Annotated in this window: 50 protein-coding genes and 4 pseudogenes; 32 read left to right on the forward strand and 22 right to left on the reverse strand. The window is 73.8% G+C overall.

Annotated features, from left to right (window positions below):
* From EAO77_RS15825 to EAO77_RS15835, 3 genes are all read right to left on the reverse strand, one after another.
* Positions 1-1,288, reverse strand: a 1,288-nt coding sequence (locus tag EAO77_RS15825; protein ID WP_261993920.1) for a DUF692 domain-containing protein, incomplete at its 3' end; no start/stop codon positions are given.
* A gap of 249 nt (positions 1,289-1,537) precedes the next feature.
* Entirely contained in the window at positions 1,538-2,311 is a 774-nt protein-coding gene (locus tag EAO77_RS15830; protein WP_187283223.1) for a DUF4142 domain-containing protein, read from the reverse strand.
* A 224-nt stretch (positions 2,312-2,535) separates the two neighbouring features.
* Positions 2,536-3,381, reverse strand: coding sequence for a peptidyl-tRNA hydrolase (locus EAO77_RS15835; RefSeq protein WP_261993921.1), 846 nt, complete (start codon positions 3,379-3,381; stop codon positions 2,536-2,538).
* A 71-nt stretch (positions 3,382-3,452) separates the two neighbouring features.
* On the opposite strand from EAO77_RS15835, the gene EAO77_RS15840 reads away from it, so the two are divergent.
* The 4 genes from EAO77_RS15840 (at position 3,453) to EAO77_RS15850 (ending at position 5,973) form a co-directional block, all read left to right on the forward strand.
* Positions 3,453-4,130: an AIM24 family protein gene (locus tag EAO77_RS15840; protein WP_147988599.1), complete on the forward strand. Its 678-nt coding sequence runs from the start codon at positions 3,453-3,455 to the stop codon at positions 4,128-4,130.
* 22 nt (positions 4,131-4,152) lie between these two features.
* A complete protein-coding gene (locus tag EAO77_RS40030) occupies positions 4,153-4,992 on the forward strand; it encodes an ATP-binding cassette domain-containing protein (protein WP_261993922.1) in 840 nt (279 codons plus the stop codon).
* The gene (locus tag EAO77_RS40035) at positions 4,989-5,681 is read left to right on the forward strand and encodes an ABC transporter (RefSeq protein ID WP_261993923.1); all 693 of its coding nucleotides are present in this window, start codon (positions 4,989-4,991) and stop codon (positions 5,679-5,681) included. Before EAO77_RS40030 ends, EAO77_RS40035 begins: the two co-directional genes overlap by 4 nt.
* Positions 5,682-5,772: 91 nt before the next feature.
* Positions 5,773-5,973: a hypothetical protein gene (locus EAO77_RS15850; RefSeq protein ID WP_147988601.1), complete on the forward strand. Its 201-nt coding sequence runs from the start codon at positions 5,773-5,775 to the stop codon at positions 5,971-5,973.
* A gap of 96 nt (positions 5,974-6,069) precedes the next feature.
* On the opposite strand, the gene EAO77_RS15855 is transcribed toward EAO77_RS15850, so the two are convergent.
* Positions 6,070-6,981 (reverse strand): polysaccharide deacetylase family protein, encoded by a 912-nt coding sequence (locus tag EAO77_RS15855; RefSeq protein ID WP_147989160.1) that lies wholly within the window; start codon positions 6,979-6,981, stop codon positions 6,070-6,072.
* A 132-nt stretch (positions 6,982-7,113) separates the two neighbouring features.
* Between EAO77_RS15855 and EAO77_RS15860 the strand changes: the two genes are divergently transcribed.
* From EAO77_RS15860 to EAO77_RS15870, 3 genes are all read left to right on the forward strand, one after another.
* Positions 7,114-7,680, forward strand: a complete 567-nt coding sequence (locus tag EAO77_RS15860; RefSeq protein WP_147988602.1) for a cupin domain-containing protein — start codon at positions 7,114-7,116, stop codon at positions 7,678-7,680.
* A gap of 168 nt (positions 7,681-7,848) precedes the next feature.
* Entirely contained in the window at positions 7,849-9,162 is a 1,314-nt protein-coding gene (locus tag EAO77_RS15865; RefSeq protein ID WP_147988603.1) for a S1 family peptidase, read from the forward strand.
* Between the two features lie 358 nt (positions 9,163-9,520).
* Positions 9,521-10,627, forward strand: coding sequence for a chemotaxis protein (locus tag EAO77_RS15870; protein WP_147988604.1), 1,107 nt, complete (start codon positions 9,521-9,523; stop codon positions 10,625-10,627).
* A 113-nt stretch (positions 10,628-10,740) separates the two neighbouring features.
* Here EAO77_RS15870 and EAO77_RS15875 read toward each other — a convergent pair.
* Positions 10,741-11,220, reverse strand: a pseudogene (locus tag EAO77_RS15875) (MarR family winged helix-turn-helix transcriptional regulator); the annotation flags it as partial.
* A 101-nt stretch (positions 11,221-11,321) separates the two neighbouring features.
* Here EAO77_RS15875 and EAO77_RS15880 point away from each other — a divergent pair.
* Positions 11,322-11,735 carry an organic hydroperoxide resistance protein gene (locus tag EAO77_RS15880; RefSeq protein ID WP_147988606.1) on the forward strand — a complete coding sequence of 138 codons (414 nt, stop codon included), beginning with the start codon at positions 11,322-11,324 and terminating at the stop codon, positions 11,733-11,735.
* A 94-nt stretch (positions 11,736-11,829) separates the two neighbouring features.
* Here EAO77_RS15880 and EAO77_RS15885 read toward each other — a convergent pair whose 3' ends face one another.
* From EAO77_RS15885 to zapE, 3 genes are all read right to left on the reverse strand, one after another.
* A complete protein-coding gene (locus EAO77_RS15885) occupies positions 11,830-13,188 on the reverse strand; it encodes an alkaline phosphatase PhoX (RefSeq protein WP_147988607.1) in 1,359 nt (452 codons plus the stop codon).
* A 194-nt stretch (positions 13,189-13,382) separates the two neighbouring features.
* Positions 13,383-13,808 carry an OsmC family protein gene (locus EAO77_RS15890; protein ID WP_147988608.1) on the reverse strand — a complete coding sequence of 142 codons (426 nt, stop codon included), beginning with the start codon at positions 13,806-13,808 and terminating at the stop codon, positions 13,383-13,385.
* A gap of 36 nt (positions 13,809-13,844) precedes the next feature.
* Positions 13,845-14,924: a cell division protein ZapE gene (gene zapE / locus EAO77_RS15895; protein WP_410088477.1), complete on the reverse strand. Its 1,080-nt coding sequence runs from the start codon at positions 14,922-14,924 to the stop codon at positions 13,845-13,847.
* 28 nt (positions 14,925-14,952) lie between these two features.
* Here zapE and EAO77_RS15900 point away from each other — a divergent pair, with 28 nt between their 5' ends.
* The 4 genes from EAO77_RS15900 (at position 14,953) to msrB (ending at position 18,418) form a co-directional block, all read left to right on the forward strand.
* Complete coding sequence (locus EAO77_RS15900) at positions 14,953-15,741, forward strand: pyrimidine reductase family protein (RefSeq protein WP_147988609.1); 789 nt, start codon at positions 14,953-14,955, stop codon at positions 15,739-15,741.
* Positions 15,742-15,931: 190 nt separating this feature from the next.
* Entirely contained in the window at positions 15,932-16,384 is a 453-nt protein-coding gene (locus EAO77_RS15905) for an indole-3-glycerol phosphate synthase (protein ID WP_187283225.1), read from the forward strand.
* Between the two features lie 182 nt (positions 16,385-16,566).
* On the forward strand, positions 16,567-17,961 hold the full coding sequence (gene murC / locus EAO77_RS15910; protein ID WP_147988611.1) for a UDP-N-acetylmuramate--L-alanine ligase: 1,395 nt from the start codon (positions 16,567-16,569) through the stop codon (positions 17,959-17,961).
* 49 nt (positions 17,962-18,010) lie between these two features.
* The gene (msrB, locus tag EAO77_RS15915; RefSeq protein WP_147988612.1) at positions 18,011-18,418 is read left to right on the forward strand and encodes a peptide-methionine (R)-S-oxide reductase MsrB; all 408 of its coding nucleotides are present in this window, start codon (positions 18,011-18,013) and stop codon (positions 18,416-18,418) included.
* A gap of 55 nt (positions 18,419-18,473) precedes the next feature.
* On the opposite strand, the gene EAO77_RS15920 is transcribed toward msrB, so the two are convergent.
* Entirely contained in the window at positions 18,474-20,219 is a 1,746-nt protein-coding gene (locus EAO77_RS15920) for an NlpC/P60 family protein (RefSeq protein ID WP_147988613.1), read from the reverse strand.
* Between the two features lie 239 nt (positions 20,220-20,458).
* On the opposite strand from EAO77_RS15920, the pseudogene EAO77_RS41350 reads away from it, so the two are divergent.
* Positions 20,459-20,503, forward strand: a pseudogene (locus tag EAO77_RS41350) (hypothetical protein); the annotation flags it as partial.
* 39 nt (positions 20,504-20,542) lie between these two features.
* On the opposite strand, the pseudogene EAO77_RS38635 reads toward EAO77_RS41350, so the two are convergent.
* Together EAO77_RS38635 and EAO77_RS15930 are read right to left on the reverse strand one after the other, a co-directional pair.
* A pseudogene (locus tag EAO77_RS38635) lies at positions 20,543-21,184 on the reverse strand (response regulator); the annotation flags it as partial.
* Positions 21,181-22,440 (reverse strand): sensor histidine kinase, encoded by a 1,260-nt coding sequence (locus EAO77_RS15930; protein WP_147988615.1) that lies wholly within the window; start codon positions 22,438-22,440, stop codon positions 21,181-21,183. The pseudogene EAO77_RS38635 and the gene EAO77_RS15930, both read right to left, overlap by 4 nt.
* A 132-nt stretch (positions 22,441-22,572) precedes the next feature.
* Between EAO77_RS15930 and EAO77_RS15935 the strand changes: the two genes are divergently transcribed.
* The gene (locus tag EAO77_RS15935) at positions 22,573-23,484 is read left to right on the forward strand and encodes an ATP-binding cassette domain-containing protein (protein WP_147988616.1); all 912 of its coding nucleotides are present in this window, start codon (positions 22,573-22,575) and stop codon (positions 23,482-23,484) included.
* Positions 23,481-24,341: an ABC transporter permease gene (locus EAO77_RS15940; protein ID WP_147988617.1), complete on the forward strand. Its 861-nt coding sequence runs from the start codon at positions 23,481-23,483 to the stop codon at positions 24,339-24,341. The genes EAO77_RS15935 and EAO77_RS15940 overlap by 4 nt, the downstream gene beginning before the upstream one ends.
* Positions 24,342-24,420: 79 nt before the next feature.
* On the opposite strand, the gene EAO77_RS15945 is transcribed toward EAO77_RS15940, so the two are convergent.
* Positions 24,421-25,620, reverse strand: a complete 1,200-nt coding sequence (locus EAO77_RS15945) for an SUKH-4 family immunity protein (RefSeq protein WP_147988618.1) — start codon at positions 25,618-25,620, stop codon at positions 24,421-24,423.
* A 250-nt stretch (positions 25,621-25,870) separates the two neighbouring features.
* The gene (locus EAO77_RS15950; RefSeq protein ID WP_147988619.1) at positions 25,871-26,260 is read right to left on the reverse strand and encodes a VOC family protein; all 390 of its coding nucleotides are present in this window, start codon (positions 26,258-26,260) and stop codon (positions 25,871-25,873) included.
* A 43-nt stretch (positions 26,261-26,303) separates the two neighbouring features.
* Here EAO77_RS15950 and EAO77_RS15955 point away from each other — a divergent pair, with 43 nt between their 5' ends.
* From EAO77_RS15955 to EAO77_RS15965, 3 genes are all read left to right on the forward strand, one after another.
* Complete coding sequence (locus EAO77_RS15955) at positions 26,304-26,951, forward strand: nucleoside/nucleotide kinase family protein (RefSeq protein ID WP_147988620.1); 648 nt, start codon at positions 26,304-26,306, stop codon at positions 26,949-26,951.
* 156 nt (positions 26,952-27,107) lie between these two features.
* On the forward strand, positions 27,108-28,082 hold the full coding sequence (locus EAO77_RS15960; RefSeq protein WP_147988621.1) for a hypothetical protein: 975 nt from the start codon (positions 27,108-27,110) through the stop codon (positions 28,080-28,082).
* A 218-nt stretch (positions 28,083-28,300) separates the two neighbouring features.
* Complete coding sequence (locus EAO77_RS15965) at positions 28,301-29,437, forward strand: aminopeptidase P family protein (RefSeq protein ID WP_147988622.1); 1,137 nt, start codon at positions 28,301-28,303, stop codon at positions 29,435-29,437.
* A 187-nt stretch (positions 29,438-29,624) separates the two neighbouring features.
* Here EAO77_RS15965 and treZ read toward each other — a convergent pair whose 3' ends face one another.
* Positions 29,625-31,370: a malto-oligosyltrehalose trehalohydrolase gene (gene treZ, locus EAO77_RS15970; RefSeq protein WP_147989162.1), complete on the reverse strand. Its 1,746-nt coding sequence runs from the start codon at positions 31,368-31,370 to the stop codon at positions 29,625-29,627.
* Between the two features lie 121 nt (positions 31,371-31,491).
* Here treZ and EAO77_RS15975 point away from each other — a divergent pair.
* A pseudogene (locus EAO77_RS15975) lies at positions 31,492-32,867 on the forward strand (GH1 family beta-glucosidase).
* Positions 32,868-32,928: 61 nt separating this feature from the next.
* On the opposite strand, the gene EAO77_RS15980 reads toward EAO77_RS15975, so the two are convergent.
* Positions 32,929-33,825, reverse strand: a complete 897-nt coding sequence (locus EAO77_RS15980) for a GNAT family N-acetyltransferase (protein ID WP_147988623.1) — start codon at positions 33,823-33,825, stop codon at positions 32,929-32,931.
* Between the two features lie 343 nt (positions 33,826-34,168).
* Here EAO77_RS15980 and EAO77_RS15985 point away from each other — a divergent pair, with 343 nt between their 5' ends.
* Positions 34,169-34,717, forward strand: coding sequence for a DUF1707 and FHA domain-containing protein (locus tag EAO77_RS15985; protein WP_147988624.1), 549 nt, complete (start codon positions 34,169-34,171; stop codon positions 34,715-34,717).
* A gap of 180 nt (positions 34,718-34,897) precedes the next feature.
* The gene (locus tag EAO77_RS15990; protein ID WP_147988625.1) at positions 34,898-35,848 is read left to right on the forward strand and encodes a cytochrome P450; all 951 of its coding nucleotides are present in this window, start codon (positions 34,898-34,900) and stop codon (positions 35,846-35,848) included.
* On the opposite strand, the gene treY is transcribed toward EAO77_RS15990, so the two are convergent.
* Together treY and glgX are read right to left on the reverse strand one after the other, a co-directional pair.
* Positions 35,805-38,225: a malto-oligosyltrehalose synthase gene (gene treY / locus EAO77_RS15995; RefSeq protein WP_147988626.1), complete on the reverse strand. Its 2,421-nt coding sequence runs from the start codon at positions 38,223-38,225 to the stop codon at positions 35,805-35,807. The two genes, EAO77_RS15990 and treY, sit on opposite strands and share 44 nt — an antisense overlap.
* A gap of 90 nt (positions 38,226-38,315) precedes the next feature.
* Positions 38,316-40,436, reverse strand: coding sequence for a glycogen debranching protein GlgX (gene glgX / locus EAO77_RS16000; RefSeq protein ID WP_147988627.1), 2,121 nt, complete (start codon positions 40,434-40,436; stop codon positions 38,316-38,318).
* Between the two features lie 487 nt (positions 40,437-40,923).
* Between glgX and EAO77_RS16005 the strand changes: the two genes are divergently transcribed.
* The 3 genes from EAO77_RS16005 (at position 40,924) to EAO77_RS16015 (ending at position 43,481) form a co-directional block, all read left to right on the forward strand.
* Positions 40,924-42,159: an SAV2148 family HEPN domain-containing protein gene (locus EAO77_RS16005; protein ID WP_147988628.1), complete on the forward strand. Its 1,236-nt coding sequence runs from the start codon at positions 40,924-40,926 to the stop codon at positions 42,157-42,159.
* 144 nt (positions 42,160-42,303) lie between these two features.
* Positions 42,304-42,678, forward strand: coding sequence for a hypothetical protein (locus EAO77_RS16010; RefSeq protein ID WP_147988629.1), 375 nt, complete (start codon positions 42,304-42,306; stop codon positions 42,676-42,678).
* Between the two features lie 77 nt (positions 42,679-42,755).
* Positions 42,756-43,481 carry a 3'-5' exonuclease gene (locus EAO77_RS16015; protein WP_147988630.1) on the forward strand — a complete coding sequence of 242 codons (726 nt, stop codon included), beginning with the start codon at positions 42,756-42,758 and terminating at the stop codon, positions 43,479-43,481.
* 43 nt (positions 43,482-43,524) lie between these two features.
* Here EAO77_RS16015 and EAO77_RS16020 read toward each other — a convergent pair whose 3' ends face one another.
* Complete coding sequence (locus tag EAO77_RS16020) at positions 43,525-44,385, reverse strand: phosphotransferase enzyme family protein (protein ID WP_147988631.1); 861 nt, start codon at positions 44,383-44,385, stop codon at positions 43,525-43,527.
* A 187-nt stretch (positions 44,386-44,572) separates the two neighbouring features.
* Between EAO77_RS16020 and EAO77_RS16025 the strand changes: the two genes are divergently transcribed.
* The 8 genes from EAO77_RS16025 (at position 44,573) to EAO77_RS16060 (ending at position 52,263) form a co-directional block, all read left to right on the forward strand.
* The gene (locus EAO77_RS16025) at positions 44,573-45,478 is read left to right on the forward strand and encodes a carbohydrate ABC transporter permease (protein ID WP_147988632.1); all 906 of its coding nucleotides are present in this window, start codon (positions 44,573-44,575) and stop codon (positions 45,476-45,478) included.
* A complete protein-coding gene (locus EAO77_RS16030) occupies positions 45,475-46,317 on the forward strand; it encodes a carbohydrate ABC transporter permease (protein ID WP_147988633.1) in 843 nt (280 codons plus the stop codon). The genes EAO77_RS16025 and EAO77_RS16030 overlap by 4 nt, the downstream gene beginning before the upstream one ends.
* A complete protein-coding gene (locus EAO77_RS16035) occupies positions 46,317-47,606 on the forward strand; it encodes an ABC transporter substrate-binding protein (RefSeq protein ID WP_147988634.1) in 1,290 nt (429 codons plus the stop codon). Before EAO77_RS16030 ends, EAO77_RS16035 begins: the two co-directional genes overlap by 1 nt.
* A 25-nt stretch (positions 47,607-47,631) precedes the next feature.
* Entirely contained in the window at positions 47,632-48,879 is a 1,248-nt protein-coding gene (gene mgt, locus EAO77_RS16040) for a macrolide-inactivating glycosyltransferase (protein ID WP_410088482.1), read from the forward strand.
* A 307-nt stretch (positions 48,880-49,186) separates the two neighbouring features.
* On the forward strand, positions 49,187-50,386 hold the full coding sequence (locus tag EAO77_RS16045) for a S8 family peptidase (RefSeq protein ID WP_147988636.1): 1,200 nt from the start codon (positions 49,187-49,189) through the stop codon (positions 50,384-50,386).
* A 119-nt stretch (positions 50,387-50,505) separates the two neighbouring features.
* Positions 50,506-51,063: a DUF1697 domain-containing protein gene (locus EAO77_RS16050; protein ID WP_147988637.1), complete on the forward strand. Its 558-nt coding sequence runs from the start codon at positions 50,506-50,508 to the stop codon at positions 51,061-51,063.
* Positions 51,053-51,433 carry a nuclear transport factor 2 family protein gene (locus tag EAO77_RS16055; RefSeq protein WP_261993924.1) on the forward strand — a complete coding sequence of 127 codons (381 nt, stop codon included), beginning with the start codon at positions 51,053-51,055 and terminating at the stop codon, positions 51,431-51,433. The genes EAO77_RS16050 and EAO77_RS16055 overlap by 11 nt, the downstream gene beginning before the upstream one ends.
* Positions 51,434-51,513: 80 nt before the next feature.
* Positions 51,514-52,263: a DsbA family protein gene (locus tag EAO77_RS16060; protein ID WP_261993925.1), complete on the forward strand. Its 750-nt coding sequence runs from the start codon at positions 51,514-51,516 to the stop codon at positions 52,261-52,263.
* Positions 52,264-52,290: 27 nt separating this feature from the next.
* Here EAO77_RS16060 and EAO77_RS16065 read toward each other — a convergent pair whose 3' ends face one another.
* From EAO77_RS16065 to EAO77_RS16080, 4 genes are read right to left on the reverse strand one after another with little or no spacing between them, the layout of a single operon-like run.
* On the reverse strand, positions 52,291-53,040 hold the full coding sequence (locus EAO77_RS16065) for a sirohydrochlorin chelatase (protein WP_147988638.1): 750 nt from the start codon (positions 53,038-53,040) through the stop codon (positions 52,291-52,293).
* Between the two features lie 5 nt (positions 53,041-53,045).
* The gene (locus EAO77_RS16070; RefSeq protein WP_147988639.1) at positions 53,046-53,942 is read right to left on the reverse strand and encodes an ABC transporter permease; all 897 of its coding nucleotides are present in this window, start codon (positions 53,940-53,942) and stop codon (positions 53,046-53,048) included.
* Positions 53,929-54,723 carry an ABC transporter ATP-binding protein gene (locus EAO77_RS16075; RefSeq protein ID WP_147988640.1) on the reverse strand — a complete coding sequence of 265 codons (795 nt, stop codon included), beginning with the start codon at positions 54,721-54,723 and terminating at the stop codon, positions 53,929-53,931. Before EAO77_RS16075 ends, EAO77_RS16070 begins: the two co-directional genes overlap by 14 nt.
* Before the next feature lie 36 nt (positions 54,724-54,759).
* Positions 54,760-55,869, reverse strand: coding sequence for an aliphatic sulfonate ABC transporter substrate-binding protein (locus EAO77_RS16080; RefSeq protein ID WP_147988641.1), 1,110 nt, complete (start codon positions 55,867-55,869; stop codon positions 54,760-54,762).
* Positions 55,870-56,052: the final 183 nt, after the last annotated feature.

A 56,052-nucleotide genomic window follows, 5' to 3' on the forward strand; every position in this document is an offset into this window, starting at 1 on the left:
GGAGCCGGTCGCGCCCGCGTCCCGGGCCCCGGCGCCCGGCGCGTCCGTGACGGCCCCGGCAGGGGCGTTCGCGGACGCTCCCGACGCCACGTGCCCCGCCGCGGCCGGCCGCGTTCCCGGAGCCTGCTTCCCGGGTCCCCGCGTCCGCGGCACCGGCTTCCCCGGCCCCGGCGTGCGCAGCTTGGCCGCGCGGGCCCGGCGTGACCGGATCTCCGGTCGCGCCTGCCTTTCCGGTCATGGAGCCGGTCGCGCCTGCCTCCCCGGTCATGGAGCCGGTCGCGCCTGCCTCCCCGGTCATGGAGCCGGTCGCGCCTGCCTCCCCGGTCATGGAGCCGGTCGCGCCTGCCTCCCCGGCCATGGAGCCGGTCGCGCCCGCGTCCCGGGCCCCGGCGCCCGGCGCGTCCGTGACGGCCCCGGCAGGGGCGTTCGCGGACGCTCCCGACGCCACGTGCCCCGCCGCGGTCCGCCCCGCCGTGGCCAGTGTCGTGCGGATCACGGACAGTTCGGCCGCCAGCTCCTCGGGCGGCGGGAAGTCGTCGTCCCGTTCCAGGAGCACCCCGGGCGGTGCCACCCGTGCCCGCAGACCGGCGAGGATGTCCAGGACCGGCCGGGTGACCGGGTGGGCGTGGGTGTCGTGCCAGACCCCGTCCCGCTCGATCCCGCCGGCCACGTGCACGTACGCGATGGCCTCCACCGGCAGCTCGTCCAGCGCCGCGTACGGGTCCTCGCCGCGGTTCACCCGGTTCGTGTGGAGGTTGGCCACGTCGACGAGCAGTTTGACGCCCGTGCGCTCGACGAGCTCCGCGAGGAACCGGCCCTCGGACATCTCCTCGCCGGGCCAGGAGACCAGCGCCGCGATGTTCTCCAGCGCCAGCGGCACGGGCAGCGAGTCCTGGGCGATACGGACGTTCTCGCACAGCACGGCCAGCGCGTCCCGGGTCCGGGGGACGGGCAGCAGGTGGCCCGCCTCCAGCGCCGGGGACGCGGTCAGCTCGCCCCCCGCCCGTACGAAGGCGATGTGCTCGGTGACCAGCGGGGAACCGAGGGCCTCGGCGCGTGCGGCGAGGTCGGCGAGGCGCTGCGCCGAGGGGCGGTCGGCGCCGCCGATGCCCAGGGAGACACCGTGCGGCACGATACGGACGCCGCGCTCGCGCAGCCGGACGAGCGAGTCGGGCAGATGGCCCGGGCAGACGTTCTCCGCGACGACCTCGACCCAGTCGAGGCCCGGCAGCCGTTCCACCGTGTCCGCGATCTCCGGACGCCAGCCGATTCCGATGCCGAGTTCCATGTGTCCCCCTCCTCCGCCCGCCGTGCCACGACGACGGTGCAGTGGTCATGGCCCCGGCGGGGCCCGGCGAATCCGCTGCGGAGGACGTTCAGAGCAACATTTGAGGTTCCACGGCCGGCTCCGGAACGAACGAGGGGCGAGGAGCCCGGCGAGCTGCTCCCGCCCCGCGTCCGGCCGGCCCCTGCCCTGCGTCGTCCGGCCCGTGTGCGGCGTGCGGCCCGCGCCTGTCGGGCCGCACGCCGTCGGGCGCTATCCGCCCGACGGCACCTCGGGACGGTCCGTGTTGACCGTGCCGGGGGCGGCCGGCGAGGGCCGGGAGGTCACCGAGATGTCGCCGGACGGCTGGGCGGGAGGGGGCGAGGGCGGCAGGTTCCCGTCCGGGGCCGGCGGGCCGCTCGGACTGGCCGACGCCCCGTTCGCCGCCTCGTTGGCGATGGCGTCGAAGTCGACCATGCCGGTCGCCTCCAGCATCGTGATGTGGTCGAGCACGGTCTGGTTGGAGTCGGACGCGAGCTGGCGGATGAGCGCGTTCCTGGTGGTGTGCCGGACCTGGGCGATCACCGCGAAGACCTTGCCGTGCGCGTTGCGCAGCAGATTGGCGAACTTGCGCTCGTACTCCTTGCCGCTCGCGGCGGACAGTTCGCGCAGCCACCCCTGCTGCTGCTCGGTGGGCTGGTTGGGCAGCTCGACCCCCAGCTTCGCCGCCACGTCGCGCGCCCGGCGGTCGAGGTCGGTGTGGCCGACGATGAGGTGGTCTCCGGCGTCCCTGATCGCCTGGCTCGGGGCGCGTTCGACGGCCTGCTGGCCGGCGGGCAGTTCCCAGAGTCCGGCCAGGCGGACCTTGACCAGCAGATCGCGGTCGGCCGCGGACAGCGGTCCCCACTGTGTCGCCACGGTCGACGCGTTCAGGTTCGCCTGCCCGGTTCCCGAGCGGTCGGCGTACGACCAGACGGGGAACGCGAGCGCGCCGACCGTGACGACGAGGGCCGCGATGATGAGAGCTGTCCCGTTGATGCGCCGCAACAATGTGCCTCCAGAGCCGAAACGTGACACGGCAGACCGATGCCGCCCGAGTCACCGAAGAGCCCGCCGGCCGTGCGGCCGGTCGAACTCAGGCGGTCAAACTACGCGGCGGTACTCAGGAGTACGAGTCCAGGTGCGGGAATGTTCAGTCCTGTGGCAGGACGTGCGCTCCGGCACCTCGCCGGAGGCGGTCCGCCCCCCGGCGGGCCCGCCCGGGAGGGCCGTTACGCCGTCCTTCGCCGGGAGGCGGGCAGGTCGGGGTGGTCGGCCACCACCGTGCAGGAACCGGGGGCGATCTCGGTGAAGCCGGCGTCGCGCACCACCGGCAGGCCGCCGCCCGTGAGGGCGCGCCAGCGGGCCGGGTCGGCGGTGCGCACGGCCAGGGGGTAGCCGGCCGCCCGCCATGCCGCGCGCTGCTCCCCGGAGAGTTCCCACCAGGCGAGTTGGGCGCCGTGCCCCGCCTGCGCCATGGCCTTGCCCGCGGACATCTCCACCTCGGGGCTCATCCAGAGGACGGGCTCCCCGGGGCCGGCGGGGGCCGGGGGAGCGGGGTCGTCCAGATCCGTGCCGGACACCTGGAGTCTGGCGAGTTCCCTGGGCCAGCCGTCGAGCGGTACGGGAGGGAACACCCGGACCTCGGCCGCCTTGCCCGTCACCGTGATGCCGGGCAGCGTGCACGCCTTGCGCCACTCGGCGCCGCGCGCCCGGCGGACGACCTTGCGGATCCGCGCGTCCTGCCAGTCCCGCACGGCCCGGGCCCATTCACCGTCGCCGGTGGAGCGTTCGTCGCCCAGGATCTCCAGCACGGCGCGCGCCGCGGTCTCCAACGCGTCGGTGCGCAGGGGCGGTTCGGCCCGCTCGATACGGACAACCAGCGGCAGGACGTACTGCGGTGCGCTGTCGCGGCTCTCGTTCTCGTGCCGGAACGGACTGTCGGGGGACTCCCCGGCCGGGGTGCCGGAACGATTTCCGGCCGGATTTCCAGCCGGATTTCCGAGCGGAGGTCCGGCCGGGGAAGCGGCCGGGGACACGATGTCGCGGGTGCCGTCTGCGGGATGTTCACTGCTCACGCGATCAGTGTGCCAGCCGCCCCGCCGGGGGCGGTTGTCGTACCGCGACGGTCCGGGCGAGGATGCCGGGCATGAAGAGTGATCTGTTCAGCAACGAGAACATGGCCCAGCAGGCGACGGTTCCCGGGATGACCCTGCAGAACGCCAAGTCGGTGAAGTACACGGTCAACGGCGAGATGCACGCCCGCCAGGGCTCGATGATCGCCTTCCGGGGCAACCTGGAGTTCGAGCGCAAGGGCCAGGGCATCGGCGGCATGCTCAAGCGCGCCGTCACGGGCGAGGGTCTCGCGCTGATGGCCGTGCGCGGCCAGGGCGAGGCGTGGTTCGCGCACGAGGCCAACAACTGCTTCATCATCGACGTCGAGCAGGGCGACTCCCTGACGGTCAACGGGCGCAACGTGCTGTGTTTCGACGCCTCCCTGTCCTACGAGATCCAGACCGTCAAGGGCGCCGGACTGACCGGCGGCGGCCTGTTCAACAGCGTCTTCACCGGATACGGCAAGCTGGCCGTGATGTGCGAGGGCACCCCGATCGTCATCCCCGTCACCCCCCAGCAGCCGGTGTACGCCGACACCGACGCCGTCGTCGGCTGGAGCAGCCGGCTCACCAGTTCGCTGAACCGCTCGCAGTCCGTCGGGTCGGCGATCCGCGGCGGTTCGGGCGAGGCCGTCCAGCTCAAGCTGGAGGGCGAGGGCTTCGTGATCGTCCGCCCGAGCGAGGCGGCCCCGCACAAGCCCGCACAGAGCTGAGACGACGCTGAGGCTGCGAGGGGTGGGCCGCCGTTACGGCCTCGCCGGGCCCTGGGTGCTGCGCGGCGTGGACCTGGACGTGCCGCGCGGGGCGCTGGTCCGGGTCGAGGGCGCCAACGGCTCCGGCAAGTCCACCCTGCTGCGGCTGCTGGCCGGGATCGACGCCCCGACCGAGGGGCGGATCACCGGCCGGCCGCGCACGGCCTACGTCCCCGAGCGCTTCCCGGCCGCGCTGCCCTTCACCGCGGCCGGCTACGTGGCGAGGCTCGGACGCGTCCAGGGCCTGGGGCGGCGGGCGGCCCGCACCGCCGCCCTCGGCTGGCTGGAGCGCCTCGGGGCCGCCGGGCATGCCCGGACACCGCTCGGCGAGCTGTCCAAGGGCACCTGCCAGAAGGTCGCGGTCGCGCAGGCGTTCGTCGCCCGGCCGGAACTGCTGGTCCTCGACGAGGCGTGGACCGGTCTGGACACGGCGGCCCGCGCCGAGCTCGACCGGGCCGTGGCCGAACTGGTCGCCGAGGGGTCGGCGGTCGTCTGCGTCGACCACGACCGACGCCGTCCGCCGGGCGCGGGCGACACCGTGCTCGCCGTGCGGAACGGCGCCCTGGTACGTCCGCCCCCCGTCGCGGCCCCGGCCGGGCCGCCCCCGGCCAGGATCGTGGCCGTCGGCCCGCCCGGCGCGGGCCTGCCCGACGGGCTTCCCGGGGCGCCCTCGGCGGTGGCGGGCGACGGCGGCGCGACCGTGTTCACGGTAGCGGCCGCACACTCGGACGCGCTGCTCCGTGCGCTGCTCACGGCCCGGCTGCCGTGGCACGTCCGCCAGGTGGAGACGGCCCCCGCCGTGCACCGAGGGGGGACGTCGTGACGGCGCTGCTCGCCTACCGGACGGCGCTGCTGCTCCGGTCGCAGCGCTGGCTGGCGCCGGTGCTGCTCTACGCCGCCGTCCTCGCCGTCGGCGTCCAGTCCGGCCGCCCCGTCCTGGACTCCCTCGGCTGGGCCGCCGCCGGCCTGCTGCCCGTGACGGCCTGGCTGGTGCGCATCTGCGCCACGCAGGAGCCCGCCGCCGCCCGGTACGTCACGGCCGCGGCGGCCGGCCCCGCACGGGCCCATCTGTCCGTGCTGCTCGCGGCAGCCGGGACGGCGGCGGCACTCGGCTGCGCGGCGACGGGCGTGGTCGTCGCGCTGAGCGACCTGTCCGGCGCGGACCACCGTGCCGCGATCCCCGCGGGGCACGCCGCGGCCGCCGGTCTGCTGGCATGCGCGGTGAGCGTGCTGACCGGTTCGGCGGCCGGGGCCCTGTGCACCCGCCCCCTGCTGCACGCGCGCGGCTGGTCGCTCGCGGCCGCCGCGGTGGCCGCCCTGCTCGCCCTGGTGACCACCGGCTCACCGGCGAAGGCCGCCGTGACCGGTCTGGTCACCGGCTCGCGCACCGGCGCGGTGCACCTGCCGTTGCTCCCTCTGACGGTGGCGGCGCTGATGGCCTGCGCGGCATCGGCGGTCGCCTGCCGCCTGGTGTCCCGGCGGGGAGCGGACGGCGGCCCGGCGGCGGATTAGGGCGTGTCGTGGCGTGGGGCCCTTCCGCCCGGAGCGGCGCGGGTCCCGGCGGGCCCGTTCCGATCCGTGCCGGTCGGCTTAGCCTGGAGGCATGGACGAGCACACGAAGGAGCGCGAGGCGTACTGCGGGGCCCCGGCCGGCACTCCTGCGGAGAGCCCCGCCGAGGAGGGCCCGTTCGCGGAGTGCGTGCTGTGCCGCGAGCCGACCGAGTACCCGGCGTCCGTGAAGGGCGCCCCGCTGTGTCCCGTCTGCGAGTGGCGGGAGGCCGAACGCACGGCCTGCTCCGGCTGATCGGGGGCCGCCGCGCGGGCGGCCCGGGTCCGGCCCGGGACACCCCCTTCGCACGGCGGGCGGGCCAGGGGACGCGCACGGCCCCCGGCGCCCGTGTCACCCGCGCATCAGCTCGGAGACCTTCACGAAGCGGTAACCGCGGCGGCGCAGCTCCGGGACGATGCGGCGGACCGCCTCCTCGGTGACGGGGGCGGCGCTGCGGGTGCAGTGCATGACCACCAGCGATCCCGGCTGCACGCCCGTGAGGACCTGCTCGGCCACGGCCTCCGCGTCCGTGGCGAAGGCGTCGCCGCTCACCACGTCCCACTGCACCGCCGTGACTCCGGCGGGGGCCACCGCGCGCAGGGCGGCGTCGTCGTGGCAGCCGCCGGGGAAGCGGAAGTACGGGACGGTGTTGCGCACCCCGGCGCGCTCGAACGCCCGCCGGGCGCGCTGCACGTCGGCGAGCATGCGCGGACGGGCGACGACCGGCAGGCCGTAGCAGTCGTCGGTGAAGGCGTAGTGGCTGTAGGAGTGGTTGGCGGTCTCGAACAGCGGGTCCGTGCCGATGGACTTCGCCTGCGCCGGGTACTCCTCCGCCCAGCGCCCGGTCATGAACACCGTCGACGGCACCTTCAGCGTGCGCAGGGCCTCGATCAGCCCCGGGTTGTCGAAGCGTTCCCCGCGGGCCGCCCGCGGTCCCTGGTCCGCCGTCATGTCGGCGTCGAAGGTGAGCGCGACGACCTTGGGCACAGGGGCGCCGGGGCGCGGGGTGGCCCGTGAGAAGACGGGAGCCCGCCCGCCGGCCGCGGGAGCCCGCCCCTCCTGCCGGGGTTTGCCCGGCCGCGGCGGTACGGGGGCACCGGTGTCCGGGGACGCGGTACCCGCCGGGGCCGCCGGGGGAGGAGTGGGGCGGTCGGCGGTGACGGGCGCCGCGCAGCCCGTGAGGCTCGCGCCCCATGCACCCAGCACGACGCAAAGGGCAAATCTTCGGACAAGTCTGGTCACTCGCCGAAAATATCCGATCATCATTCTGAGGGGTGGTCAGCCGGTCCCCCCGGCGCGGCCGGACGCGGTGGCACGGCGTCCCGGAGCCCCTCCCGCACCGTGGGATGATGCCTCCCGTGGGGCCCCCGGGGATCCGTGACAGGGAGGAACGGCATGGCGCAGCAGCCCGTCGCCGGTGTGCTCGCCGCCGTGACCGAGCTGCTCGCCGGCGCGCCGGACGAACGGGGCGGCGCCCTGTGGCGTCTCGCTCCGGTGGCACGGCAGCTGGACGCCAACGTGATCCGGGTCCCGCCCGGCGAGCGCGTCGTCCCCCATGTCGAGCCGGACCTGGATGTGCTGCTGTGCGTCCTGCGCGGCAGCGGGGAACTGACCGTGGCGGGGGCGAGCGAGCTCCTGGAGCCGGGCTGCGTGGCCTGGCTGCCCCGTGGCACCGAGCGCTCGCTGCTCGCGGGTCCCGGCGGGCTGGTCCACCTCACCGCCCACCGCCGCAGGCCCGGACTCACCATCGGCTCCACCCGCCCGTCGGCGACCGGCCGGCGCGCGGGCGAGTCCTCCCCGCCGGAAGGCGAGACCTCCGCCGGAGGCGGCCGGATCGACGGCCGGGAAGGCGGCGGCGACCCCGCGTGCCTGCTGAACCGGATCTGCCCCGCCTGCGACCGCCCCGCCGAGTCGTCGGACGCCCGCTACTGCGCCCGCTGCGGCAGCCGCCTGCCCGACTGACGCACACCGCAGGACCGCGCCCGCCGTACGCCCCTGACGGTCCGTCCGCGGTGTTCGTGCGTACCGGCGTTGAGCGCATCGCCCGCCTCATCCGTACCAAGGGTCGGACGCGTCCCCCGGAGCCGCCCATCGGCACCGGATCCCGTATCCCCCGCAGGAGGCAGCGAGTTGACTCACAGGCGAATACCCAAGCGGAAGGCCGTGCTGGCCGGAGCCGGGGCGGTGGGCATCGCCGCCGCGGCCGTGCTGCTGCCCCACGCCAACGCCTCGCAGTCCGGCGGGGGCGACCGAGCGGCCGCACCCCGCACGATGAGCGCGGCGAGCGCACAGGACCTGCTCTCCCGGCTGGGCCCGTCGCTCGGCGACGCGTATGCGGGCGCCTACTACGACGCCGGACGCAAGCAGCTCGTCGTCAACCTGGCAGGCGGCGACGACACGGCGGCCGAACGCGTCGCCGGCGAGGGAGCCGTCGCCCGCAACGTCGACAACAGCATGGGCGAACTCACCAGCGCGGCCCGCACACTCGCCGCCCGGGCCACCATCCCCGGCACGGCCTGGGCGGTCGACCCCCGGACCAACCGGCTCGTCGTCACCGCGGACCGTACGGTGCGCGGCGAACGCTGGGACCGGCTGGAGGCGGCGGTCGGCACCCTGGGCGCGGGCACCGCCGACCTCAGGCGCTCGGCCGGCGAGTTCACCCCCTTCCTGGAGGGCGGCGACGCCGTCTTCGGCGGGGGAGCGCGCTGTTCCCTCGGCTTCAACGTGACGACCGGGTCCGGCGCGCCCGGCTTCCTCACCGCCGGGCACTGCGGGGTCGCGGCCGCGCAGTGGTCCGAGGAGCCGAACGGCGCGCCGGTGGGTACGGTGCAGGCCGCGACGTTCCCCGGAGACGGCGACTTCGCCCTCGTCACCTACGACGACCCGGCCACGCAGCCACCGAGCACGGTCGACCTCGGCAACGGCCGGACCCTGGACATCCTCGGCGCAGGTGAGGCGGCGGTCGGCCTCGAGGTCTTCCGCATGGGCAGCACCACCGGCCTCAGGGACGGCCGGGTCACCGGCCTCGACGCCACCGTGAACTATCCGGAGGGAACGGTCACCGGACTCATCCAGACCGATGTGTGCGCCGAACCCGGGGACAGCGGCGGAGCCCTGTTCACCAGGGACGGCACGGCGATCGGACTCACGTCGGGCGGCAGCGGCGACTGCACCACGGGCGGCGAGACGTTCTTCCAGCCGGTGACCACGGCCCTGGCGGCGGTCGGCGCGGCCATCGGCGCGGGAGGCGGCGACGCGGACGCCGGCGCAGGTCAGGGTGCGGACGACGGCGCAGGGCAAGGCGCCGGCGACGGCACGGGCCCGGGCGACGGAGCGGGCCAGGACGCGGGTCAGGACGCCGGCGACGGCACCGGCTCGGCGGGCGGCGACGGGCAGGGAGGTGACGCAGCGGACGACGACGGATCGGCAGGGAACCGCGGCTGACCGCACGCCGCGCCCCCCACGCGGCCGCGATCACCGGGCGGGGCACCGGGCGCACCCCAGGGGTGCGCCCGGTGCCCCGCCGCCGCGTGCCGCCCGAAGCCCCCGCGCACGCGCACGCCCCGCCCCTCCGCCAGGACCACTAGCCGCCGGCCGCCGGCCGGCGGCTAGTGGTCCCGGCGGAGGGCACAGAAGCCGCGGGATGCGTCCACCGGACTCCCGGCGCCCGGCCGACGGGGACTGCGCCGCACCGCCGGTGTCGTCCACCGGGCCCGCCGCTCGACCGCGCCCGGATGCGGGAGCGGACCGCTCGTCGGAAGGTTGGACGGACGAACGCCGGGGGGACAGTCGAGAGGGAGACATGGACACCGACGCCCTGACCCCCGCGCTGCTGCGGCAGCTGCGGGCGCAGAAGCCCTACCCCGCCGTCTCCGTGACGATGCCCACCCACCGCCACGGCAAGGACAGCGAGCAGGACGCGGTACGGCTGCGCAACCTGATGGCCGAGGCGGAGCGCCGGCTCGGCGACGACGGCGTCGACCGCGAGACCAGGGCCGGGGTGCGTGCCCAGCTGGACCGGGCGGTGGCGGAGCTGGACCTGCGGCAGGCGCAGGACGGGCTCGCGATCCTCGCCGACACCCGCGAGTACCAGGTCTGGCGCCTGCCGCGTGCGGTGCCCGAGCGGGTCGTCCTCAGCGACAGCTACCTGACCCGCAACCTGGTCTCCGCCAAGGCGCAGGCGCGGCCCTACTGGGTGCTGGTCGTGGCGAGCGACCGGTCGACGCTGTGGAGCGGGGCGGACGAGTCGCTGCACGAGCACACCGGTGACGGCTTCCCGCACACCAGGCCGCAGGAGCAGGACGATCCGCAGCGGGAGCAGCGGCAGGGCGACGTGGCGAGTACCTTCACGGACGAGTGGACGCGGCAGTACCTGCGCGAGGTCGACACGGCCGTCGGCGCCGTCCTGGAGTCGGACCCCCGCCCGCTGTTCCTGGTCGGGCTCGCGCCCGCGCTGAGCGTCCTGCGGGACGCGGGGACGGCGACGGCGGCCGCGGCGGGCCGCGTCGTCAAGGGCGGACTGACCGACGGCCCGGCGGCCGAGCTGCTGAAGGAGGTGCGTCCGGCACTGGACGAGTACCGCACCCGGCACGCCGCCGCGGTGGCCGGCCGCCTCGACGCCGCCCGCGGGCGGCGCTCGTTCGCCGCAGGGCTGGACGAGGTCTGGGGCGCGGTGCGGGACGAGCGGGCCGCGCTCGTCGTCGTCGAGGAACACTTCCAGCGCACCGTCCGCGTCACCGCGGGCCACCTCCAGCCGGTCGACCCGGCGGCCCCGCAGGACCCGGAGGTACGCGAGGACATCGTCGACGAACTCGTCGAGACGGCCCTCGACGGCGGGGCCGAGGTGGTCTTCGTCCCGGACGGCACGCTGTCGGAACACGGCGGCGTGGCCGCCGAACTCCGCTACTGAGACCGCCCTCCCGGCCCGGAGCGCGGTGGGGCGTGGCCCCCTGTGCCACGCCCCACCGCGGGCGGACGGGGCCGCCGTGTCCGGCCGGCGCAGACCGGCGCCGTGCCCGGGGCCGGATCACGGCCGGTCAGGTGTGCCGTGAGGGCGTCCAGCTCCGTGCGCAGGGCGCGAATCCGTTCCAGCGGCAGGCCCGTGGCTGCGGCGATCCGGCGGGGGACGCCGAGGGCCCGCTCGCGCAGTTCCCCGCCGGCGGCCGTCGGGCGCACCGTGACGGACCGCTCGTCCGCGGCGCTGCGCCGCCGCTCCACGTACCCCGCCGTCTCCAGGCGCTTGAGCAGCGGCGAGAGGGTGCCGGAGTCGAGGCGGAGGTGGTCGCCGATCTCCTTGACGGGCAGTTCCCCGTGCTCCCACAGCACCATCATGGCCAGGTACTGCGGGTAGGTGAGCCCGAGGTCCTTCAGGGCCGTGCGGTAGACGCCGTTGAACGCCCGCGCCGCGGTGTGCAGCGAGAAGCAGATCTGGTGGTCGAGGCGGAGGAACTCCTCGTCCGGTACGTCCCCGGGCAGGGGTGGGGTCGGCGTCGCGTTCTCCATGCGTCCACAGTACCAAGGTGTGCGCGATTAAGTTGTGCACAACTTAATCGTGTGCTTTATTGGTGGACATCGGTTCCCGACCCACGAGGGATGGTTCTTCCATGGACGCGCTCTACACCGCTGTCGCCACCGCCAACGGACGCGAGGGCCGCGCCGTCAGCTCCGACGGCCACATCGACCTGCCGCTCGCCTTCCCCGCGGCCCTCGGCGGCGACGGCCGGGGCACCAACCCCGAGCAGCTCTTCGCGGCCGGCTACGCCGCCTGTTTCGCCAGTGCCATGGGGGCGATCGGCCGGCAGGAGAAGATCGACGTCAAGGACGCATCCGTCACCGCGGAGGTCTCCATCGGCAAGGACGACGACGGCGGCTTCGCGCTCTCCGTGATCATGCGCGTCGAACTGCCCGACCACCTCCAGGGCGAGCCCGGCCGCGCCCTGCTGGAGAAGACCCACGCGTACTGCCCGTACTCCAAGGCGACCCGCGGCAACCTGCCGGTCGAGCTCGTCATCGAGTGATCGCTCCCGGGGGGGCCGCGGCGCCCCTCCGGCCGCCGCCCGCCGACGCACGGCGCGGACGGCGTCCCCGCGGGTGCGGGGACGCCGGGCCGGGTCAGTGCCAGGGGCCGGTGACCGCGAAGGTCGTGCCGGGGTTGTAGACGTTCACGTACATCGTGGCGTCGTCCGGCGAGAACGAGACGCCCGCGAACTCGCCCCAGGTGGGCTTGGTGGGCGTCCCGGTGTTCTGCCTGTTGCGGGCCATCGCGTACACCTCCCCGCGCTTGGTCACGCCGTAGACGTGCTGGGCGCCGTCGCCGTCCTCCGCCACCATCAGGCCGCCGCATGGCGCCAGACAGATGTTGTCGGGGGACTCGCCGGGCAGCTGGACGTCCGTGCCCGGGCCGAACACGATCACCAGCGTCAGGCGCCGGCGGTGCGGCTCGTACCGCCACACCTGGCCGAAGTGGTCGCCGGCGGAGCCCTCGGCGCTGCGGGCGTAGCTGGAGACGAAGTAGACCGAGCGGCCGCCCCAGTAGCAGCCCTCCAGCTTCTGCGCGTGGGTGACGCCCCTGCGGCCGAAGTCCTGGTGCCGGATGGGCGTGGTGGTGGCCTGGCTGTCGGGCACCGGCACCCACTCGATCCGGTCGAACCGCGCACCCGTCTCCTGGATCCGCGACAGGTCGGGCACGCCCGGCACCCGCATGGCCTGGAGATGGCCGCCGGCGCGCAGCGAACCGGTGCCGCCGAGCGGCCGGTCGGGGAGGAACCGGTAGAAGAGCCCGAAGGGCTGCTCGAACGCGTCCTCGGTCTCGTAGACGATCCCCGTCGACGGGTCGACGGCGATGGCCTCGTGCTGGAAGCGGCCCATCGCGGTCAGCGGCACCGCGCCGGTGAGGTGGGGGTCGCCGCCGTCGACCTCGAAGATGAACCCGTGGTCCTTGGTGTACCCGTTCGTGCCGGCCCGGTCCTCGGTCTCCTCGCAGGTCAGCCAGGTGCCCCAGGGGGTGGGCCCGCCCGCGCAGTTGACCGCGGTGCCGGCGATGGCGACCCGCTCCGACAGGACGTTGTTGCGGCCGTCGAGTTCGAGCGCGGTGCAACCGCCCTTGGCCATCGGGTCGTAGGTGAGGCCCTCGACGGTCGGCACGCCGATTCTGCCGTTGTACCGGTTCTCGTGGTTGCGGACGAGGACGACGTGCCCGCGGCTGCCTTGGAAGGCGGCCATGCCGTCGAAGTTGCTGGGCACGGGACCCTCGCCGGAGCGCAGCGGCTGGCCCTGGCGGGAGAGGACCGTGTAGCGGAAACCTTCCGGCAGGTCGAGCAGACCCGCCGGGTCGGGCACGAGCGGGCCGTAGCCCCCGTGGCCGCGGGCGGCCGCGGTCCCGGTGAAGAGTTCGGTGAACGCGCCGCTGAAGGCGATCGATGCGCCCACCGCGCCGGCTCCGGCCAGTGCTTGACGTCGTGTTGCGGTCATGAGGCAACTCCCTGCTGGCGGACAGGAGATGTGACCCGCATGTGTGTATCACGCAACGTGCCGCTTCGTAACCAGGCGTGCCACAGTGGCCGCTGGGGCCTCCGGGGCCGGCCCCGGAGGGAGTACGTCCGGACCGGCCGGATCCGGCCGGTCCGGCATGGCTGCCGTGCCCCGGCCGGATCGGCCGCGCGGGATCAGGCGAGCGAGGCGCTCAGCGTGATCGTCGTGCCCGTCAGCGCCTGGCTCACCGGGCAGTTCGCCTTGGCGTCCTCGGCGGCCTTGGTGAAGGCGTCGGCGTCGATGCCGGGGACCTCGCCCTCGACGGTCAGGTGGATGCCGGTGATGCCCTCACCCGGCTGGAAGGTGACCTCCGCCTTGGTCTCCAGGCGCGAGGGCGGGGTGCCGGCGCCCGCGAGGGCGTGCGAGAGGGCCATCGAGTAGCAGCTGGAGTGGGCGGCCGCGATGAGTTCCTCGGGGCTGGTCTTCCCGTTCGCCGCCTCGGCGCGGGAGGGCCAGGAGACCGGGTACTCGCCGATGCCGGAGGAGTCGAGAGTGACCACACCCTTGCCCTCGAGCAGGTTGCCTTCCCAAACGGTGTGCGCCTGGCGCGTGGTAGCCATGATCTTCCCTTCGGTATGGGTGTGACGAAACCCAACCTACTGCGCGATCAAGGCCTTTGCGTCGCGTGCCAGGGCCGTGAGCCGGGAGATCGCCCGGAAATACTTCTTGCGGTAGCCGCCGTTCAGCATCTCGTCACTGAACAGGCTGTCGAACGGGAGGCCCGAGGCGAGCACGGGCACCTCCCGGTCGTAGAGCCGGTCGGCGAGGACGACGAGGCGCAGCGCGGTCGACTGGTCGGGCACCGGCCGGACGTCGGTCAGGCACACCGCGCGGATCCCGTCGGTGAGCGCGCCGTAGCGGCTCGGGTGCACCCGGGCCAGGTGCTCCAGCAGCATGGGGAAGTCGTCGAGGGAGGCGCCGTCGGTGGCGTACGCGGCCCGGGTGACCTCGTCGTCCGAGTACGGCTCGGGGGCGGCGGGCAGCCCGCGGTGGCGGTAGTCCTCGCCGTCGATCCGCAGTGGCCGGAAATGCGCGGACAGTCCCTGGATCTCGCGCAGGAAGTCGGCGGCGGCGAATCGTCCCTCGCCGAGCTTGCCCGGCAGGGTGTTGGAGGTGGCGGCCAGCGCCACTCCCGCCTCGACCAGGCGTCCGAGCAGCGAGGAGACGAGGACGGTGTCGCCCGGGTCGTCCAGCTCGAACTCGTCGATGCACAGCAGCCGGTGCCCGCTCAGCGTCTGCACGGTCTGCTGGAAGCCCAGCGCCCCGACCAGGTTCGTCAGCTCGACGAAGGTGCCGAAGGCCTTGAGCGAGGGGTCGGCGGGGGTGGCGTGCCAGAGCGAGGCGAGCAGGTGGGTCTTGCCGACGCCGTAGCCGCCGTCGAGGTAGACCCCGCGCGGGCCCGAGGGGGCGGCCGGCTTCCTCGCGAACCAGCGCCGCCTGCCGCCGCCGCTCGCGTGGGCCCCGCCGAGGCCGCCGGCGAAGTCGCCGAGGACCTTGACGGCCTCCATCTGGCTGGGCTGCCCCGGGTCGGGCACGTACGTGTCGAAGCGCACGGCGTCGAACCGCGGCGGCGGCACCATCTCCGCGACCAGCCGGTCGGCGGGGACGTGCGGCTCGCGCGCGCAGAGCGAGAGGGGAGCTGCTTCGGCTATCGGGCTGGTCGGCACAGTATTCAACTGTAAGGGGCGTGTAAGACTGCTCGGTATGCGACGCCTGTTCCCTGTGACCGACCAGACATCCGCCGCCGGTGACCACGGGGACCGGGAGTGGTCCCTGGACGAGCTGGCCGAGGCCTACGCGTACCCCGGCGGGGACGGGGTGTGGCTGCGCGCCAACATGGTCTCCTCGCTCGACGGCGCGGCCCAGCACGACGGCCGCTCGCAGGCCATCTCGTCCGACGCCGACATGCGGATCTTCGGCACCCTGCGGGGTCTCGCCGACGCCGTCGTGGTGGGTGCGCAGACCGTGCGCACCGAGGGGTACCGCCCCGCGCGCGCCCGGGAGGCCTTCGCGGCCCGCCGCGCCGCGGCCGGGCAGGGGCCCGCGCCGGCGATCGCGGTCGTCAGCGCGTCCCTGGACCTGGACTTCTCGCTGCCGCTGTTCACCGAGCCCCTGGTGCCGACGCTGGTGCTGACGGGAGCCGTGGCCGCGCCGGAGCGGGTCGCGGCGGCGAAGCGCGCGGGGGCCGAGGTGGTGGTGGCGGGCGACGGCCGCGGTGTGGACCCGGAGCGGGCGGTGCGGGAGCTCGCCGCGCGCGGGCTCGTACGGCTGCTCACCGAGGGCGGCCCGCGGCTGCTCGGCCAGTTCGCGGCGGCCGCGGTCCTCGACGAGCTCTGTCTGACCGTCTCGCCGGCGATGACGGCGGGGGACGCGCAGCGGATCGCCTGGGGCCCGGCGCTCGCCGACCCGTCGCGGTTCGCGCTGGCGTCGGTGCTGGAGGACGCGGGCTTCCTGTTCACCCGCTACCGCCGGGCGGCCGGGCCGCCGGCCTGAGCGGCCCGGCCGCGCGGGACGCCCGCCGGGCGCCGGTGCTGTCACACCTGTGCCACGACAGGCGAGAAACGCCGGAATTAACAGTTCCGCTTAGCCCCCGAGGGGCACACTTGTGTCGCAGAACCCCGTGCTGTCACGGGGAAGGATGGTTTCCGCAGAAGGGCTCCTGAACGTGTTCACAAGCGTACTGATGATCGAGAAGCCCCTTACCGGCGACGACGTGGAGTTCCTCACCACCCTGCACGGGGACGAGGACGTGTCGTTCGTGGTCCTGATGCAGCCCCGGGGAGACCAGGCGGACGTCCTGCTGCGCGCCATCGACGACGTCGCACTGGGCGAGCTGAAGGAGGCCGTGCGCGAGGGCGACGAACCGGAGGGCGACGAGGCGAAGGCCCCCGCCGAGCGCGGACTCGCCGTCTCCCTGGCCGCCCTGCGCGCCGCGGGCTGCGAGGCCAGAGGACAGGTCGTCGAGGACCATCCGCTCGCCAGACTCAAGGACATGGTCGACGAGGCCGGGGCCGACGAGGTGATCGTGCTCACCGAGCCCCACTACGTGGAGGAGTTCTTCCACCGCGACTGGGCGTCGCGCGCCCGCCACAAGGTCGGCGTCCCGGTGCTCAAGCTCTTCGCCCACAGCGAGTGACCCCGCGCGGGCGCGCCGGGTCACGGCCGCGGCGCGCCCGCCGGCGCACGTCACCGCGCCCACGTCGCACGTCACGGCCGCGGCGCGCCCACGTCGCACGTCACGGCCGGGCCCCGGGGCGGGGCCCGGGGAGCATTAGGCTGGGCCCCTGCACCCGCACACCCACCCCGGGAGACTGACACATGGCACCCGCCGTCCCCAGCGCCATGGAGCGCCCGCACTTCATCGGCATCGGCGGCGCCGGAATGTCGGGCATCGCGAAGATCCTCGCCCAGCGCGGGGCGAAGGTGGCGGGCAGCGACGCCAAGGAGTCGGCCACCGCGGAGTCCCTGCGGGCGCTCGGCGCCACCGTCCACATCGGGCACGCCGCCGCGCACCTCGCCGACGACGCCAGCTGCGTCGTCGTCTCCAGCGCCATCCGCGCCGACAACCCGGAGCTCGTGCGCGCCGCCGAGCTGTCCGTGCCGGTCGTCCACCGCTCCGACGCGCTCGCCTCCCTCATGACCGGGCTGCGCTCCATCGCCGTCGCCGGCACCCACGGCAAGACGACGACCACCTCCATGCTCGCCGTCGCCCTGACCCACCTCGGCCTCGACCCGTCGTACGCGATCGGCGGCGACCTGGAGGGCCCCGGCACCAACGCGCGCCACGGCGAGGGCGACATCTTCGTCGCCGAGGCGGACGAGAGCGACCGCAGCTTCCACACGTACGACCCCGACGTGGCGATCGTCCTCAACGCCGAACTCGACCACCACGCCAACTACGCCTCGATGGACGAGATCTTCGCCTCCTTCGAGACCTTCGTCGGCAAGATCGTCCCCGGCGGCACCCTGGTCGTCTGCGCCGACCAGCCGGGCGCCGTCGAGCTGGCGCGCCGCGTGCGCGGCCTGCCGTCGCTCCAGGTGGTCACCTACGGCGAGCACGAGGACGCCGACGTCCGCGTCCACAGGATCACCCCGCGGGGCCTGACCAGCGAGGTCACCGTCCTGCTCGACGGCCGGTTCCTGACGTTCACCGTCTCCGTCCCCGGGCGGCACTACGCCCTCAACGCGGTCGCCGCGCTCGCCGCCGGGGTCGCCCTCGGCATCCCGGCGCACAACCTGGCCTCGGCCATCGGCAGCTACACCGGGGTCAAGCGCCGACTCCAGCTCAAGGGCGAGGCGGCGGGCGTGCAGGTCATCGACTCCTACGCCCACCACCCCACCGAGATGACGGCCGACCTGGAGGCCATGCGCTCCGCCGCCGACGGCTCCCGGCTGCTCGTCGTCTTCCAGCCCCACCTCTTCTCGCGCACCCAGGAACTCGGCAAGGAGATGGGCCGGGCCCTCGCCCTCGCCGACGCCTCCGTCGTCCTCGACATCTACCCGGCCCGCGAGGACCCGATCCCCGGCGTCACCAGCGAGCTGATCATCGACGCGGCGACGGCCGCCGGCGCCCGGGTGACGGCCGTCCACGACAAGGAGAGCGTTCCCGACGTCGTCGCGGGAATGGCGAAGCCCGGCGATCTCGTTCTGACCATGGGCGCGGGCGACGTCACGGACCTCGGCCCGGCCGTCCTGGCCCGGCTGGCCGAGTGAGCGCGACGGCACACGACCGGGCCGCCGAACCGACCGGAGGGAGCCTGTGATGGCGTACGAGATCGAGAAGCCCGACGAGCAGTGGCGGGCCGAGCTGAACCCCGCGGAGTACGCCGTGCTCCGCCAGGCCGGCACGGAGCCCGCGTTCGTCGGCGAGTACACCGACACGAAGACGGCCGGCACCTACTCCTGCCGCGCCTGCGGGGCCGAGCTGTTCCGCTCCGACACGAAGTTCGAGTCGCACTGCGGCTGGCCGTCCTTCTACGACCCGAAGGACACCGACGCGGTCGAACTGGTCGAGGACCGCACCCACGGCATGGTGCGCACCGAGGTCCGGTGCGCCCGCTGCGGATCGCACCTCGGCCACGTCTTCGAGGGCGAGGGCTACCAGACCCCCACCGACCAGCGGTACTGCATCAACTCGATCTCGCTGACGCTGGATCCGGACCCGGCCTGACCCGGCCCGGCCCGGTCACCCGCCGGCAGGCCGGTGACCGGGACGGACGGCCGGTTCAGAGGCGGTGCACGGTGTGCAGCGTCCTGGCGTAGGTGCCCGTGCCGTCCAGCAGCGAGGCGCCGCCCAGATCGGCCATGGTGGGCCCGTTGCCGGTCTTGCGGCTGGAGAGGAAGCGGCGGCCGCCCGCCGTGTCCCTGCCCAGGTAGATGCCGACGTGGTCGACCGTGGCCGACGCGCCGTCGTCGCCCGAGTCCGCGTTGAAGAGCACCAGGTCGCCGGGCTGGATCCGGTCCGCCGCCGGGGGAGCCGAGCCGTCGGTGCGGTCGACGCGCACACCGGGCGCGTACACGGCCATGTCCCGTGACCTGCGCGGCAGCCGGGTGCCCGACGTGTCCTCCCCGGCGGCCAGCGGGACGCCCAGGTGGTGGCCGAAGACCATGCGCGTGTAGCCCGAGCAGTCCAGATTGCCCACCTGCCGCTGGGACGGCCCGGTGCGCGTGCCGTCCGGGTAGGTCCAGCCGATCCCCATGTACTCGTGGAAGTCGGCCCCCTCGAGACGGAAGCCCTGCGGGTCGAGGTAGCCGTACCCGGACTCGCCCAGGACCCTGCTGCCCGCGGCCGGCCCGGCGCCGCAGACGACGTCCGGGGCACCGGCCAGGAACATGGCGGCGAAGGCGAGCGCATCGGGGGCCGTCGAGCCCGCCCAGCCCCGCACCGTCTGCTCCAGCGACGGCGTCCAGGTCCCGTCGAAGGGCTCCGGCAGCACCCGCACCCAGTCGCCGTGGGTCACCACGGGCGGGGTGTCCCAGGAGGAGGCGTCCACCTGGAACCGGCTGACCGCCAGCGTCACGGGCAGATTGGAGCAGCCGTCGTTGGCCAGCGCGCGCAGCCCGACCCGGCCCCGGGGGAACGTGGCGTCGGCGGTGTCCACGGCCCACGCCGCCGGCTCCGCCCCGCCCGCAGGCCAGGCCCTCACCCGGATGCGCCCGCCCTCGCGGCACACCCGTATCGTCCAGGGCGTGCCCGCCGGCACGCCCGTCGCGAGCGTCTGCGCGGGCACCAGCTGGGTCACCGCGTCGGCGACCTCCTTCTCGACGCGCAGCTCGACGGCGCCCGAGGTGAGGAACGACAGCCGCGCCCGGTAGTGGTTGCGGGTGTCCTGGTAGCCGAAGGACAGGGCGTACGAACACGCCTGCCCGGTGGGCACCTTGTCGAACGACGCCGTGGACCGGACGTCGACGTCGGTGATCCGGTCGTCGCGCAGGGTGGCGTGCCGGCTGGCGTAGTCGGTGGTCAGGGCGATCAGACCGGTCCCGGGCGTCACCGCGTAGTCGGACGCCGCGGGACCGAGGACCGACCAGCTGCCGCCGCCGGGGGAGGAGCCCCAGTACTGCCGTTCGTCCTCCGGCAGCGACGGATCCGGCAGGGTGCGCCCGAAGTCGTCCGCGAAGGGCTTCTTGTCCTCGGTGAACGTCCGCTCGGGGCCGGGCAGCACGACCGTGCGTGCCCCGTGCGTCAGCAGGGCGATCCGCCGGCCGCCCGAGGTCACCTCGGTGCGGGCGGGTGTGCCGGGCAGCACCGTGGCGGTCAGCGCCGCGCCCAGCGTCTGGCCGGTGAACCAGGAGGCGTCCAGCGGGGCGGTCGTCACCGCGGAGCGGGGAGACGTCGGACCGCCGGCCGGGGCCGCGTGCGGGGCCGCTGCGGCGGCCCGTGCCGCGGGGGACGCCAGGGCGCCGAGCGGGAGTGCGGCGGCCGAGGCGGTGAAGGCGGCCAGCAGGCCGCGCCGTGAGGTGGTGGTCATGGTCGCCATGATCGGCTCCGTGCGCCGGGGAGTTGCGGCCGCCCCCGTGCACATCGTGCCGTGCGGACGGGGGTTGCGGGTTCGCGGGGGAGATCGGGGTGGCGCTGACGGCCGTGGTCGCCTGGCTGACGGGCGACTCGGCGCACCGCTCCCGGCTCCACGCCGAGCAGCTGCGGGAGCGGAGCACGGCACAGGCGGTCACCGACGAACGCCTGCGGATCGCGAGGGAGTTGCACGACATGGTGGCGCACAGCATCGGCATCGTCGCCCTTCAGGCGGGGGCGGCGCGGCGGGTCATCGACACCCAGCCCGAGCGGGCGCGCGAGGCGCTCGGCGATCTCCGTGTTGGACAGGCCGCTCCCCACCAGCGTCAGCACCTCGCGCTCGCGATCCGTGATGACCGACAGCTCACGCCGGGCCTCGGAGGCCGGTCCGGGGCGGCGCGCGAACTCCCGGATCAGACGGCGGGTGACCCCCGGCGCGATCAGCCCCTCGCCGGCGGCGACGAGCCGCACCGCGGCCAGGATGTCCTCCAGGGCCATGTCCTTCACCAGGAAGCCCGCGGCGCCCGCCCGCAGCGCCCCGTAGACGATCTCGTCGTCGTCGAACGTGGTCAGGACGATGACATGCGTCCCCCCGGCACGGTCGGTGATCCGGCGCGTCGCTTCGATCCCGTCCAGCACGGGCATCCTGATGTCCATCACCACCACGTCCGGCCGCAGGCTCTCGGCCAGGGCGACGGCCTCCGCCCCGTTGCTCGCCTCCCCGGCCACCTCGATGCCCGGCGCGTCCGTGATCACCATCTGCAAGGCGGCGCGGACCAGCGGCTGGTCGTCGGCGAGCACCACCCGGACCGTCGCCGCGTCCCCGCCGCCGGCCGCCGACACCTCCGGCCCCGGGACGCCGGGCCCCGTCGTGCCGTGCGCCGGGCCGTCCCCGCCGACGGGGCGGGCGGGCGCCGTCATCGGGCCGCCGCCGGGAGGGGCAGCCGGGCGCGGACGCGGAACCCGCCTTCGGGACGGGGACCCGCGGAGAACTCGCCGTGCAGCAGACCCACCCTCTCCCGCATGCCCAGCAGCCCGTAGCCGGTGTCCGACGGCGCGCCGCCCCGTCCGTCGTCGACGACCTCGATCGACAGGGCGTCGTCACGGTGGTGCAGGGTCACCCGGCACGCGGCGGTCCCGGCGTGGCGGACCACGTTGGTGACCGCCTCCTGCACGATGCGGTACGCCGACAGGTCGATCTCCTGCGGCAGCGGCCGCCGTTCGCCCACCCGGAGCACCTCGACCCGCACCCCCGCCGCCGTGGTCGCCGCGGCGAGCCGGTCCACCTCGCCGAGCCCCGGCATGCCGCTGACCGCCTCGCCGAGCCCCGGCGTGCCGCTGACCGTCTCCCGGCCCGCCGCCGCGGCACGGTCCGCCTCGCGGAGCGCGCCGAGCATACGGCGCAGCCCGGCCAGCGTCTCCCGGCTGGTGGCCTCCACCTCGCCGAGCGCCTCGCGCGCCCGCTCGGGCTGGGTGTCGATGACCCGCCGCGCCGCCCCCGCCTGAAGGGCGACGATGCCGATGCTGTGCGCCACCATGTCGTGCAACTCCCTCGCGATCCGCAGGCGTTCGTCGGTGACCGCCTGTGCCGTGCTCCGCTCCCGCAGCTGCTCGGCGTGGAGCCGGGAGCGGTGCGCCGAGTCGCCCGTCAGCCAGGCGACCACGGCCGTCAGCGCCACCGCGAGCTCCGCGGAGGTGCCCGTGCCCCAGCCGGCCAGCCACCGGAGGGTCAGGTAGCCGGCCAGCACCCCGAGCGCCAGGGCGACGGCCACGGCCCCCGTGCGGCGCGGACGGGAGGCCGCGACGGTGTACAGGGCGACGTCGACGGCCAGGAACTGGGCCAGGGGGATCTCGCCGACGCTCAGCGACGAGGTGGCGACGACGGAGGCGGCCAGCAGCAGGCCGAGCCCGCCCAGCGGGCTGCGGTCCAGCCGCCGGGCCCCGGCCACGGTCAGGGCGGTGGCGATCGCCAGCTGGGTGATGCCGTCCCACCGGTAGATCAGCACACCCGCCATGACCGGGGGTTCGTCCTCTCCCGGCAGGCGGACCCGCACGAGGAAGGTGAACACCAGCCCCGCGCACCAGGCGAGCACGGTCCATACCCAGGGCGGCGCGTTGCGCCACGACCGGCCGGCGGGCGCGCCCTGGGAAGCAGGGGGATGCTCTGTCGCGGACATGGCGTGATCGTAGACGGGCGCCTCCCGGCGGACATCCGACCCCGGGTGTACGACCACGGTCGACGGCCGCCGGGCGGGAGTGTCCGCCCGGGCCGGATGCCTGGGGGTCGCGCCCTCCGGCACGGTGGATCCATGATCGAGGTCAACGAACTGACGAAGCGTTACGGCGGGACGACGGCCGTGAAGGACCTGACGTTCACCGTCCGTCCCGGCAGGGTCACCGGATTCCTCGGGCCCAACGGCGCCGGGAAGAGCACCACCTTGCGGATGATGCTCGGCCTGCACGCCCCGACGAGCGGCACGGTGACCGTCGACGGCCGGCCGTTCCGGGACAGACCGCGCGGACTGCGCCACGCCGGCGCCCTGCTCGACGCGAGCGAGGTCCACCGCGGCCGCAGCGCCCTGGCCCATCTCGCGGCGCTGGCCCGCTCCAACCGCATCCCGCGCGCCAGGGTCACCGAGGTGCTCGACCAGGTGGGCCTCGCCGCCGCGGCCCGCCGCCGGATCGGCGGCTACTCCCTCGGGATGCGCCAACGGCTGGGCATCGCCGGCGCGCTGCTCGGCGACCCGCCGGTGCTGCTCTTCGACGAACCGCTCAACGGCCTCGACCCCGAAGGGGTGAAGTGGGTGCGCGGACTGTTCAGGGGGCTCGCCGCACAGGGGCGGACCGTCCTGGTCTCCAGCCATCTGATGTCCGAGATGGAGCACACCGCCGACGACCTCGTCGTCATCGGCCGCGGCGAACTGATCGCCGCTCAGAGCCTGGCCGCCTTCGCCGCCCGCGGCGGCGGGGGCGGGAGCGTCAGCGTGCGGACGCCGGACGGCGCACGGCTCGCCGCCCTGCTCACGGCCGACGGCGCCACCGTCCGTGCCGAGGGGGGCTCCCTCACCGTCACGGACACCGACGCCGACCGCATCGCCGCCCTCGCCCTCGACCACCGGATCCTGCTCAGCGAGATCACCACCCGCACCGCCTCACTGGAGGACGCCTTCATGCGCCTGACCGCCGACAGCGTCGAATACGCCGCAGGGGAGGAGAGGTGACCACCACGACCGCCCCCGCCACCCCCACCGCACTCCCCGTGACGGGCGAGCCCCGCCCGCGCTTCCTCGACCTGGTCGCCGCCGAGTGGCTCAAGCTGTGGTCCCTGCGCTCGACGGGCTGGAGCCTTCTGGTCGCCGCCCTGGCCGTCCTCGCCTTCAACGTGGGGACCTCATGGGACAGCCACCGCTACTGGAACGAGGACGACGCCTCGTACGCCGCCACGTTCGTCGCGGACGGAATGCCGCTGCTGCACGCCTTCACCACCAACGCGGGCACGCTGATGATGCTCGCCGCGGGAGCCTTCGGAGCCCTCGCCGTCACCGGTGAGTACAGCAGCGGACTGATCCGCACCACCTTCGCGGCCGTCCCCGCGCGCCGGTCCGTGATGGCGGCCAAGACGGCCGTCGTCGCCGCCGTGACGACCGGCTTCGGTGCACTGGTGGCCGCGGTGTCGTTCGCGGCGACGCAGACGATCCTCGGCACCAGGGGCGCCGGGGTCCCGCTCGACCATCCCGGCGCGCTGCGGGTGGTCGTCGCGTCCGCGCTGCTGGCTCCGGTCGCCGCGCTCGCCGGCGTCGCCGTCGGCGCCGTGGTGCGCCACGGCGCCGGATCGGTGGTGGGCTGCGTGGTGGTCCTGCTGCTGCTCCCCCTCCTCCTCACCGACGACCGCCACTGGTCGGCCGTCCTCGGGCACGCCCTGCCGTACCAGGCATGGCTCCGCCTGACCGACGTCCCCTACGGACCAGAGGGCCTCGCCCACCCGTGGTCGGTGGCCGGGGCGTGGACGGTGTACGCGCTCTGGGCGGCCGTCGCGACGGCGGTGGCCATCACCTCCGTGCAGCGCCGCGACCAGTGAGCCGGGCGGGGCCGCACGGTCTCGGGATGCCGGGCCGCGGTGCACCGCCCCGACCGCCGGGCGGCTCGCCCGTCCGTCCTCACAGGACCCCTCCCGCCTCGTCGTGGAACACCTCGGGCCAGTAGCGGAAGTCGTCCTCGTCGCGTGCCGGCAGGCAGGCGACGGGGTCGACCGAGGCGAGCACCTCCACCATCGTGGCGGCGAGCTGCTCGTAGAAGGCGGAGGTGAACCGGTGCTCCCGGTCGAGCCGTTGCTCCCGGCTGTACAGCCAGAGGGTGAAGGCCAGCGTGGAGACGTCGGCGTTGAGGGGGGTCGTCGTGTCACTGCCGTACTCGCGCCAGGACAGCAGACCGGTGCCGCCGTCGACGACGACCTCCATGTCGTGGACCAGGCTCCCCAGCGTCACCAGCCGGTCCGCGTCCACCGGTGTCGCCCCGTCGTCGCCGCTCCGGCCGGCCTCGCTCTCCGCGAGGGTGCGCAGCAGGTCCTCGTCGCCCCAGAGGCCGAACATCGTCTCCGTGCGCGGCAGTCCGACCTCCGTCAGGAAGCGCCGGGTCGGCTCGTGGGTCAGGACAGGGGGCAGTGCGGAGAGGGTGGGACGCGCGATGTCGTCCGCTCCGAACTCCTCGTCGAGCAGGCCCTGGGGAAGCGCGAGCCGCAGCCCGTCGCCCGGCCCGGCGACCAGGGCAAGCGGCCGGACGGTGGCCGCGATCCGCCAGTAGGCGGGCAGGGCGTGCTCCCATCCGGAGCGCGCACCGGCCTCCCCCCAGCCGTCGTCGCCCCAGTCCGCCTCGTGGAAGGCGGCCGACAGGAGCCGCTCGGCCTCCGCCACCGCGTCCGTGCCCGTGCGGCCCGCCAGGGACGCGAAGCGCCCGCGCCGCGCCGTGAAGTCGTCCGTCTGCGTGAGGAATCCGGCGAGCGCGTCGAGCGACGGCGCCAGCGGGTGGGCCTCCAGCAGATGTGGCGCGTCCTCGAAGAGACACACGGTGAACACCCGCCCCGTGGCGCCGTCGAGCAGGATCTCCAGGGTGTCCTCGCCGTCCGCCCGGAGGTGCCCGACCAGCAGCAGACCGGCGACGTGCGGATCCAGTTTCCCCGCGTCCGCTCCGGCCGCCAGCAGCGCCGGCACCGGCACACCCCCCGACGCGGCCAGCGGCGCGAACCGCATCAGGGCGTGCCGCGCGGGCAGCCCCGCGCCCGTCAGCCGCCGCAGCGTCGGCGTGTGGACGATGGACGGGTGGAGCTCGTCCGCGGGCACGGTGAAGGCCGAAGTGGTCATGATTCCCCCGTAGTCGGTGCCGGTCCGTGGTGACACCCTGCGCCCACCACAGTAGGAGCAGCCACTGACAGTCCCCGGTGAGCGGTGCCGCGGGCCCGGCCCCGCGGCCGCGCCGGCTGCCGGGGCACGGGCGCCCGACCGGCCGAGGAGCGGGCCGGGCGGGGGCCCGACCGGGCCGCCCCGCGGGAGGGCCGGGGCGGGTGGTTTCAGGCCGCGGCCGGTCATGCGGCCCGGCGCGGCGGGGACTTCCTCAGCGCGGCTCCAGCAGGTCCCAGCGGTTGCCGTACAGGTCCTCGAAGACCGCCACCGAGCCGTACGTCTCGTGCCGCGGCTCCTCCAGGAAGCGGACCCCGCCGGCGGTCATCCGGGCGTGGTCGCGGGCGAAGTCGTCGGTGTGCAGGAAGAAGCCCACGCGGCCGCCGGTCTGCGAGCCGACGCGCGCGGTCTGCTCCCCCTCCTTCGCGCGGGCGAGCAGCAGCCCGGTGCCCCCGGGGGCACCGGGCGGGCGGACGACCACCCAGCGGGTGCCGTCCCCGCGGTCGGTGTCCTCGACCAGCTCGAAACCGAGCGGGCCCGTGTAGAAGGCGATGGCCTCGTCGTATGCGCGGACGACCAGGGTGACCAGGGCGATGTGGGGCATCCGGTCAGGTTATACGTAACACTTCAATGGGACAATCACCGGCATGCCAGTCGACTCCGTCCCGCCGCACCTGCTGGACCGTGCCCGTGGCCTCGCCGCCCGGGGCGGCCGCCGCATCCTGGGCATCGCCGGCGCACCCGGTGCGGGGAAGTCCACCCTCGCCGGGCACCTCGTCGAGGCGCTCAACGCCGGGAACCCGGCGGTTCCGCTCGCCGTCCTCGTGCCCATGGACGGCTTCCATCTCGCCGGCCGCGAGCTGGCCCGCCTCGGCCGCGCCGGACGCAAGGGCGCCCCCGACACCTTCGACGCCGCCGGCTACGCGGCGCTGCTCGCCCGGCTGCGCACCCCCGAGGAGGACACCACCGTCTACGCCCCGGACTTCGACCGCACCCTCGAGGAGCCGGTCGCCGGCAGCCTTCCCGTCCCGCCCGGCGTCCCCCTCGTGGTCACCGAGGGCAACTACCTCCTCCACGACGGCGGCCACTGGGCACGGGTGCGCCCCCTGCTCGACGAGGTCTGGTACCTGGAGGCCGACCCCGAGGTCCGGGTGCGGCGCCTGGTGGACCGGCATGTGCGGTTCGGCAAGGAACGCCGGGACGCGGAACTCTGGGTCGGGGACTCCGACGAGAGCAACGCACGGCTCGTCGCCCGCGGCCGCGCCCGCGCCGACCTCGTGATCACCGCCGGCTGACGCGCGCGGCGGCCCCGTGCCCGGCGCCGGCCGGGCCGCGGCCGCCACCGGGCTCCGCCGCCACCGGCGACCGGGGCGCGGGCCGCCGCCCCGCCGTTCACCTCCGATGGGTAGGCTCGGCGGCAGGCAGACGAGGGAGCGGGAAGGGCGGTCGACGTGGGGTTGTTCCGGCGAGGGCCGAAGCGCGACGGACGCGACGCGCCCCGGGACCCCGAGTTCGCCTTCCTCTCCGTCGCGGAAGGCACACGCTTCCGCGGCCTGGTGCGGGAATCCTTCGCCGAACAGGGCCTGGAGGTGAGCGTCTTCGCCGACATGGTCACCGACAGCGACGGACGCCAGTTCGGACTCGGCAACCTGGCGGCCGTGTGCCACAACGACGAGCGCGGCCCGCGCGTCTGGCCCGACCTCGTCCGCCAGCACGTGGGCATGGTGCTGCGCGCGATGGACGCCCCGTCCGCGCTGGAGACGATGCCCGCCGAGCAGATCCGCGCCCAGCTCTACCCGCGGGTCGTCGGCGCCCAGGGCCTGGACACCTCGAACTTCCGCTACGCCCGTGACGTCGGCCCCGGGCTCCGCGAGATCCTCGCGCTCGACCTCCCGGAGAGCGTCATGATGCTCACCGACGAGGCGTTGCAGTCCCTCGGCGACCTGGCCTACCTGCGCGACCAGGCCCTCTACAACCTGCGCGGGCTGCCCGTCGAGGCGCACGAGACCGTCGAGGACGACGAGGGGATGCGCTTCGAGGTGGTGCTCGGCGACTCCTTCTACACCGCGAGCCGGGTCCTCGCCCTGGAGAACATCGTCCGGCAGGTGACCGGTGCGGAACTGCCCCCGGACGGCGCGCTGGTGGCGATCCCGTTCCGGCACCAGCTGGCGTTCCACGCCATCCGCGACATCGGTGTGATCGCCGCGCTGAACGGCATGGCGGCGTTCGCCGCGACCGGGTTCGAGGACACGCCCGGCGCCATCAGCCCGTACGTCTACTGGTGGCACGACGGGACCCTCACCCAGCTGAGCGACCACGAGGAGGACGGCGAGGGGCTGCGGATTTTGATCGGCGAGGAGTTCCACGCCCTGCTGGAACGGCTGGTCGCCGACGAGCAGGGACGTTCCGGCGACGACGAGGGCTGACGCCCGCCACGCGCCGGTTCATGCCGCGGCCGCGCCGCCGGCTTCCCCACCGCCCGCCGCCGGTTCCGGCCGGGCCGGCGGCGGCCCCCCGGGCCGGTCGCCGCCACCGCCCGTGCCGCCACCGCCCGTGCCGGCGTCTCCAGGGCTCGCGCCCCGGGCCCGGCCCGAGGAGGATGGCCGGCAGACGTGTCCACCGCACCGGCCCGGCAGGAGGCCCCATGACCAGCACGCCGACGACCGGCTCGCCGACGCCGTTCACCGCCGAGGACTACCGCGCCAGGATGACCCGCGCGGCGGAGGACGCCGCCGAGGCGGGGCTCGCCGGTGTGCTGATCGCCCCGGGGCCGGACCTGGTGCACCTCACCGGCTACCGGCCGGTCGCGACGGAGCGGCTCACCGTCCTCGTGCTCCGTGCCGGCCGGGAACCGGTCCTCGTCGTCCCCACCCTGGAGGCGCCGGACGCGGCCGGGGCGGCCGGTGCGCCCGCGCTCACGGTGCGCGACTGGACCGACGGCAAGGACCCCTACGCCGCCGTCGCGCCGCTGCTCGGAGCGGCGGGCCGGTTCGCCGTCAGCGACAACACCTGGGCGATGCACCTGCTCGGCCTCCAGCGCCGACTGCCCGGCGCCTCCTACGTGTCGCTCACCGAAGCCCTGCCCATGCTGCGCGCCGTGAAGGACGCCCGCGAACTGGCCCGCCTCGAAGCGGCGGGCGCGGCGGCGGACCGGGCGTACGGCGAGATCCTCGGGGTGCGCTTCGCGGGACGCAGGGAGACCGAGGTCGCCTCCGATCTCGCCGCGCTGCTGATGCGGTTCGGCCACTCGCAGGTCGACTTCACCGTCGTCGGCTCCGGGCCCAACGGCGCCAATCCGCATCACGAGGCGGGGGACCGGACCATCGCCGAGGGCGACATGGTCGTGCTCGACTTCGGCGGCCTGAAGGACGGGTACGGCTCGGACACCACCCGGACCGTGCACGTGGGCGAGCCCAGCCCGGCCGAGCGGCACATCCACGACGTGGTGCGCGAGGCGCAGCGGGCCGGCATCGAGGCGGTCCGGCCCGGAGCCGCCTGCCAGGACGTCGACCGTGCCGCGCGCGAGATCATCGAGCAGGCCGGATACGGGGACCTCTTCATCCACCGCACCGGCCACGGCATCGGCGTCACCACCCATGAGCCGCCCTACATGATCGAGGGCGAGGAGCAGCCGCTGGTCCCGGGGATGTGCTTCTCGGTCGAGCCCGGAATCTACCTACCGGGCCGCTTCGGGGTGCGGATCGAGGACATCGTGACGGTCACCGACGACGGCGTCCGCCGCTTCAACACCACGCCGAGGGAGATGGCGATCGTCGAGTAGCCGGCGCCCGGCACGCTGCCCGGGACGGGCGGGACCGCCGCGACCGGGCGACCGGCGGGGCGGCCGTGTGACCCGGTCGGGCGGTCCGGCCCTTTCCCAGCCGTTCGACCGGTCCTGGGCGGTCCGGCTCCCCCTCCCCAGCCGTTCGACCGGTGCCGGGCGGTCCGGCCGCCCGGGACCGCGTCCGTCAGGAACGCGCGAGCACCACGCAGCTCTCCGGGCCGAGCAGCAGCAGACCGTCGTCGCCCGGCACCTCCGCCTCGCCCCAGGAGGCCACCATCCGCCCGCCGCCGCCGAGCGGGATCTCGGCGGGCGCCGAGCCCAGGTTGACAGCGACCCGCAGGTCCCCGCGGCGGCACACCAGCCAGCGCCCCTGCTCGTCGTAGGCGACCTTCACCGCCGCCAGATCGGGATCGGTGAGGTCGGGCAGCGTGCGGCGCAGGGCGATGAGCCGGCGGTACCAGGCGAGCAGGCCCGCGTGCGGCTCGCGTCCGCGCTCCGAACGGTCCAGGCAGGAACGCTCCCTGGTCGCGGGCGACTGCGGGTCCGGGATCCGGTCCGCGTCCCAGCCGTGCTCCGCGAACTCCCGCCGGCGGCCCGTGCGGACGGCTTCGGCGAGCGCCGGGTCGGTGTGGTCGGTGAAGTACTGCCACGGCGTGGACGCGCCCCACTCCTCGCCCATGAACAGCATCGGCGTGTGCGGCCCCGTCAGCACCAGTGCCGCCGCGCAGGCCAGCAGACCGGGGGAGAGGGTGGCCGACAGCCGGTCGCCGAGCGCCCGGTTGCCGATCTGGTCGTGCGTCTGCGCGTAGGCGAGGAAGCGGTGCGCCGGGGTGCCGGTGACGTCGACCGGCCGGCCGTGCGTGCGGCCGCGGAAGGTCGAGTACGTGCCGTCGTGGAAGAACACCCGGGTCAGCGTCTTGGCGAGCGCCGCCATCGGAGCGCCCGCGAAGTCGGCGTAGTAGCCCTGGGACTCGCCGGTCAGCGCGGTGTGCAGGGCGTGGTGGAAGTCGTCGTTCCACTGGGCGTGCAGGCCGAGGCCGCCGGCCGGGCGCGGGGCGGTCGTCCTCGGGTCGCACAGATCCGACTCGGCGATCAGGAACAGCGGGCGGCCCAGGTCCGCCGAGAGCGCGTCGACGGCGGCGGCCAGCTCCTCCAGGAACGTCAGCGCCCGGGTGTCGGCCAGCGCGTGGACCGCGTCGAGACGCAGCCCGTCGATCCGGTAGTCGCGCAGCCAGGCGAGGGCGCTGCCGAGGAAGTAGGCACGCACCTCGTCGGACCCGGAGGCGTCCAGATTGACCGCCGAACCCCACGGTGTGTGGTGGGTGTCGGTGAAGTAGGGGCCGTACGCGGGCAGATGATTGCCCGCGGGCCCGAGGTGGTTGTGCACCACGTCGAGGACGACGCCCAGCCCGAGGCCGTGCGCGGTGTCGACAAAGCGCTTCAGCGCCTCGGGTCCGCCGTACGGCTCGTGCACCGCCCACGGCGCCACCCCGTCGTAGCCCCAGCCGTGGACACCGGGGAACGGGCAGAGGGGCATCAGCTCCACATGGGTGATGCCGAGCTCCGCCAGCTCCCCGAGGCGCTCCGCCGCCGCGTCCAGGGTGCCCTCGGGGGTGTACGTGCCCACGTGCAGCTCGTAGAGGACCGCACCCTTCAGACCCAGCCCCGGCCAGTCCCGCTGCCAGACGTGACGGCCGTGGTCGACCACGGCGGCGAGGCCGTCGGGACCGTCGGGCAGGCGGCGCGCCCGCGGATCGGGCCGGACGGGGCCGCCGTCCAGGGCGAACCCGTACCGGTCTCCGTCCTTTGCCGGCGCCTCCGTGAACCACCAGCCCGTCCGTCCCTGCGCCCGCTGCATGGGCAGGTCCTCGCCCTCCAGCCGCAGCGTGACCTTCTCCTCTGCATGCGGTGCCCACACCTCGAACAGCAGCACTGGCGGTCCCCTCGTCGTCGATGCCGTCCCGTCGATTCCCGCCGACCCCGTCGGCTCGTCCATCCTGGCAAGAAGGGGGTCTTCAGGCGGCGTGCTTGGGCCATTAAGGTCACGGAGCATGCCGACGCCGTCAGAGCCGCTGCCCGCCTTCCCGCCCGGATTCCTGTGGGGGGCCGCCGCCTCGGCCTTCCAGACCGAGGGCGCGGCGGCCGCCGGCGGCAAGGGCCCGTCGGGGTGGGACGCCTTCGCCGCCGCCGGACGGATCAGGGACGGGGCGGACGCGTCGCGCGGCACCGGTTTCCACGACCGGTACCGCGAGGACGTGGCCCTGCTCGCCGGACTCGGCGCGGACGTCTTCCGCTTCTCGGTCAGCTGGCCCCGGGTGGTCCCCGGTGGAAGCGGCCCGGTGAACACCCCCGGCCTGGACTTCTACGACCGGCTCGTCGACGAGCTGTGCGCCCACGGCATCATGCCCGCCCCCACGCTCTACCACTGGGACACCCCCCTCCCGCTGGACGAGGCCGGCGGCTGGCTGCGCCGGGACACCGCCGAACGCTTCGCCGAGTACGCGGCCGCGGTGGCCGGCCGGCTCGCCGACCGGGTGCCCCTGTGGATGACCCTCAACGAACCCGCCGAGGTCACCCTGCTCGGCTACGCACTCGGCGAGCACGCCCCCGGCCGGCGGCTGCTGTTCGACGCGCTGCCCGCCGCGCACCACCAGCTCCTCGCCCACGGCCTCGCGGTCCAGGCGCTGCGGGCCGCCGGCGCCGGACAGGTCGGCATCGCCGTGTCCCACTCACCGGTGTGGACCGCGGGAGACACCGACGAGGACCGGTTCGCCGCCGGGCTGTACGACACGCTCACCAACCACCTCTTCTCCGACCCGCTGCTCACCGGCGCGTACCCGGACGAGGACGTCGCCGCGCTGATGCCCGGCCCGGTCGCCGAGGACCTCCCCGTGATCGCGCAGCCGCTCGACTTCTACGGCGTGAACTACTACCACCCGATGCTCGTCGGCGCGCCCGCCCAGGACGCCGGCGGTGACCTGGACAGCTTCGCCGGTGTCGGCATGCCCGAAGGGCTGCCGTTCGCGCTGCGCGACATCGACGCCCCCGAACGCACCGACTTCGGCTGGCCGGTGGTCCCCGACGGGCTGCGCGAACTCCTCGTCGGCCTCCGCGACGCTACGGCGCACGCCTGCCGCCCGTCGTCGTCACGGAGAACGGGTGCTCCTACGAGGGGACGGACGACCGGCGGCGCATCGCCTTCCTCGACTCCCACCTCCGCGCGCTGCACCGCGCCATTGCCGCGGGCGTCGACGTACGGGGCTACCTCACCTGGTCCCTCACCGACAACATCGAGTGGGCCGAGGGCGCGGCGCAGCGCTTCGGGCTGGTCCACATCGACTACGAGACCCTGACGCGCACCCCGAAGGCGTCCTACGCGTGGCACCGCGACGTGATCTCCCGGCAGAAGCGGCACGCGGCGGGCTGACGGCCCGGTCCGCGACCAGGGGGAGCGGGGGCGCCCGGCAGGCCGGACGCCCCCGCGCGGCTCAGGTGCGCGTGCCGGGGACCAGGTTGACGCGCTCCCGCACCACCGGGTGGCCGGCCCTGGCGAAGTTGGCCGCCATGGGGAAGTTCCCCCGGTCGGTCCCGCCCGCGATGAACTCGGCACCCTGCTCGGCGAGAAAACGGGTGCACTCGACCAGCAGGTCGTAGGCGTAGCCGCGCCCGCGCTGCCCCGGCAGGACGCCGATGAAGCCGATGCACGGCCCGGACGGGTTGTGCGCCGGGATGTGGATGCCGACCGGCGCGCCCTCGGGCGTGTGGGCCACCTGCCACCACTCGCGCGGCGAGGGACACCAGTGGAAGAAGTCCAGCTCCTCCTGGGCCGCCTGGTCGAGGCCGCCCTCGGCGACGGCCCGCAGGGCGTGCGCGTCGAGCGTGGCGGAGTGGATGCGGCGCAGGGCGTCGAAGAAGACCGCGTCGTCGGGCTCCGGCCGGAAGACGAGACGCCCGGGCCGCTCGGGCAGACCGCACTCGGGCGTCCAGCGGTACAGGTACCGCTCGACCAGCACCTCGAAGCCGGCGGCCCGTGCCGCACGGAGCCGGGCCTCGCCCGCGGCCCGGGTCACCGGGTCGTCGCGCCAGTCCGCGGGCAGGTTGAGTTCCAGCTCGACCTGGAAGGGGGCGGTGCGCAGCAGTTCGGCACCCGCCTCCTCCTCGCCCTCGGCGATGTCGAACCAGTTGATGTTCAGCGGGGTGTCGTCGTCGGGCCCGCCCCACCAGGCGCCGCGCGCGACGACCTTGCCGTCGCGCAGCGCGACGCGCTTCCACGAGGGGCGGTGCACGGTCCTGGCATGGCCGGCGGCGGCGCCGAGCGGGTCGGGCAGGGTGTCGAAGAGAGCGGCGTCACTCGTGTCGAGCGCGCGGATGACCAGATCGGTCATGGGTGATGTCCTCCGGGAGAAAGCTGCGGAGCGCTCCCGGTCAGACTGCGAACGCCGGGCGGACGGGGCGGGAGCGCGGGAATCGTGTGGTGTACACGGCACTCGCCTCCTTTCCGTCGTCGCGGGCGTCGTGAGCACGGTAGACGGTGCGCTCCCGGCCCGTCCACCCCTTTCCTCGCGGCCGGGGCATCCAGGGTTCGGCGCGCCAGGTCGCCAACTGGGCGCCCCCTGGCGCCCGATGGGCCGGAACCGATCCTTCCGCGCAGGTCAGGGGCCTCGTCCGGGGCACCGTCACACCCTCTCTTCTGGACACCTCGGGCCCTTCGGGCCGACAATCTGTCGGGTGACGTCCTCTCCCGAGTTCCACACGTATCCCGCGCGCCTGTCGGACGCGCAGCGCGAGCGTGTCCTCGATGTGCTGAAAGAGGGCGCGGCGCAGGGCAGGTTGTCGCACGACACCTTCGTGCGGCGGATGGAGCTGGCCCTGGCGGCGCAGGTGCCCGCGGAACTGGACGCGCTCACCGCCGACCTCACCGAGAAGGGCCGCCTGACCCGCCGGCTGTACCGGGCCGTGAGCCATGTGTCGGCGTTCTCGGTGCGGCTGCGCAGGGCGTGGCAGGCAGAGAAGCTGCCTCCGCTGCTCTTCCCGGAGCCGGGCCCGCATCCGCTGCGGATCGGCCGGGATCCGGCCAACGGCCTGCGCCTCAGCCACGACACGGTCTCGCGGCTGCATGCCGAGCTCAGCTGCCAGGGCCGCCTCTGGGTGCTGCGCGACCTCGGCTCCACCAACGGCACGACCGTCAACGGCCGCCGGGTGACGGGCTCGATCGTCGTCCAGGACGGCGACATGGTGGGCTTCGGCAGCATGTCCTTCCGCCTGACCGCGCGCTGAGGCGCGGCACGGGACGGAGCCGCTCCGGGCCCGTGATCACGCGGCCGGTCCCCGAATGGCCCACAGGCGCCGGCGTCACCCGTACGGGTGCACGGGGCGCGCGGCGGCGGCCCGCCGGTGGTCGCCTGAAGGGAACCGCGAGCCACGAGGAGCCGCGGCCGTGACAGGGGAGCACCTCAGATGCACGCCGACATGCACCTCACGCCCGACCCGGTACCGCCCGGCCCTTCCGCCGTGCCGCCCACGCCCGTGTCCCATCGGCCCGTCCTGCTGCCGGGGCTGCCGACCGGCAACGAGCACGAGCTCTACGAGGGATACCGGGTGCTCCGCGAGGAGCACCCCCTCACCTACGACGCCTCCGTCGGGGCCTGGCTGCTCAGCCGCTACACCGACGTCGCCACCGCGCTCAACGACCTCCGCTTCACGCACGGCCACCGGCCGGGGGACGACGCCTGTGCCGAGCATCTGGCGCCCGTGCCGCAGCCCATGCGCGAGGTGGTCAAGCGCACCGCCTACGTCCTGGCCCGGCGGATCGCCGGGCGGGAGCAGGCCGACCTGGTGGAGGAGTTCTGCAAGTGGCTCCCCTCCGGCGTGGTGGGGGTCCGCGGCAGGACCGCCGGCCGGGCGCTCCTCGCGGGGCGCTGCGTCGCCCAGGTGTCGGTGCGCGAGAAGGCGCTCGCGTCGTTCTTCGCCAACGTCCTCGACCACCCCGACCGGGTCGCAGCGCTCCGCGCCGAACCGCGGCTGATCGCGCGTGCGTGGACGGAGTCCCTGCGGCGCGACCCTCCGGTGCTCGTGGTGATCCGCAGGACGTCGGCCAGGGTCACCCTGAGCGGCGGGACGCTGCCCGCCGGGGCCACCGTGGCGTGCCTGATCGGTGCGGCGGGCCGGGACCCGGAGCGGTTCCGTGAACCGGACCGGTTCGACATGCTCAGGGGAGACCCCGGGCAGCTCACCTACGGTCTCGGCGGCTGCCCGGCGGTGGCCCTCGCGGCGATGGAGGCCCAGTACGGGCTGCGGGCGCTCACCGAGGCGATGCCCCGCCTGCGCTGGGCCGAGGGCTTCCGGCCCGTCTCCAGTGGACTGATCACCCGCTCCCCGAAGTCGCTGCTGGTCCGCCCACGCGGCTGAGCAGGACCACCGGACGGGACGCGAAGAGCCCGGCGAGCGGGACCGGGCCGCCGCCCACGACCTCGCGCGCCCCGTCGAGCAGGTCGGCCCACCGGCCCGGCGGCAGGCGCAGGGCAGTGTCCCGCCAGCCGCCGTGGCGGTGGAGCCGCAGGGACAGCCGGGTCACGGCTGTGATCACCTCGCCGGACCGGTGGAAGGCGACGCAGTGGTCCGCCGCCGGGCCGGTCGCCTCCAGCGGCTCGTAGGACGCCGAGGCGCCGAACACCTCGGGCCGCTCACGCCGCAGCCGCAGCGCGGTGGCGGTGAGCGCCAGCTTCTCGGCGCCGACCGTGCCGTCCCGCCCGCCGCCGCTCGCGCCCGTGTCCGCCGGGGCCGGGGCCGGGAGGGGATCGGGCAGCGGCGCCCCGAAGCGGGCCGGCGTCCTGTTGTCGGGGTCGACCAGGGCGAGGAACTCCCGCTCCGAGCCCTGGTACACGTCGGGCACCCCGGGCATGGTGAGGTGCAGCAGCGCGGCGCCGAGCACGTTGGCCCGTACATAGGGGGCCAGCTCCGCCACGAAGCGCCGCACCGACTCCCGGGCGGGCCCGGCGGGGCCCGCCCCCACGAAGGCCGCGACCGCCTTCTCGTAGGCAGGGTCCGCCTCCGTCCAGCTGGTGCGGACGCCGGCCTCCCGCACGGCCTTCAGCAGCGCCGCCTCCAGACGGTCGGCGTCCGGGAGGCCGAGTCCGACCGCCGTCTGCCAGGCCACCCACGCCAGTTGGGCGTCGGGCGGCGGCGCCGCCTCGGCGGTGATGCCGGCCAGGAATTCCGCCCACCGCTCGGGGCATTCCGAGAGCACCGCGATCCGGGCCCGTACGTCCGCGCTGCGTTTGGTGTCGTGGGTGGTCAGCACCGTCCCGGTACCGGCCCAGTCCTGGGCCAGACGGGCACAGAAGCGGTGGAAGGAGGCCGGCCCGACCGCCGGGTCGCCCGGGTCGCCGCCCACCTCGTTCGCCGAGATCAGGGGGGCGTAGCGGTAGAAGGCGGTGTCCTCGACCGCCTTGGCGCGCAGCGCCGACGCCGTCTGCGCGAACCGGGCCCGGAACCGGACGTGGTCCGGCCCCTCGCCGCGCCGCCCGAGGGCCAGGTCGCGCACCACGTCGACGGCGAACGCCTCCTCGGCCACCGTGAAGGTGTCCCGGGCCGCCGCGGCGGCCTCCTCGGGCAGTGCCGCCTCCGCGTCCACGCGGTACGGGCGGTAGACCGGCACCCTGACCAGCAGTTCCCGCAGCGCGTCCCGCAGGGCCCACGGCGCCAGATCGCGCAGTGCCGGGTCCGCCGCGCAGATCCGCTCGGCGATCCGCACCAGGGTCGAGGTCTCGGCCGCCAGCTCGTGGGTCACCACCTCGTACGCGGCGCGGCGCACGGTGTCCTCCCAGCGGCCGCCGAGGCTGTCCTCGGTCTCGGTCCAGTCCCGGTACGCGCCGCTCAGCTGCCGTATCCCGGCCGGGTCGGTGAAGAGACCGTCGATCCGGTGCAGCGCGTCGTAGCCGGTCGTCCCGGCGACGGGCCAGCCGGAGGGCAGCCGCTCCCCGCCGGTGAGGATCTTCTCGACCACGATCCAGCAGGCGTCACCGGCGGCGTCCTGGAGCCTGCGCAGGTATCCCTCGGGGTCGGCGACCCCGTCCGGGTGGTCGACCCGCAGCCCCTCGACCACGCCGTCGCGCACCAGCTCCAGGATCTTGGCGTGGGTCGCGTCGAAGACGTCCGGGTCCTCCACGCGGACACCGATGAGGTCGGACACGGTGAAGAAACGCCGGTAGTTGAGCTCCGTGCGGGCCAGCCGCCACCAGCCGAGGCGGTACCACTGGTGGTCGAGCAGCTCGGGCAGCGGCAGGTGCGCCGTCGACGCCCGCAGCGGGAAGCGCAGCTCGCCGTGGTGCAGGACGTCGCCCTCGACGCGCATCCGGGCCAGTTCGTCGCCGACGCGCCCCGGGAGCACCGGCAGCAGCACCTTGCCGTCGCCGGCGTCCCAGTCGATGTCGAACCAGCGGGCGTAGGGCGACTGCGGACCCTCGCGGAGCACCTCCCACAGCGCGTGGTTGTACGCGGGGGCGGCCGCCATGTGGTTCGGCACGATGTCCAGCACCAGGCCGAGGCCGTGCTCCCGGGCGGTCCGCGAGAGGCTGCGCAGCCCCTGTTCGCCGCCCAGCTCCTCGCGGACGCGGCCGTGATCGACGACGTCGTACCCATGGGTGGACCCCGGCACCGCCTCCAGCACCGGGGACAGGTGCAGGTGGGAGACGCCGAGGGCGGCGACATAGGGGACCGCCGCCTCGGCGGCAGCGAACGGGAAGTCCGGCTGGAGCTGGAGCCGGTAGGTGGCCGTGGGTGTCATGCGAACATACGTACCCGCCGTGCGGGCTTCTGTGCCGCACGGCCCCGCTGTTCGGTCGATCGAGTGATCGTCCTCCGATCCGGGAACTTCCTACGCGGGCCGCCGCAGGACCGCCATGCTGCGCCCCAGGAGAGGCACCACCTCCCCGGCCGCGACCGTCGGCCCCTTCCCGGGCGGGACCCCCTCGCGCCGCGCGGTGTCCACCACCACCTGCCACGCCTCCCCGTGGTTCACCGGAACGACGAAGTCCAGATCCTCCGCGCTCGCGTTGAACATCAGCAGGAAGGAGTCGTCCGAGATGCGCTCCCCGCGCGGCCCCGGCTCGGAGATGGCGTGGCCGTTCAGGAACACCGACAGCGCCTTGGCGTGGGCGGCCTGCCAGTCCCGCTGGACCATCTCCTCGCCCTTGGGGGTGAACCAGGCGATGTCGGTGAGCTCGTCGTGGGTGCCCTCCACCGGCCGGCCGTGGAAGAAGCGCCGCCGCCGGAAGACGGGATGGTCGCGCCGCAGCCAGACCATGGTCTTGGTGAAGGCGAGCAGCGAGCCCTCCTCGTCCTCCCCGGGATCGGGCCAGTGCACCCACGCGATCTCGTTGTCCTGGCAGTACGCGTTGTTGTTGCCGCCCTGGGTGCGGGCGAACTCGTCGCCGTGGCTGAGCATCGGCACGCCCTGCGACAGCATCAGGGTCGCGATGAAGTTGCGCATCTGCCGCTCGCGCAGCTCCAGCACTCCGGCGTCCTCGGTCTCGCCCTCGGCTCCGCAGTTCCAGGAGCGGTTGTGGCTCTCGCCGTCGCGGTTGTTCTCGCCGTTGGCCTCGTTGTGCTTGCCGTTGTAGGAGACCAGGTCGTGCAGGGTGAAGCCGTCGTGGCAGGTGGTGAAGTTGATCGAGGCCAGCGGCCGGCGGCCGTCGTCCTGGTAGAGGTCGGAGGAACCGGTCAGCCGGGAGGCGAACTCGGCCAGCGTGCGCGGCTCACCGCGCCACATGTCCCGCACGCAGTCGCGGTACTTGCCGTTCCACTCGGTCCACAGCGGCGGGAAGTTGCCGACCTGGTAGCCGCCCTCGCCCACGTCCCACGGCTCGGCGATCAGCTTGACCTGGCTGACGACCGGGTCCTGCTGGACCAGGTCGAAGAACGAGGAGAGCCGGTCCACCTCGTGGAACTGGCGGGCGAGGGTGGCGGCCAGGTCGAAGCGGAAACCGTCGACGTGCATCTCGGTCACCCAGTAGCGCAGCGAGTCCATGATCAGCTGGAGCACGTGCGGGCTGCGCATCAGCAGCGAGTTCCCGGTGCCGGTGGTGTCCATGTAGTACCGGCGGTCGTCGGTCAGACGGTAGTACGACTCGTTGTCCAGGCCGCGGAAGGACAGGGTGGGCCCGAGGTGGTTCCCCTCGGCCGTGTGGTTGTACACGACGTCGAGGATGACCTCGATGCCCGCCTGGTGGAGCGCCTTGACCGCCTGCTTGAACTCGAGCACCTGCTCGCCCCGGTCGCCCCACGAGGCGTACGCGTTGTGCGGGGCGAAGAAGCCGATGGTGTTGTAGCCCCAGTAGTTGTTCAGGCCCGCGTCCACCAGCCGGTGGTCGTTGACGAACTGGTGGACCGGCATCAACTCCAGAGCGGTGACGCCCAGTTCCGTCAGATGCGAGATCACGGCGGGATGGGCGAGCCCCGCGTACGTGCCGCGCAGCTCGGGCGGCAGCTCCGGATGCAGCATCGTCAGGCCCTTCACATGGGCCTCGTAGATCACCGTGCGGTGGTAGTCGGTGCGCGGACGGCGGTCGTCGCCCCAGTCGAAGTACGGGTTGACCACCACGGACGTCATCGTGTGCGGCGCCGAGTCGAGGTCGTTGCGCGAGTCGGGCCTGCCGAAGTGGTAGCCGTAGACCGACTCGTTCCAGTCGATCGAGCCGCTGACCGCCCGCGCGTACGGGTCGAGCAGCAGCTTGGCCGAATTGCAGCGCTGCCCGCGGTCCGGCGCGTACGGCCCGTGGACCCGGAAGCCGTAGCGCTGGCCGGGCATCACCCCCGGCAGATACGCGTGGCGGACGAACGCGTCGGTCTCGCGCAGCTCGACCGCGGTCTCCGAGCCGTCCTCGTGCAGCAGGCACAGCTCGATGCGGTGCGCGGCCTCGGAGTGCACCGCGAAGTTGGTCCCGGCGCCGTCGTACGTGGCACCGAGGGGGTACGCCTGTCCCGGCCAGACCTGCATAGATATGACTCTTCCATTCCGATCCGGGTGCGGGGGAACCACTCGGCCAAGATCCTCCCCCGAACCGGGGCGAGCTCCTAGGACTTCGCGCCGTCCTACCGGGTGACCGGCCGGAAACTTGCCCGATGTCCGCCCGGTGTCCTCGGTCACCGTGCCGACGCCATGATCCCGGACAAAGAGTGTCGAGGGGGAGAATTTCGTCAATCCGTCCGTCCGGGTCAACATCGGGTTACACGTCGTCGCCCGCGCCGGGCGGCCGCCCCGGGCGCCCGGGCCCGCCGGGCGCGCGCGGGCGCACCCCTGGCGACAGGACGGCTGACGTCTATGAATCCGCTCACTCGGTCTCGCGTACCCGGGGAGAACGGTCTTCACAAACAGGGGAGTTGGGAAACAAGCGCCGCCATCGGGCTGCACCGGCTCCCGATGGCGGAGTAGGCTCCTTGATCGTTGAAGACGGGGCGGTCCAGGAGCAGAAGGCGGTGCGTGGGTGAGCTCGGGAGGGCTGGAGCTACCACCCGGTGACGCGGGTCACGAGGGGGCAGACTCCGCCGAGATCCCGCCAGGAGCGGTCTCGCTCGCGCGGCCGATCGAGATCGGGGCGGAGCTCGACTGGGGGGCGGAAGCCTGGAGCGAGGTGCGCACGCGCGCCCAGCGGGCCGGACGGGCCTACATCTGGCTGAATCTGGTGGAACAACGGCTGCGCGCCGTGGTCGCCGCGGTGCTGCGGCCCATCTACGACCCCGTCCACGGAGAGGACTGGGTCGTCGCGGCGGCCGGCCCGGCGGGCCAGGAGTGGGTGCAGCGCGCCGTCGCGGTGCGCGAGGTGTCCCGCCGCAAGGGCTACCTGCTCGACCCGGCCGACGACAACGTGCTGTCCTTCCTCACGCTGCCCCAGCTGCGCGAGCTGATGGTGCAGCACTGGCCCTGCTTCGAACCGTATTTCGACGACCGCCGCGACGTCGAGCTCGCCCTCGACGAGCTGGAGGTCGCGCGCAACGTCGTCTCGCGCAACCGCGCGCTGAACGAGGCCGTCCTCGCCCAGGCGGAGCGCGCCTCGGCGAGGCTGCTGGAGATACTCGGCAGCGGCGCGGGCGTCCCCTCGGCCGACCGGCTGCCGGTCGACGCGGTGGAGGACCTCGTCGGCGACCGGTACGCCGACGTCGTCTCCGTCCACCCGGACCGGGTCCGGCTCCAGCGCCAGCTGCCCGCCGAGGACCTCTTCGGCGGCGCCCGGCGCGTCGACGCGATCGGCATAGGCCTGAATCTGCTGGTGCAGAACTTCTCCGGCCGCCGGCTCATCCGCCTGGCCGAGTCCGGCTGCCGGGTCCGGCTCCTCTTCCTCAACCCGGCGAGCAGCGCCGTGAAGCGGCGCGAGCGGGAACTCGGCCTCAAGAAGGGCGAGCTGAGCCGCACGGTCGAGATGAACATCCTCCATGTGCGCCGTGTGCGGTCCCGGCTGAGGGACCCCGGCGCCTTCGAGATCCAGGTCTTCGACGAGACCCCCCGCTTCACCGCCTATCTGGTCGACGGCGACGGCCCCGACGGGCTGGCCGTCGTCCAGTCCTATCTGCGCAGGGCCCGGGGCATGGAGGCGCCCGTGCTGGTGCTGCGCGGCGGCGGCAGGTCCGTCGTCCGGTCCGGCCAGGACAGCGAGACCGGTCTCTTCCAGACATATCGCGAGGAGTTCGAGTCGGTCTGGGCCGACTCCCGTCCCGTCTCCTGACTCCCGCGGGGACCATGGTCCCCGCGCGGCACGGGCGGGGCCGGCGGCGCGGCGCACCGGCCCCCGCCGGCGGAGGGGTCCGCCGGGGAGCCCCGGTCCGCGCCGCGGCGGGCGGGCCCCGCACGGGGCCGGCGGGAGGACGGGGTGAGGGCGTTGCACGTGTCGGGGACGGACGGCGCACCGGTCTCGGTGGCGCGGTGGTGCGAGGACGTCGCCACGGCGGGGCTGGCGGAGATCCGCCGCATCACCGCCGGGTGCCCCCCGCCGGGACCGGCGGGCGGCGAGCAGTGCTGGCGGACGGTCGAGGTCATCGCCGAGACCTGCCAGCGGATCCCCTGTCACACCGTGGGCGGCCACGGGCCGGTGGCGGACATCCTGCTCCGCCGCGCCCTGCGCCGGGCGTGGTCGGCGACGCCGGCGGAGGGCCGGCAGTGGCTCCGCCGGTGCTCGGACTCGCTCGGCTACCAGGCGCCGCGGCAGGTGGCCCGGCTGTTCAGGGCGCCGGCGGGAACGCGCTGAGCCCCGTTGTCAGTGGCGCGTGCGAAGGTGAACATCCATCGGGGGAGCGCACCATCGCACCATGGAGGAGGGGGCACATGTCCTGGCACGGGGGCACGCTGGTCGGATTCGATCTGGAGACGACCGGCACGGATCCGCTCGACGCCCGCATCGTGACGGCCGCGGTCGTCGAACTGCGCGGCGGGGAGCCGGTACGGGGGCAGGGCTGGCTGGCCGACCCGGGGATAGCGATCCCGGCACAGGCCTCGGCCATCCACGGCATCAGCAACGAACGCGCGACGGCGGAGGGGCGCCCTGCCGAGGAGGTCGCAGAGGAGATCGCGCAGGTGCTGACCCGCCACTGGGAGCAGGGAGTTCCGGTCGTCGCCTACAACGCGGCCTTCGACCTGACCCTGCTCTCCGCAGAACTGCGGCGCCACGGGCTCCCCTCGCTCGGCGAGCGGCTGGGCGGCCGGCCGATAGGCCCGGTCGTCGACCCGTACACCATCGACCGCGCCGTCGACCGGTACCGCAAGGGCAAGCGCACCCTGGAAGCCGTCTGCGCCGAGTACGGCGTGGTGCTGGACCGGGCGCACCGGGCGGACGCGGACGCGCTCGCCGCGGTGCTCGTCGCCCGTGCGATAGCCGAGCGGCACCCGGCGGTGGCGGCACTCGCCCCCGAGGCGCTCCACGAGAGCCAGGTGCGGTGGTACGCCCAGTGGGCGGCCTCGTTCCAGGACTTCCTGCGCAGGAAGGGCGATGCGGCGGCGGTGGTGGACGCCTCCTGGCCGCTGCGCGTGCCGGTGCCGGTCACCGGGGCCTGACCGGCCGCCACCGCCTGCGGGCGTTCCGCCGGGTGGAGGCCCGTCAGAAGGGGTGCCAGCGGGTCTCGGGGTTCTCGTCGCGCAGCGACGCCACCCGGCGGCGGAATTCCGCGAGCGCCTTGGGATTGGACGGGGCGTGCTGGGCCACCCAGGCACAGCTCGCCGTCTCGCGTGCTCCGCGCAGCACGGCGCAGCCGTCCCAGGCGCGCACATCCCATCCGTACGCCTCGGTGAAGGCGTCGTACGCCCCGGGGGCGAGACCGTAGCGATCACGCGAGAGCGCCATGACCACCAGGTCGTGCTCGCGCAGGTCCGAGCTGACGGTCTCCAGATCCACCAGCACCGGTCCGTCGGGGCCCACATGCACATTGCGGGGCAGCGCGTCGCCGTGGATCGGGCCCGGCGGCAGACGGGGCACGAGCGCGGCGGCGGCCTTGGCGAAGCCGTCGCGGCGGCCCCGCAGATACTCGGCGTCCGCCGGGTCGATCGCGTCGCCCGCCAGCCGGAGCCACCGTTCCACGCCGCCCAGCAGTTCACGCCGGGGCAGTTCGAAGGAAGGAGAGGGGAGCGCATGCACCAGCCGCAGCAGCCGGGCGAGATCCTCGGGCCCGGCCGGGCGCACGGCCTCGGGCAGCCGGTGCCAGACGGTCACCGGGTGACCGTCGACGAGCCGGGCCCCGGGCTCCGCCGCCCGCACCGCGGGCACACCCGCCCCGGCCAGCCACCCGGCCACGGTGAGCTCCCACTGCGCCCGGGGAAGCAGCTCGGCGCCCCTGCCGACCTTGACCACCACGTCGCCCACCGCGAAGACAGCGTTCTCGCCGAGCGCCATCAGTTCCGCGGCCGGGCCGCGCGCGGCGAAGCCCGCCGCCTCCAGCACGTCCCGTGCCCGTGTCTCGTCCATGTGCCTCTCCCCGCGCGGTGCGCCCGGCCGGGTCGCCGGCCGATCCGGCCAAGTCTCGCATCCGTGCGGGCGGCCTTGACGAACCGACGGCCCGTCAGCACCATGACGGAGGCCGCCCGGCAGGCCGGGTCCGCGCGACGGCGCGTCCCGGGAGGGGCACCAGGCATCGGCCCAAGGAGTCGCGTCCGTGACATCGTCGACCGCACCGGTGGGGTCCCGGGGACGTACGGACCGGGGCGCCTGGTTCCTCGTGCTGCCGGCGCTCCTGCCGATCCTCCTGCTCAGCGTCGGCCCGCTGCTCTACGGGATCGTCCTGGCCTTCACCGACGCCCAGGCGGGCCGCACCGAGCCGACCCAGTGGGTCGGGACGCTCAACTTCCAGGACCTCCTGCACGACCGCCTGTTCTGGGACTCCTTCCGCATCGGCCTGCTCTGGGCGGTCGGGGTGACCGTCCCGCAGTTCCTGCTCGCGCTCGGCCTGGCCCTCCTTCTCGACCAGCGCCTGCGGCTGCGCTGGCTGGCCCGGGCGCTGGCGATCATTCCGTGGGCGATGCCCGAGGTCGTGGTCGGCATCATGTGGCGCCTGGTCTACAACCCGGACGCCGGCATCCTCAACGAGACCATCCGCGACCTCGGGCTGGGCGACGGACGGGACTGGCTGACCGGGCTGGCCACCGCGCTGCCCGCCGTGATCCTCGTGGGTGTCTGGGCCGGGATGCCCCAGACGACCGTCGCCCTGCTGGCCGGCCTCCAGAACACGCCCCACGAACTGCACGAGGCGGCGGCGCTCGACGGCGCGGGGGCCTGGCGCCGCTTCCGCACCGTCACCTGGCCCGCCATCAGACCGGTGGCCCTCGCGATCACCGCGCTCAACTTCATCTGGAACTTCAACTCCTTCGCGCTGGTGTACGTGCTCACCAGCGGAGGCCCCGGCGGCCGCACCAGGCTGCCCATGCTCTTCGCCTACGAGGAGGCCTTCCGCTACGGCCAGTTCGGCTATGCGGCGGCGATGGGCTGTGTCATGGTCGCCGTCGTGTCGGTGATGCTCGCCTTCTACCTGGTGGGACGGCTCCGAGGAGGCGACGACGCATGACGGCACTGCGCACCGGCAGGGCGGGCCGGGCGGCCCAGTACGCGGCCCTCCTGTGCTACCTCATCTTCCTCGCCTTCCCGTTCCTCTGGCTCGTCTCCATCGCCTTCAAGCCGGCCGGGGAGCTCGGCTCCCTGCACCCCACCTGGATCCCCGAGGACCCGACCCTCGACAACTTCCGGCAGGCCTTCGACGAACAGCCGCTGCTGAGAGCGGCCGGGAACAGCCTGGTCGCCGCGCTCGCGGCGGCGCTGATCGCCGTCTCCGTCGCCACGCCCATGGCGTACGTGATGGCCCGGCGGCGTTCCGCACTGACCACCGCGGCGACCGGCTGGGTGATCGTGAGCCAGGCGTTCCCCTTCGTCCTGGTGATCATCCCGCTCTTCCTGGTCCTGAAGAACCTGCATCTGATCAACACCCTCGCCGGACTGGTGGCGGTCTACGTGGTCTGGTCGCTGCCGTTCGCGCTGTGGATGCTGGTCGGCTACGTGCGGGCGGTGCCGCGCGAACTGGAGGAGGCGGCCGCGGTGGACGGCGCGGGACGGCTGCGCACCCTGGTCTCGGTCACGGCCCCGCTGCTCGCACCGGGGCTGGTCGCCACCGGACTGTTCGCCTTCATCACCGCCTGGAACGAGTTCTTCTTCGCCCTGGTGCTGCTCAAGAGCTCGGAGAAGCAGACCCTGCCGGTCGTCCTCACCCACTTCCTCGGCGCGGAGGGGGTCGCCGACCTCGGGCCGCTCGCCGCGGCCGCGTTCCTCGCGACGATCCCCTCGCTCGTCGTCTTCGCGCTCATCCAGAAACGGATCACCGGCGGCATGCTGGCGGGGGCGGTGAAGAACTGATGCGCGCGAGACTGCTGACCGCCGCTGCCGCCGCACTCACCCTGCTGCTGTCGGGCTGCGGCGGCGGAGAGGAACGGGACGACGGGACCATCCGGCTCCGCTTCCAGTCCCTGGCCTGGCAGAAGGAGTCCGTGGACGCCAACAAGGAGCTGGTCGCGGAGTGGAACGCCGCCCACCCCGGCGTCCAGGTCGAGTACGTCCAGGGCAGCTGGGACAGCGTGCACGACCAGCTGCTCACCTCGTTCGAGGGCGGGGAGGCGCCGGACATCATCCACGACGCATCCGACGACCTGGCCGACTTCGCGTACGGCGGCTACCTGGCCGACCTGACCGGTCTGCTGCCCGCCCGGCTCAGAGCGGACATCCCCGAGCAGAGCTGGCGGACGGCCACCTTCGGCGACGGCATATACGGCGTGCCGTTCCTCCAGGAACCACGGGTGCTCATCGCCGACAGGAAGATCCTCCACGCGTCGGGCGTGCGGGTGCCGACCGTGGAGCGGCCCTGGAGCTGGGAGGAGTTCCGCCGCGTGGCACGTCGGGTGACGGACCACATGGGCGAAGGGAAGTACGCCGTGGCGTGGCCGCTCAAGGAGCCGGTGTCGGCCACGCTGAACCTGGGCCTGTCGGCGGGCGGACAGCTCTTCCACCGCGGCGACGACGGGAAGGTGACCATCCGGTTCACCGGCGGCGACGCCGTGGTCCCCGGGAGCGTCCGCGGCCAGGTGGACGACGGCAGCGCTTCGCGGAGCACTCTCGGGATGGGCGGGTCCGACACCCTGCCCGGCCTGTTCGGCGGCAAGTACGCGATGGTGCCGCTCGGGTTCTCCTACCGGCAGCAGATCGTGCAGCAGGCGCCGGAGGGCTTCGACTGGACGGTGCTGCCCGCGCCGGCCGGCAGCGAGGGCCCCGTGCAGGGGGTGAGTCCCCAGACGCTGTCCATCGCCGAGGACAGCCGCCACAAGAAGGAGGCCGCACGCTTCATCGACTTCATGCTGCAACCCGGGAACATGGTGCGCCTCGCCCTCGGTGACTGGATGCTGCCCACGGGTACCGCGGCGCTCGCGGATCCGGCGCTGAACACACCGGAGAGGGGCTGGGCCACCGGAGCGGCTCTCGCGCGGGAGCTGAGACCTGCGCCCGCCCAGTCGGTGCGGGGGTATCCGGAGTGGAAGGACAAGGTGGCGACCCCGGCGTACCAGGAGTACTACAGCGGGGCGATCGGGGCGGCGGAGCTGAGGAAACGTCTGGTGGAGGACGGGAACCGGGTCCTGGCCCGCTACCAGCGCTGAGCCGGCGGACGGGCCGGGGGAGGGAGTGGACCGAACGAGATTGCACGAGACGTATCGTCTCGCCTACGGTAGGGGCATGACCACCGCAGCCCCCGCTCACATCGCCATGTTCTCGATCGCCGCTCCCGGCCACGTCAACCCGAGCCTCGAAGTGATCCGGGAGCTCGTCGCCCGCGGGCACCGCGTCAGCTACGCCATCCCCGAGTCCTACGCGGACAAGGTCGCGGCCACCGGCGCGCGTCCCGTCGTGTACACCTCCACCCTTCCCACCGAGGATGAGCCGGAGGCGTGGGGCACCGAGCTGATCGACAACATCGAACCGTTCCTCCATGACGCGATCCAGGTCCTCCCTCAGCTCGCCGAGGCCTTCGCGGGGGACGAACCCGATCTCGTCCTCCACGACATCACCTCCTACGCGGCGATCGTCCTCGCCCACCGGTGGGGCGTCCGTGCCGTCTCCCTGTCGCCCAACCTGGTCGCCTGGGAGGGCTACGAGGAGGAGGTCGCCGAGCCGATGACCGCCGGCATGCGGGAGACCGAGCGCGGCAAGGCGTACTACGCCCGCTTCACGGCCTGGCTCACGGAGAACGGGATCACGCTGCACCCCGACCGGTTCGTCGGCCGGCCCCCGCGCAGCATCGTGCTCATCCCCAAGGCCCTCCAGCCGCATGCCGACCGTGTCGACGAGTCCGTGTACTCCTTCGTCGGGGCCTGCCAGGGCGACCGGACGGACCAGGGGGAGTGGCGGCGGCCGGAAGGGGCGCGCAAGGTGCTGCTGGTGTCGCTCGGTTCGGCCTTCACCAGGCAGCCCGCCTTCTACCGCGAGTGCGTGAAGGCGTTCGGCCCGCTGCCGGACTGGCACACGGTTCTCCAGATCGGCCGCCACGTGGACGCCGCCGAACTCGGCGAGGTGCCCGCCAACGTGGAGGTGCACCGGTGGGTGCCGCAGCTGTCCGTGCTGCGGCAGGCCGACGCGTTCATCACGCACGCGGGCGCCGGCGGCAGTCAGGAAGGGCTCGCCACCGGCACGCCGATGGTCGCGGTCCCCCAGGCGGTGGACCAGTTCGGCAACGCGGACATGCTGGTGGGCCTCGGCGTGGCCCGCAGGCTGTCGAGCGACGAGGCGACGGCGCACGATCTGCGCGAGGCCGTGCTGTCCCTCGTGGAGGACCCGGCGGTCGCCGAGCGCCTGGCGGCGATCCGGGCCGGGATGGACGCCGAGGGGGGCACGCGGCGCGCGGCGGACCTGATCGAGGCCGAACTGACCCGGTGAAGGTCCCGTGCCCCGGCGGCATCCGCCCCGGGGCGCCGGACCGGCCGACGGCGTCCGCCCCGGAGAACGGGGGCGGGCGCCGTCCCCGTGTGCGGGCAAGGGCGCTCTTGTGCCCGGCTGTTCGGGGTTGAGACCGGCGCGGGGAGGTGCTGGCGGGATTGTGTTAAGAAACCTTGTTGAACAAGTCAGGAGCCCATGAAGGTCTTGATCTGCGCGCGTCAATCGGTCAGGGTTTCGAGTCAGCCCCCGGAGATTTTCCGTCCGAAGGGCAATCCCCCCACAAATGCTGACGAGGAGACCCCTCTTCATGGCAACTCACAAGCGCTCCCACCGGATCAAGCTCACCGCGGTCGCCACGGCGGTCGTGGCAGCGGCCGGAGCCACGCTTCTCAACTCCTCCTTCGCCGGTGCCGCCGCGCCCGCCGAGGGAACCATTTACGGCGCCGGCGCGGAAGGCGCCGTGGCGGGCAGCTACGTCGTGCTGCTCGACGAGAAGGCGGACAAGAAGGAACTGGCCGCGGAGTACGGCGGCACGCTCAAGCGCAGCTACAGCTCCGCCGTCAACGGCTTCTCCGCCAGCGGCCTCACCGAGACCGAGGCCAAGCGCCTCGCCGCCGACCCCGCGGTCTCCAAGGTGGTCCAGAACAAGAAGTTCACCATCGACGCCACCCAGGACAACCCGCCCTCGTGGGGGCTGGACCGCGTCGACCAGGCCGACACCGCCGCGGACGGCAAGTACACCTACCCCGACGCCGCCGGTGAGGGCGTGACGGCCTACGTCATCGACACCGGAGTCCGCATCTCCCACAAGGACTTCGAGGGCCGGGCGACGCACGGCTTCGACGCCGTCGACAACGACGACTCGGCCGACGACGGCAACGGCCACGGGACCCACGTCGCCGGGACCATCGCCGGGGCCGCGCACGGCGTGGCCAAGAAGGCGAAGATCGTCGCGGTGCGGGTGCTCGACGACAACGGCTCGGGCACCACCGAGCAGGTCGTCGCCGGTATCGACTGGGTCACCCAGAACCACCAGGGCCCCTCCGTCGCCAACATGAGCCTCGGCGGCGGCGCCGACGAGGCGCTCGACGAAGCCGTCCGGAAGGCGATCGCCGCCGGCGTCACCTTCGGCGTCGCCGCGGGCAACGAGTCCAGCGACGCGGGCCAGGGTTCCCCGGCCCGGGTCCAGGAGGCCATCACGGTCGCCTCGTCGACGAAGGACGACGCCCAGTCGGACTTCTCCAACTTCGGTGAGATCGTCGACATCTACGCTCCGGGCTCCGACATCACGTCCGCCTGGAACGACAGCGACGAGGGAACCAAGACCATATCCGGCACCTCGATGGCGACCCCGCACGTCGTCGGCGCCGCCGCGGTCTACCTCGCCGGCCACCAGGACGCCACCCCGGCGGACGTCGCCACGGCGCTCACCGGGGGTGCCACGCCCGACAAGATCACCAACCCGTCCGCGGGCACGCCCAACAAGCTGCTGAAGGTCGTCGAGTAGACGGCCCCCGGCACCCCGCCGCCGGGCGCCGCACGCCGGCGCCCGGCACGCAGGGCCGCTGGGACGGCGGTCGCCGTGCCCTCCCCCACGGGGCACGGCGACCGCTTTATCGTGTGCCCATGACAGCCAGATACGCGGTCCTGCTGCGCGGAATCAACGTCGGTGGCGCCAAGAAGGTACCCATGGCCCAACTCCGCACCGTCCTGACCGACTTGGGCTACGACGACGTCGTGACGTATCTCCAGAGCGGCAACGCCGTGCTGAACGCGGCACAGGACGCCGGTGGCGAGGAGGCGATCGCCGCCCGGATCGAGGCGGGGATCGAGAAGGCGTTCGGTTTCCGTGTCGAGACCCTGGTGCGCGACGGCGCCCATCTGCGGGCGGTCGCCGACGCGTGCCCCTTTCCGGCCGCCGAGCTCCAGGGCAAGCAGCTCCACGTCACCTTCCTCTCCGGCGAGCCGGACGCGGAGCGGCTGGCCGCCGTCGACGCGGCCGCGCTGCTGCCGGAGGAGTTCAGGACCGGTGACCGCGTGCTGTACCTCTACACACCCGACGGACTCGGCCGCTCCAAGCTGGCCCAGGTACTGGCGAGGCCCTCCCTCCTCACCGGGCTGGTCGCCACCACCCGGAACTGGAACACCGTCGTCAAACTGGTGGAGATGACCCGTGAGCGATGACGCGGCCGACGCCGTGAGTGCGGCGATGGAGGCCGAATTCCGGCTGCTCGACCCGGCCGTGCGCTCCTCGCCCGACCTCCTCGCGGAGCTGCTGCACCCGGACTACGAGGAGTACGGCACCTCGGGGCTGCTGTGGACCCGGGCGAGCATCATGGCCGCCCTGTACGCGCAGGACGCCCCGCCGCCGCGGCCGATCACCACCTCCCGGATGAAGGGGGTCCAGCTCGCTCCCGGGATCGTGCATCTGACCTTCGACACCGAGTCGGGGCCCCACCGCGCCCACCGCAGCTCCATCTGGCGGCTGACCGACGGCACCTGGCTGCTCTACTTCCACCAGGGCACCCGTTTCGACCGGCCCGCCGAGGGCTGACCCGGCCGCCCCGGGTGGCCCACGGAACCACTGCGGAAGTGGACCGCTTGCCTGTGCCACTCGATGGCTAGGCTCGAACCATGGACACCACGGACCGCCCCCGGAGCCCGGCCGCCGAGACCGGACGACCCCGGATCCCGGCCGCCGAAACCACGGACCGCCCCCGGAGCCCGGCCGCCGAGACCGGACAACCCCGGATCCCGGCCGCCGCCACCGATCGCCCCGAGCGCACCGCCGTCGACTTCTACTTCGACCCCGTCTGCCCGTTCGCCTGGATCACCTCGCGCTGGATCCTGGAGGTCGAACGCGAACGATCCCTCGACCTGCGCTTCCACGTGATGAGCCTGTACCTCCACAACGAGGGTCGCGAACTCCCCGCCCGGTACCGCGATCTGGTCGACCGCTCGCTCGGCGTGGTGCGTGTGGTCGCCGCCGCGGCGGAGCACCACGGCGACGGCGTGCAGCGCGACCTCTACACCGCGCTGGGCACCCGGATCCACCGGGAGCGGAACGAGGACTTCGCGGACGTCGTCGGACAGTCCCTCGCGGAGCTCGGCCTGCCGGCCTCGCTCGCCGCGGCCGCCGGTGACACCGCCTGGGACGTCGTTCTGCGCGCCCGCCACGAGAAGGGCGAGGACCCGGCCGCGGGGGCCTACGTCGGCACCCCCACCCTCCATGTCGACGGCACGGTGTGGTTCGGCCCGGTGCTGAACGCGGTGCCGCGGGGGCGGGAGGCGGTCCGGCTCTTCGACAGCTTCCGGGTGCTCGCCGGCCACCCCGACCTGTTCGAACTGAAGCGCACCCGCACGGGCACCCTCGTCCTCGACTGACCGGGGGCGCTGAGCGCCGGCCGGATGTCAGGCCGTGGCCGCCATGCGCGCGGTCGCCGCGGCCTCGTCGCATCGCCGGAGCATCAGCTCGGCCAGCTCCGGCGACGGGCCGAGGACGGCGGCGACCACGTCCGCGTCACGGGCGCCCTCGGCGATCCGGTCCGGCAGACGGCCCGGGGCGATCACGTACGGCGCGACCGCGACCCGCTCGCATCCCTCGGCCCGCAGGGCGCGGACCGCGTCCTCGGTGCGGGGGAAGCCGCCGGGTGAGACAGCGGAGGCGAACGCAGGCCGCACGGCGCACCAACCGGTGTGCCGCAGCTCCCGCGCTGTTTCGGCGATCACTGCGATCGCCTCCGGGTCGGTGGAGCCCGCCGACGCCAGCACCAGGCCGGTCGAGCTCATGTCGGCCGGGCCCAGCCCGGCCTCGTGCAGCCGCCGCCGCACGGCGGACAGCAGCAGGGGCGACGGGCCGAGGACCCCGGCCTGGCGGACGTGCAGCGACGCGGGCGCCGAACGCAGCACCGCCGGTATGTCCGCCTTGGCGTGGAAGGCGCGTGTCAGCAGCAGCGGCAGGGCCACCACCTCACGTACCCCGTCGGCCGCCAGCCGGTCCAGGACCTGCGGCACCGACGGGGCGTTGAAGTCCAGGAAGCCGACCTCCGCGTGCAGCCCGGGCCGCAGCGACCGCACCTGCCGGACGAGGGCGTGCACGGTCGCCGCGTGCCGCGGGTCGCGGCTGCCGTGGGCGACGACGAGGAGGACGGGGCTGCGCATCGGACTCAGCTCTTCACCAGGAGACCGCGGCTGCGCAGCACCCACCGCTCCAGCGGACTGAAGATCAGCAGGTCGATCGCGATGCCGACGATGAGGATGAGGATGATCGCGAGGAACACTCCGGGCATGTCGGCGTTGTTGCGCCCGTTCTCGAGCAACTGGCCGAGGCCGAGGCCGAGATCGGGGGAGGAGGCGATGATCTCCGCCGCCATCAGCGAACGCCAGGAGAACGCCCAGCCCTGCTTGAGGCCCGCGACGTAGCCGGGCAGCGCGGCCGGCAGCACGATGTGCCAGGTGCCTCGCAGACCCGTCGCACCGAGGGTGCGGCCGGCCCGCAGGAACAGCGGCGGGACCTGGTCCACGCCCGACACCAGGCCGTTGGCGATCGACGGCACGGCACCCAGCAGGATCACCGCGAACATCATCTGGTCGTTCAGACCGAGCCAGATGACGGCCGGCGGCACCCAGGCGACCGAGGGCAGCGACTGGAGCCCGCTCAGGATCGGGCCGATGGCCGCCCGCACGAACTTCACCCGTGCCACCAGCAGACCCAGCGGCGTGCCGATGGCGAGGGCCAGCAGGAAGCCCAGCAGGCCGCGCGACACACTGGTCCACACGACCTCCAGCAGCGTCCCCTGGAGCCACATGTCCGCGACGCTGGTCCACACCGCCGACGGCGCGGGCAGCTTGTAGTCCTCGGTCACCTCGGCCCAGACGAGCAGCTGCCAGGCGACGATCACCAGCGCCACGGCGACCAGCGGCGGCAGGACCTTCTTCAGCAGCACCTCGCGCACCGGGGTGCGGTCGACCCGTACCGCGTCCAGCGCGTCGAGGCCCGCCTCCAGACCGGCGAGGTCGTCGTTCCTGCCCGTGGCCTTCGCGGGCGTCTCAGTGCTGGCCATGTCGGCGGATCTCCCCACGCAGTTCTTCGGTGATCTCGACGGACAGTTCCGCCACGGCGGTGTCCTCGATGCGCCGCGGCTGCTCGATGTCCACGGTCCATTCCCGGGCGATCCGGCCGGGACGCGAGGACAGCAGCACCACCCGCTGCGCGAGCCGGACCGCCTCGCGCACGTTGTGCGTCACGAAGAGCACGGAGACGTTCGTCTCCCGCCAGATCCGCGTCAGCTCGTCGTGCAGCACGTCGCGGGTGATGGCGTCGAGGGCCGCGAACGGCTCGTCCATCAGCAGCAGCCGGCTGTCCTGGGCGAGCGCGCGGGCCATCGCCACACGCTGGCGCATGCCGCCCGACAGCTCGTGCACCCGCTTGCCGTACGCGCCGCCGAGGCGCACCAGCTCCAGCAGGCGCTCCGCCTCCGTGCGCCGCTCGGACTTGGCGACCCCGCGCAGACGCAGGGCGAGTTCGATGTTCTTGCCCGCGGTCAGCCACGGGAACAGAGCGTGCTCCTGGAACATCAGGGCCGGCCGGCCGCCGGGGGTCTCGATGGACCCCGCGGTCGGCCGGTCGAGTCCCGCGACCAGATTGAGCAGCGTCGACTTGCCGCAGCCCGAAGCCCCCAGGAGGGTGACGAACTCACCCGGCGCGACATCGAGGGTGATGTCGTCCAGCACCAGCTGGGACCCCGTGGGGCCGGAGAAGGACTTGGAGACATGCCCGATACGGGCCGCGTGCTCGTGCTCCACGCTCACGCGGTCGTCGGCCTTGGCGATGGCAGTGGCCATGGTCGTCACCTCCTGGGTTCTCGGCTGCTGTCGGGGTTACTTGACGCCGAGCCCGGCATCGGCGACCGCGGGCTTGCCCTCGGCCTCGAGCACCTTGTTCAGCGGCTTCAGGTCGTAGATGCCGGCGAGGTCGGGCTTCTGGAGGAACCCGGCGCTCACCGCGTGGTCGGCCTGCGCCTGGAGCGTCGCCGCCAGCGGGTCGTCGATGAACTGGATCGACGGCCACGCCGGGTCGATCACCTCGGCCGGAAGCGCCTTGCCCGTCAGGTCCTTGAGCTTGGCGTTCGCCGACTCCTTGGCCTTGTCCGGGTTGGCGTTGATCCACGCGTTGGTCTTCACCGTGCCGCGCAGCACGGCCTCGACCACGGCCGGGTGCTCGGCGAGGAACTTCTGGGACACGATGATGTTCGTGATGACGAACTTCTTGTCGGGCCACAGCGTGGACTCGTCGAGCAGGACCTTCGCTCCGTCGCTGACGAGCTTGGAGGCGGTCGGCTCGGGCACCCAGGCGCCGTCGATGGAGCCGGAGAGGTAGGCGTTGGGGGTGACCTTGTTCTCCGTGCGCACCACGGAGACATCGCCCTTGCCGCTCTCGGCGTCGACCTTCCAGCCCTTCTCGTTGATCCAGTGCAGGAACGCCACGTCCTGTGTGTTGCCCAGCTGCGGGGTGGCGATCTTCTTGCCCTTGAGGTCGTCGAGGGTCTTGATCTTCTTCGGGTTCACGACGAGCTTGACGCCGCCCGATGCGGAACCGCCGATGATCCGCAGGTTCTTGCCCTGGGACTTCACATAGCCGTTGATCGACGGGGAGGGGCCGATGAAGCCGATGTCGATGGAGCCGGCGTTGAGCGCCTCGATCTCCGAGGGACCGGCGTTGAACGTGGTGGCCGACAGCTTGGTGCCGCCGAGCTCCTTCTGGAGGATGCCCTCCTGGTGGCCGACCAGGGCGGTGGCGTGCGTGAGGTTCGGGAAGTAGCCGATCTTCACGGTGTCGAGACCGTCGATCTTGTCACCCTTGGCGGCGGGAGCGACCTTGTCGTCCGTCGACTCGGATCCGTAGCCGCAGGCGGTGAGCGCCACGGCCAGCAGGGGCAGGGCGGCCACGGCGACAAGGCTGCGGCGAACGGTGTTACGGGTGGCGTGCACGGGAGGCGTTTCCTCTCGTCGGCCCGGTCCTCACGTCATCTCGGACGCGGCCGGGTCGTCGGCATGTGAACGGGTCTTCGGCGGTGCGGGTGGGGGGTGTGGGCGCGCAGGCAGTGCGCGTACGTCATCGCGCACATCGCGCCACCCCTCCCGTGCCCGCGCCGAGGGCGCCGCTGCCGACGC

The organism is Streptomyces sp. T39, from assembly GCF_008042045.1.
Lineage (GTDB): Bacteria > Actinomycetota > Actinomycetes > Streptomycetales > Streptomycetaceae > Streptomyces.

Excerpts from the sequence above, each read along its gene's own strand:
- EAO77_RS15840 (WP_147988599.1), top strand. The coding sequence starts at position 3,453 with ATGAAGAGTGATCTGTTCAGCAACGAGAACATGGCCCAGCAGGCGACG.
- EAO77_RS15850 (WP_147988601.1), top strand. The coding sequence starts at position 5,773 with ATGGACGAGCACACGAAGGAGCGCGAGGCGTACTGCGGGGCCCCGGCC.
- EAO77_RS15855 (WP_147989160.1), bottom strand. The coding sequence starts at position 6,981 with ATGATCGGATATTTTCGGCGAGTGACCAGACTTGTCCGAAGATTTGCC.
- EAO77_RS15860 (WP_147988602.1), top strand. The coding sequence starts at position 7,114 with ATGGCGCAGCAGCCCGTCGCCGGTGTGCTCGCCGCCGTGACCGAGCTG.
- EAO77_RS15870 (WP_147988604.1), top strand. The coding sequence starts at position 9,521 with ATGGACACCGACGCCCTGACCCCCGCGCTGCTGCGGCAGCTGCGGGCG.
- EAO77_RS15880 (WP_147988606.1), top strand. The coding sequence starts at position 11,322 with ATGGACGCGCTCTACACCGCTGTCGCCACCGCCAACGGACGCGAGGGC.
- EAO77_RS15885 (WP_147988607.1), bottom strand. The coding sequence starts at position 13,188 with ATGACCGCAACACGACGTCAAGCACTGGCCGGAGCCGGCGCGGTGGGC.
- EAO77_RS15890 (WP_147988608.1), bottom strand. The coding sequence starts at position 13,808 with ATGGCTACCACGCGCCAGGCGCACACCGTTTGGGAAGGCAACCTGCTC.
- EAO77_RS15900 (WP_147988609.1), top strand. The coding sequence starts at position 14,953 with ATGCGACGCCTGTTCCCTGTGACCGACCAGACATCCGCCGCCGGTGAC.
- EAO77_RS15905 (WP_187283225.1), top strand. The coding sequence starts at position 15,932 with ATGATCGAGAAGCCCCTTACCGGCGACGACGTGGAGTTCCTCACCACC.
- murC (WP_147988611.1), top strand. The coding sequence starts at position 16,567 with ATGGCACCCGCCGTCCCCAGCGCCATGGAGCGCCCGCACTTCATCGGC.
- msrB (WP_147988612.1), top strand. The coding sequence starts at position 18,011 with ATGGCGTACGAGATCGAGAAGCCCGACGAGCAGTGGCGGGCCGAGCTG.
- EAO77_RS15920 (WP_147988613.1), bottom strand. The coding sequence starts at position 20,219 with ATGACCACCACCTCACGGCGCGGCCTGCTGGCCGCCTTCACCGCCTCG.
- EAO77_RS15930 (WP_147988615.1), bottom strand. The coding sequence starts at position 22,440 with ATGTCCGCGACAGAGCATCCCCCTGCTTCCCAGGGCGCGCCCGCCGGC.
- EAO77_RS15935 (WP_147988616.1), top strand. The coding sequence starts at position 22,573 with ATGATCGAGGTCAACGAACTGACGAAGCGTTACGGCGGGACGACGGCC.
- EAO77_RS15945 (WP_147988618.1), bottom strand. The coding sequence starts at position 25,620 with ATGACCACTTCGGCCTTCACCGTGCCCGCGGACGAGCTCCACCCGTCC.
- EAO77_RS15950 (WP_147988619.1), bottom strand. The coding sequence starts at position 26,260 with ATGCCCCACATCGCCCTGGTCACCCTGGTCGTCCGCGCATACGACGAG.
- EAO77_RS15955 (WP_147988620.1), top strand. The coding sequence starts at position 26,304 with ATGCCAGTCGACTCCGTCCCGCCGCACCTGCTGGACCGTGCCCGTGGC.
- EAO77_RS15965 (WP_147988622.1), top strand. The coding sequence starts at position 28,301 with ATGACCAGCACGCCGACGACCGGCTCGCCGACGCCGTTCACCGCCGAG.
- EAO77_RS15980 (WP_147988623.1), bottom strand. The coding sequence starts at position 33,825 with ATGACCGATCTGGTCATCCGCGCGCTCGACACGAGTGACGCCGCTCTC.
- EAO77_RS15990 (WP_147988625.1), top strand. The coding sequence starts at position 34,898 with ATGCACGCCGACATGCACCTCACGCCCGACCCGGTACCGCCCGGCCCT.
- treY (WP_147988626.1), bottom strand. The coding sequence starts at position 38,225 with ATGACACCCACGGCCACCTACCGGCTCCAGCTCCAGCCGGACTTCCCG.
- glgX (WP_147988627.1), bottom strand. The coding sequence starts at position 40,436 with ATGCAGGTCTGGCCGGGACAGGCGTACCCCCTCGGTGCCACGTACGAC.
- EAO77_RS16015 (WP_147988630.1), top strand. The coding sequence starts at position 42,756 with ATGTCCTGGCACGGGGGCACGCTGGTCGGATTCGATCTGGAGACGACC.
- EAO77_RS16020 (WP_147988631.1), bottom strand. The coding sequence starts at position 44,385 with ATGGACGAGACACGGGCACGGGACGTGCTGGAGGCGGCGGGCTTCGCC.
- EAO77_RS16030 (WP_147988633.1), top strand. The coding sequence starts at position 45,475 with ATGACGGCACTGCGCACCGGCAGGGCGGGCCGGGCGGCCCAGTACGCG.
- EAO77_RS16035 (WP_147988634.1), top strand. The coding sequence starts at position 46,317 with ATGCGCGCGAGACTGCTGACCGCCGCTGCCGCCGCACTCACCCTGCTG.
- EAO77_RS16045 (WP_147988636.1), top strand. The coding sequence starts at position 49,187 with ATGGCAACTCACAAGCGCTCCCACCGGATCAAGCTCACCGCGGTCGCC.
- EAO77_RS16050 (WP_147988637.1), top strand. The coding sequence starts at position 50,506 with ATGACAGCCAGATACGCGGTCCTGCTGCGCGGAATCAACGTCGGTGGC.
- EAO77_RS16060 (WP_261993925.1), top strand. The coding sequence starts at position 51,514 with ATGGACACCACGGACCGCCCCCGGAGCCCGGCCGCCGAGACCGGACGA.
- EAO77_RS16065 (WP_147988638.1), bottom strand. The coding sequence starts at position 53,040 with ATGCGCAGCCCCGTCCTCCTCGTCGTCGCCCACGGCAGCCGCGACCCG.
- EAO77_RS16070 (WP_147988639.1), bottom strand. The coding sequence starts at position 53,942 with ATGGCCAGCACTGAGACGCCCGCGAAGGCCACGGGCAGGAACGACGAC.
- EAO77_RS16075 (WP_147988640.1), bottom strand. The coding sequence starts at position 54,723 with ATGGCCACTGCCATCGCCAAGGCCGACGACCGCGTGAGCGTGGAGCAC.